Source organism: Hymenobacter rubripertinctus (genome assembly GCF_003583925.1).
In the GTDB taxonomy this organism is placed as follows: Bacteria; Bacteroidota; Bacteroidia; order Cytophagales; family Hymenobacteraceae; genus Hymenobacter; species Hymenobacter rubripertinctus.
On sequence record NZ_QYCN01000032.1, the window covers coordinates 1 to 44257 of the forward strand.

33 protein-coding genes and 1 pseudogene are annotated in these 44257 nt (G+C 61.0%); 18 read left to right on the top strand and 16 right to left on the bottom strand.

Going from position 1 to position 44257, the window contains the following annotated elements; genetic code table 11:
- Positions 1–440 precede the first annotated feature (440 nt).
- The 6 genes and pseudogenes from D0T11_RS17230 to D0T11_RS17255 all read left to right on the top strand — a co-directional run bounded on the left by D0T11_RS17230 (position 441) and on the right by D0T11_RS17255 (position 10431).
- On the top strand, positions 441–3599 hold the full coding sequence (locus D0T11_RS17230; protein ID WP_119657049.1) for a lantibiotic dehydratase: 3159 nt from the start codon (positions 441–443) through the stop codon (positions 3597–3599).
- Between the two features lie 84 nt (positions 3600–3683).
- Positions 3684–5936 carry a peptidase domain-containing ABC transporter gene (locus D0T11_RS17235; RefSeq protein WP_119657050.1) on the top strand — a complete coding sequence of 751 codons (2253 nt, stop codon included), beginning with the start codon at positions 3684–3686 and terminating at the stop codon, positions 5934–5936.
- Between the two features lie 41 nt (positions 5937–5977).
- The gene (locus D0T11_RS17240; RefSeq protein WP_119657051.1) at positions 5978–7285 is read left to right on the top strand and encodes an HlyD family secretion protein; all 1308 of its coding nucleotides are present in this window, start codon (positions 5978–5980) and stop codon (positions 7283–7285) included.
- A 179-nt stretch (positions 7286–7464) separates the two neighbouring features.
- Positions 7465–7665, top strand: a pseudogene (locus tag D0T11_RS17245) (hypothetical protein); the annotation flags it as partial.
- Positions 7662–8531 (top strand): IS3 family transposase, encoded by an 870-nt coding sequence (locus D0T11_RS17250; RefSeq protein ID WP_119657053.1) that lies wholly within the window; start codon positions 7662–7664, stop codon positions 8529–8531. The pseudogene D0T11_RS17245 and the gene D0T11_RS17250, both read left to right, overlap by 4 nt.
- A gap of 133 nt (positions 8532–8664) precedes the next feature.
- Positions 8665–10431: a S41 family peptidase gene (locus D0T11_RS17255; protein WP_119657054.1), complete on the top strand. Its 1767-nt coding sequence runs from the start codon at positions 8665–8667 to the stop codon at positions 10429–10431.
- A gap of 732 nt (positions 10432–11163) precedes the next feature.
- Here the strand turns inward: D0T11_RS17255 and D0T11_RS17260 are convergent.
- Complete coding sequence (locus D0T11_RS17260; protein ID WP_119657055.1) at positions 11164–13041, bottom strand: CHRD domain-containing protein; 1878 nt, start codon at positions 13039–13041, stop codon at positions 11164–11166.
- Positions 13042–13223: 182 nt separating this feature from the next.
- Between D0T11_RS17260 and D0T11_RS17265 the strand changes: the two genes are divergently transcribed.
- Positions 13224–13700 (top strand): nucleoside deaminase, encoded by a 477-nt coding sequence (locus D0T11_RS17265; protein ID WP_119657056.1) that lies wholly within the window; start codon positions 13224–13226, stop codon positions 13698–13700.
- Between the two features lie 94 nt (positions 13701–13794).
- Here D0T11_RS17265 and D0T11_RS17270 read toward each other — a convergent pair whose 3' ends face one another.
- Together D0T11_RS17270 and D0T11_RS17275 are read right to left on the bottom strand one after the other, a co-directional pair.
- Entirely contained in the window at positions 13795–14712 is a 918-nt protein-coding gene (locus D0T11_RS17270) for a carbon-nitrogen hydrolase family protein (RefSeq protein WP_119657057.1), read from the bottom strand.
- Positions 14713–14810: 98 nt separating this feature from the next.
- Positions 14811–15407 carry a peroxiredoxin-like family protein gene (locus D0T11_RS17275; protein ID WP_119657058.1) on the bottom strand — a complete coding sequence of 199 codons (597 nt, stop codon included), beginning with the start codon at positions 15405–15407 and terminating at the stop codon, positions 14811–14813.
- A 322-nt stretch (positions 15408–15729) separates the two neighbouring features.
- Here D0T11_RS17275 and D0T11_RS17280 point away from each other — a divergent pair, with 322 nt between their 5' ends.
- The gene (locus D0T11_RS17280) at positions 15730–16533 is read left to right on the top strand and encodes a DUF1223 domain-containing protein (RefSeq protein ID WP_182888469.1); all 804 of its coding nucleotides are present in this window, start codon (positions 15730–15732) and stop codon (positions 16531–16533) included.
- A gap of 500 nt (positions 16534–17033) precedes the next feature.
- Positions 17034–20291, top strand: coding sequence for an AsmA-like C-terminal region-containing protein (locus D0T11_RS17285; protein WP_119657060.1), 3258 nt, complete (start codon positions 17034–17036; stop codon positions 20289–20291).
- Positions 20292–20343: 52 nt separating this feature from the next.
- Here the strand turns inward: D0T11_RS17285 and dgt are convergent, their stop codons facing one another.
- The 5 genes from dgt to D0T11_RS17310 form a co-directional block, all read right to left on the bottom strand.
- Positions 20344–21768 (bottom strand): dGTP triphosphohydrolase, encoded by a 1425-nt coding sequence (dgt, locus tag D0T11_RS17290; RefSeq protein ID WP_119657061.1) that lies wholly within the window; start codon positions 21766–21768, stop codon positions 20344–20346.
- Positions 21769–21849: 81 nt separating this feature from the next.
- Complete coding sequence (locus tag D0T11_RS17295) at positions 21850–22551, bottom strand: DUF1361 domain-containing protein (protein ID WP_119657062.1); 702 nt, start codon at positions 22549–22551, stop codon at positions 21850–21852.
- A 108-nt stretch (positions 22552–22659) separates the two neighbouring features.
- On the bottom strand, positions 22660–24126 hold the full coding sequence (locus D0T11_RS17300; protein ID WP_119657063.1) for a TolC family protein: 1467 nt from the start codon (positions 24124–24126) through the stop codon (positions 22660–22662).
- Between the two features lie 162 nt (positions 24127–24288).
- Positions 24289–25674, bottom strand: coding sequence for an HlyD family secretion protein (locus tag D0T11_RS17305; RefSeq protein WP_119657064.1), 1386 nt, complete (start codon positions 25672–25674; stop codon positions 24289–24291).
- Between the two features lie 139 nt (positions 25675–25813).
- A complete protein-coding gene (locus D0T11_RS17310) occupies positions 25814–27526 on the bottom strand; it encodes a peptidase domain-containing ABC transporter (RefSeq protein ID WP_119657065.1) in 1713 nt (570 codons plus the stop codon).
- A 333-nt stretch (positions 27527–27859) separates the two neighbouring features.
- Here D0T11_RS17310 and D0T11_RS17315 point away from each other — a divergent pair, with 333 nt between their 5' ends.
- From D0T11_RS17315 to D0T11_RS17335, 5 genes are all read left to right on the top strand, one after another.
- Positions 27860–29722 carry an ABC transporter substrate-binding protein gene (locus D0T11_RS17315; RefSeq protein WP_182888470.1) on the top strand — a complete coding sequence of 621 codons (1863 nt, stop codon included), beginning with the start codon at positions 27860–27862 and terminating at the stop codon, positions 29720–29722.
- A gap of 134 nt (positions 29723–29856) precedes the next feature.
- Positions 29857–31182 carry a glutamate-1-semialdehyde 2,1-aminomutase gene (gene hemL, locus D0T11_RS17320; protein ID WP_119657067.1) on the top strand — a complete coding sequence of 442 codons (1326 nt, stop codon included), beginning with the start codon at positions 29857–29859 and terminating at the stop codon, positions 31180–31182.
- A gap of 127 nt (positions 31183–31309) precedes the next feature.
- On the top strand, positions 31310–32155 hold the full coding sequence (locus D0T11_RS17325) for a hypothetical protein (protein ID WP_147374705.1): 846 nt from the start codon (positions 31310–31312) through the stop codon (positions 32153–32155).
- A gap of 115 nt (positions 32156–32270) precedes the next feature.
- The gene (gene dcd / locus D0T11_RS17330; RefSeq protein ID WP_119657069.1) at positions 32271–32807 is read left to right on the top strand and encodes a dCTP deaminase; all 537 of its coding nucleotides are present in this window, start codon (positions 32271–32273) and stop codon (positions 32805–32807) included.
- A 133-nt stretch (positions 32808–32940) separates the two neighbouring features.
- On the top strand, positions 32941–33441 hold the full coding sequence (locus D0T11_RS17335; RefSeq protein WP_119657070.1) for a hypothetical protein: 501 nt from the start codon (positions 32941–32943) through the stop codon (positions 33439–33441).
- 116 nt (positions 33442–33557) lie between these two features.
- On the opposite strand, the gene gldC is transcribed toward D0T11_RS17335, so the two are convergent.
- The 7 genes from gldC to D0T11_RS17370 form a co-directional block, all read right to left on the bottom strand.
- Positions 33558–33896, bottom strand: a complete 339-nt coding sequence (gldC, locus tag D0T11_RS17340) for a gliding motility protein GldC (protein ID WP_119657071.1) — start codon at positions 33894–33896, stop codon at positions 33558–33560.
- Between the two features lie 162 nt (positions 33897–34058).
- Positions 34059–35183, bottom strand: coding sequence for a DNA polymerase III subunit beta (gene dnaN, locus D0T11_RS17345; protein WP_119657072.1), 1125 nt, complete (start codon positions 35181–35183; stop codon positions 34059–34061).
- 356 nt (positions 35184–35539) lie between these two features.
- Entirely contained in the window at positions 35540–35821 is a 282-nt protein-coding gene (locus tag D0T11_RS17350) for a hypothetical protein (RefSeq protein WP_119657073.1), read from the bottom strand.
- 41 nt (positions 35822–35862) lie between these two features.
- Positions 35863–37611 carry a gliding motility-associated ABC transporter substrate-binding protein GldG gene (gene gldG / locus D0T11_RS17355; RefSeq protein WP_245990988.1) on the bottom strand — a complete coding sequence of 583 codons (1749 nt, stop codon included), beginning with the start codon at positions 37609–37611 and terminating at the stop codon, positions 35863–35865.
- A gap of 117 nt (positions 37612–37728) precedes the next feature.
- Positions 37729–38454 carry a gliding motility-associated ABC transporter permease subunit GldF gene (gldF, locus tag D0T11_RS17360; protein WP_119657074.1) on the bottom strand — a complete coding sequence of 242 codons (726 nt, stop codon included), beginning with the start codon at positions 38452–38454 and terminating at the stop codon, positions 37729–37731.
- A gap of 74 nt (positions 38455–38528) precedes the next feature.
- Positions 38529–39449, bottom strand: a complete 921-nt coding sequence (gene gldA / locus D0T11_RS17365; RefSeq protein WP_119657075.1) for a gliding motility-associated ABC transporter ATP-binding subunit GldA — start codon at positions 39447–39449, stop codon at positions 38529–38531.
- Between the two features lie 137 nt (positions 39450–39586).
- The gene (locus D0T11_RS17370; RefSeq protein WP_119657076.1) at positions 39587–40282 is read right to left on the bottom strand and encodes an SDR family oxidoreductase; all 696 of its coding nucleotides are present in this window, start codon (positions 40280–40282) and stop codon (positions 39587–39589) included.
- A gap of 15 nt (positions 40283–40297) precedes the next feature.
- Between D0T11_RS17370 and D0T11_RS17375 the strand changes: the two genes are divergently transcribed.
- Together D0T11_RS17375 and D0T11_RS17380 are read left to right on the top strand one after the other, a co-directional pair.
- The gene (locus D0T11_RS17375) at positions 40298–41077 is read left to right on the top strand and encodes a GIN domain-containing protein (RefSeq protein WP_119657077.1); all 780 of its coding nucleotides are present in this window, start codon (positions 40298–40300) and stop codon (positions 41075–41077) included.
- Positions 41078–41093: 16 nt separating this feature from the next.
- The gene (locus D0T11_RS17380; RefSeq protein ID WP_147374706.1) at positions 41094–41525 is read left to right on the top strand and encodes a hypothetical protein; all 432 of its coding nucleotides are present in this window, start codon (positions 41094–41096) and stop codon (positions 41523–41525) included.
- 28 nt (positions 41526–41553) lie between these two features.
- Here the strand turns inward: D0T11_RS17380 and D0T11_RS17385 are convergent, their stop codons facing one another.
- A complete protein-coding gene (locus D0T11_RS17385; protein ID WP_119657079.1) occupies positions 41554–42264 on the bottom strand; it encodes an SDR family oxidoreductase in 711 nt (236 codons plus the stop codon).
- Positions 42265–42382: 118 nt separating this feature from the next.
- Here D0T11_RS17385 and D0T11_RS17390 point away from each other — a divergent pair, with 118 nt between their 5' ends.
- Positions 42383–43114, top strand: coding sequence for an MlaE family ABC transporter permease (locus D0T11_RS17390; RefSeq protein ID WP_119657080.1), 732 nt, complete (start codon positions 42383–42385; stop codon positions 43112–43114).
- 96 nt (positions 43115–43210) lie between these two features.
- Positions 43211–43996 (top strand): ABC transporter ATP-binding protein, encoded by a 786-nt coding sequence (locus tag D0T11_RS17395; RefSeq protein WP_119657081.1) that lies wholly within the window; start codon positions 43211–43213, stop codon positions 43994–43996.
- Positions 43997–44257 lie beyond the last annotated feature (261 nt).

Consider the following 44257-nt stretch of genomic DNA (forward strand, 5'->3'; position numbering starts at 1 on the left):
AAAGCCGCGCGTGTTCTTGGCCGTCACGCCGACGCAGCCGGCTTGACCAGGTAAAAGGGGGGACAATTCCGCCCACATCGAATCGGTTAATAATGTGCGGTCTGCATTCATGGAAAATACAACGCTCTTAATTGAGAACAGTTCCTAGTGTACTTCGTGACGAATCTAATTCGCCAAACCCCTCGGGGAACAGGTAAAACCGGAGTGGAGAAGCGAATTCCGAGTTGGTGTACAACCTGCGTTCGTTAGGCTCCCCTATCCTTTTGGGAGAGGGGGCCGGGGGGTAAGGCGCAACGTCAGAACGACTCTGTACACCAACTCAAATTTGCTCTAGAAGTCAGAAAACCGCCTTACCTTAGCCTATTCACCCAAGTCTGGGCAGACTCAGAAGTAGTCTCACCTCTTCCTTCCCATTTTGTCTGCCGCAAGAATATTGCTTCATGGATCAAGAATTAAGCTTTCCCCCTTTCCTGGTTCTTCGTACCCCTTCACTGCCGTTTGCTGCGGGTAATGCTCTCTCTACATCAGCCCTACGAATTGCGTACCAGAGTCCCTTATTGCAGGAAGCGCTATTTCTGGCATCTCCAGCCCTGTCTGAAATGGTAGCAACATGGCTTTTTGAGCCTAAATTGATGAGCATGAAAGGCCAGCAGAAGCTGGAGCTAACGCTCAGAAAATACTTGCTGCGCATGTCGTTTCGATGCACCCCCTTCGGTCTCTTTGCCGGTATTACCCAAGCTGATTGGGGCGAAATCACTCAGTTTCACCTGAATTCTATTAGTCAGGCCCAGCGACGGACCCGCCTGGACATGGACTACCTCTGCGCCTTGGCAACGAGTATCACTCAAGACCTCAACCTGCGGCAACAGATTCCGTTTTCCCCGAATAATACACTCTATACAGTTGGGGGGCGCTATCGTTATGTAGAATATAGCATCCATCAGAAGAGCCGCACGCATGGTTTAGTGAGCGTCGATAGATCTCCCCATTTAGAGCAACTCCTGGCTGATGCTTCTGCCACCGGTGGTGTGCTACCCACCACATTGGCTGCTGCTCTTGTCGACGATGAACTATGTTTGGAAGAAACAACAGCTTTTCTGGATGACCTGATTGATGCGCAAGTATTACTCAGTGGATTAGAGCCGTTGGTGACAGGCAATTTCATGCAACACTTAATCGACACCTTACAGCGAACCGAAAGCGGGCAACCCATTGCTCGGCACTTGGAAGACGTTTGCCGCCAGCTAACGCAGTTGGATACGGCGCCGGCAGGTGAAGCTACTTTCTTGTACGAGCAGGTGAGAGATTCGGTGCAGGCGCTCAACGTAAACTTCGAGCCCAACCAGCTTTTTCAGGTAGACCTGTATAAGACCAGCACGGTTGCCACTGTCAGCCGAGACCTTCAGGAAGAGATACGCAACGTGACGAAACTGTTACGAATCATTCAACCCACTCAAGAAAACATCAACGTCAAGCAATTCTGCACGGCCTTCCTAGCCCGCTATGAGCAGCGGGAGGTGCCGCTTTCCGAAGTTCTAGATGTGGAAATGGGCTTGGGTTATCCTTTTACTCCCGTGTACACAGGAGATTACACCCCGTTGTTGGAAGATTTGTATTTCGGCACCGCCAAAACGGAAGCCACTACTTTCTCCTGGTCTGCGTGGCACCAACTGGTTCTTGAAAAATACGCTACTACTTTGCAGCAAGGCCGCACAACTCTGGAAATTGTAGACGCGGATGTGCAGGGGCTCCAACAGGAAGATCATAATCCGTTGCCCAGTGCCATGTTTTTTAGCGGGGCTCTGCTCCAGTCTGACGGTCAAGCGGCGGATGAGGCCACGTTGGCATGTCGCTTTATAGGAGGACCGTCTTCGGCCAACTTGCTGGGGCGCTTTTGCCATCTCAGCTCCGATCTGCTAGCTGCCGTACGTACTGAACTGCAGGCGGAGGAGGCGGAATATCCCGAGGCAGTCTTTGCGGAAATAGTTCACATTAACCAAGCTCGCATCGGCAATGTCTCAACGCGCCCTGTACTTAGGCAGTATGAGATTCCAATTATGGCCCAGCCAGGAGTGGATGCTGAGCATACGTTGCCCCTGCAAGATCTGATGGTGGCAGTGCGCAGAGGGAAAATTGTACTACGTTCCAAAAAGCTGAACCGGCAGGTAATTCCGCGTCTGAGTTCGGCCCATAACTACTCCCATAATACCCTGCCCGCATACCGCTTTCTCTGCGACCTCCAGAGTCATGGTACCACGTCGTCGCTGGCCTGGAGTTGGGGAAGTCTACAGCACGCCGAGTTTCTACCCCGCGTAATCTACCGGCGTACAATTCTGGCCAGTGCCCAGTGGGTGCTAAAACAAGTGGAACTACAGCCAATCCGCGTTGCGCGGGGGGCCGCGCTTCAGGCAGCCATCAACACACTCCGGGCGGCACGGCGGCTGCCCCAACTGCTCGTATCGGGTAAAGGCGACAACAAGCTTCCTATTGACTTAGAAAACGAATACTCGATTGCGCTATTTCAATCTTTGCTTCCTAGCCAGGGAAATATGGTGGTGGAAGAATGTTTGTTTACTAGCCCCCATTTTACTGTAAGCGGGCCGGAAGGCAACTTCACCAATGAGATTCTGATTCCCCTACATTTCACCAAAAAGCCAGGCACAGCACGAGAAGTGCTTGCCCCAATGGTGCAGTCTGTGCCCACACGCCAGTTTTCAATTGGCTCAGAATGGCTGTACTTAAAGCTCTATTGCGGCATAAACACGGCCGACGAGATGCTCAGTGAAGTAATTTCACCCCTCACGGAGCGGCTCACGGCGGCGGATATCGTGGATCAATGGTTTTTTATTCGATACACTGATCCTCATCATCACCTGCGAGTGCGGTTCAAGGGCAAGGCAGCATTTTATGGCATAGTGATTCGGGAGCTCTCCCAACTGCTGGCACCTTACTTAGAAACTGGGCTGCTGAAAACTATCCAAACCGACACCTACACCCGCGAGTTAGAGCGCTATGGCAATGAGAATATTATGGACTCCGAGGCATTGTTTTACCACGACAGCCGAGCCATGGTCAATATACTGGCCTTACTCAGCACGGACGATGGCGACAGGGTCAGGTGGCTGCTGGCCCTCCGTAGTATCGACACGCTACTCGAAGATTTTGGGTACGACCTTAACCGTAAATACCAGCTGCTGAACCGGCTTCAGGCCAGCTTTAAGGCGGAGTTCAATAGTACGCATGCAGCTGCTAAAAAGCAGTATGGCACCAAATTTCGCCAAAATAGAGCCGCCGTCGAAAGCATCTTAAATACTCGCTTGGATGAGAGTAGTGAGCTGTACCCGGCTTTGCTAGTATTGGCAGAACGCAGCCGAGCCTGGCACCCGGTAGTAAAGCGTATACTAGCCAGGCAGCAGGCCGCCACCTTATCCGTGCCTCTGGACGACTTGTTGTGCAGCTATATCCACATGACGGTTAACCGGTTTTTTCGATCGAAGCAACGCATGTACGAAACGGTACTATACGATTTGCTCTTCCAAAACTATGCGTCCCAGAAAGCAAGGACAGATAAGAAGCCAGCCTCCCCATTAATACACTAAGCAGCACGACTAGCTAGCCTTGTTGCCCCTCCAGAATCAAACACTATCGTCGCCACGGTACCGTTCAGTGCCCTCAAAATCACTATGTCCTCCTTTCCTTTTTATAAGCAACACGATTCCAAGGATTGCGGACCCACGTGTCTGCGGATGGTAGCCAAATATTATGGCCGCTCCATTCGTCTGCAAACCCTGCGCGACCGCAGCCAACTGCACCGAGAAGGAGTATCGTTGCTAGGCATCAGTGAAGCGGCTGAATCGTTGGGCTTTCATACGTACGGGGCAAAGCTCGACTTTCAAACTCTACTGACTGAAGCTCCGTTGCCCTGCATTTTACATTGGGAACAGAACCATTTTGTAGTCCTTTATAAGATAATTGCGAAAGAGTCGCTGATTAGCCGCGCAGCACGGTGGATGGGCAAAGCCTCTACGCGTAAGGAATACGTGATATACATCGCCGATCCGGCCCGCGGCTTGCTTACCTACCAACTATGGGAATTTATGGCTGCCTGGACCGGAATTCAGTCTGGTACGCAGCTCGAAGGTATCGCATTGCTACTAGAGCCCGAAAACGCCTTTTTCGAGGCAGACGAGGCCCAGGCCTCCAGTGCCATTGGATTTCGGCAGTTGTATGGGTATTTGCTCTCTCATAAGTACAAGCGCCTGCTGTGGCAGATAGTACTGGGATTGCTAATGAGCAGTTTTTTGCAGCTGATTTTGCCCTTTCTGACCCAGGCTGTAGTTGACATTGGGATCAATACCAACAATTTAAACTTCGTTTATCTGATTCTAGGTGCCCAACTCGCTGTCTTTGCTGGCCGTACGTCGGTAGACTTTATTCGTAGCTGGATTATTCTGCACATTAGCACGCGGGTGAATCTGTCGATTCTCTCCGATTTCCTGACCAAGCTCATGAAGCTGCCTCTGGCCTTCTTCGATACGAAGATGATGGGCGACCTGATGCAGCGGCTTTCGGATCAGAAGCGCATAGAAGACTTTCTGACTGGGAAGTCCCTATCCACGGTTTTTTCCCTGTTCAACCTCCTTATCTTCGGCGTTGTACTAGCCCTTTACAATATCCAGGTATTTCTTATTTTCTTGCTTGGCAGCGCCTTGTACGCAGGCTGGGTATTGATATTTTTGAGCCGGCGCAAATCCTTGGACATCAAGCGCTTTCACGCGTCATCCCGCAACCAAAGCACGTTGGTGCAGCTGTTGCAGGGTATGCAGGAAATCAAGCTTTCCAATTCCGAAATGCAGAACCGCTGGGACTGGGAAAGAATCCAAGCAAGACTGTTTAAATTAAATATCAAAGGTTTGGCCCTCAGCCAGTACCAGCAGACAGGTGCTATTTTCATCAACGAAGGCAAAAACATCTTCATTACTTTCTTCGCGGCTAAATCGGTGATAGATGGACACCTCACGTTGGGGGGTATGCTGGCCATCCAATATATTATTGGCCAACTGAACAGTCCCGTCGAGCAACTTATCAGCTTTATGCAGGCTACTCAGGACGCGAAGCTTAGCATGGAGCGCTTAAATGAGATTCATACGCTCGATAACGAGGAAACTATCAGTCAGCAGTTTACCCAATTGCCGGCCGACAAAGGCCTGGCGCTCACAGATGTCTCGTTCCGCTACCCTGGCAGCATCGAACCGGTACTCAGTAGCGTTAGTCTGGTTATTCCCTCGGGGCAGACCCTAGCTATTGTGGGCGCTAGTGGTAGCGGCAAGACTACCCTTCTCAAGTTACTGCTCAAATTCTATGAGCCACTGGCCGGCGACATCCGCGTTGGCAGTATCGGGTTACAGAATATCAGCCACAGAAATTGGCGGGGCGATTGTGGCGTCGTCATGCAGGATGGCTATATTTTCTCCAATACCATTGCCTACAATATTGCCGTGGGGGAAGAAAACCCAGATAAGGAGCGTATCCTATACGCGGCTACAGTAGCGAACATTCAGTCTTATGTTGATGCCCAAGCCCTAGGTTATAATACCTTGATTGGAATGGAAGGTAATGGCATGAGCCAAGGCCAGCGGCAACGAATTTTGATTGCGCGGGCTGTATACAAAAACCCCCACTTTATCTTTCTGGATGAGGCGACCAACTCCTTGGATGCCAACAACGAGAGTGTTATTATGCGTAATTTGGAACAGTTTTTTCAGGGCCGAACGGTAGTCGTTGTTGCACACCGGCTCAGCACTGTTCGCAACGCACATAAAATTATTGTGATGGACGGTGGCCAGATCGTAGAAGAAGGCACGCACGAGGAGTTGGTCGCGCTTCGCAATTACTATTACACCCTAATTAAGAATCAGTTGGAGCTCGGTCAGTAACCGCTGTGCATTCTTTTTCACTACATACATTGCCTCTTCTTATGCCAGGTACGCGCTACTCAACACCTGAGTATGATGAGGAGAATCATCACAGTGATGAGGTATATGATATTATCAGCAGTGTTCCATCGTGGCTAGTGCAATGGGGTACTACGCTACTAGTACTGATTTTGCTCGGAGCGGTAATACTCAGCTGGTACATTCAGTATCCGGATACAATCACTGTACCGCTACAACTCACGGCGCGTAATGCTCCTAAACCAGTCAACTCCAAGATTACAGGTAAGCTTGTTCAGTTGATGGTCAGGGAAGCTGATTCGGTCCGGATAGGGCAAGCGTTGGCTTACCTGGAAAGTACAGCCAACCACGAGCAAGTTCTGGCCTTTGCTCACTATCTGGATCTGCTGTACACACAAGTGAACAGAAGCCAGTTGAGCGAAGAAACCAAAGACAGGAGTGAAACATTTACACAGCTGGGGGAGCTACAACCTGATTTCCAAGCTTTCAAACAAAGCCTTACGCAGTATTTGGATTATCAACAGAACGGTTACTACACTGCCAAGCGTGCGATGCTCCAGGCTGACTTGGTCAATCTAGTCAAGATAGCCGACAACTTACAGGAGCAACGAGATTTGGTAGCTCAAGACTTGGCTATTTCCGTTCGTGATTTTAAAGCGCAGCAGGATTTAGCCAACCAAAAAGTAATATCAGCAGCAGACTTTCGGCGGGAGGAAAGCCGACTCTTAAGCAAAGAGATGTTACTGAAACAAACAGAATCCATCATCTTCCAGAACTTCACGAGCCAAGCAGCGAAAAGAAAAGAGTTTCTCGAACTTGATAAGTTAACCAACGAGCAGCGCGGCATTATGGTCCAAGCGGTTAATACATTGCGTAGTAGCGTAGATGCCTGGAAAGCGCGCTATATCTTGGCTGCTCCCCTGGATGGGCAGGTATACTTTTCGACCCTGGTGGAGAACAATCAGACACTAACGGCAAATCAGGAAGTATTTTATATATCGCCTTCTTCAAGTGCTTACTTTGCCGAAGCCCTAATTCCGCAACAAAACTTAGGCAAGGTCCTAGTAGGACAAAAGGTGATTATCAAATTCGCAGGATATCCTTATCAGGAATATGGCACTGTGGCCGGAACGTTAACTTTTGTATCCAGAATTCCGAACCGACGCAACACGTTTCTGGCTAAAGTGAGTTTTCCCCATGGCTTACGCACTGCGTACGGAACCGATATCACTTATCGCCAGGGGATGATGGCAACCGGAGAAATTATCACTAGGGATAGCCGATTGCTAGAAAAGCTCTTTTATAATCTCCGCCAAGCAATTGACCGCTAGTCTGCAGGGGCGAGAGGCACGATACTGAGGAGGTCTAGCTAAAACGGACAGTGAGAAGTCCTACCTTCCCCTGCCCATGACCGAGAAACTGAATCTTAGTGGCTTGCCTGCCACGCGCAAGAAATATACGCCCGCTTTCAAAGCCGAGTGCGTGCGCCAGGTAGCGGGCCGGAGCCCGACAGACGGACGTGGCCCGCGCCCAAGGCATTTCGCCGGCCTTGCTCGGCCGCTGGCAGCACGAGGCCCTAAAAGCCGCCGTGCCCAGCAGCGCCGAGCGCGACGAAATTAAGCAGCTACGCGCCGAACTGCGGCGCGTGGAAATGGAGCGCGATATGTTAAAAAAAGTCGTGACCATCTTTGCGCAACCGCCTCCGTCATGAACCGCTACCAGTTCATTCAGGCTTGCACCGAGCCCTGGCCCGTGCAGTTGCTCTGCCGCTTGTTGACCGTCAGTACAGCCGGTTATTATCAGTGGCGGCAGCGCCCGGCCCAACCGGCTGCGACCTGGCAGCCAGCAGCGCAGGCGGCGTTTACGCACCATACGCGCCGCTACGGCACGCGGCGGTTGCGGGCCGAATTACGCGCCGAAGGCCACGCCGTGGGTCGCTACGCGCTCCGCTCCTGGCTGCGCCGAAACGGGCTACGGGCGCTGAGCACGCGTCCTCAGCGTCCCCGCACGACGGTGGCCGACCCGGCCGCCGTGGTGGCTGAAAACCGGCTGCTCGGTCAACCCGGCCCCAGTGCCCCCGACCAAGTGTGGGTCGGCGACATCACCTATTTACCCCTGCTGGGCGGGCGCTGGTGCTATCTGGCCACGTGGCGCGATACCTGTTCGCGCCGGGTCGTGGGCTGGAACCTGGCGGCCCAGATGCCGACTGAGCTCGTCCTGCATGCGCTGGAACAGGCCCTGACGCTGCGCCAGCCCGCGCCGGGCCTGATTATCCACGCCGACTGCGGCAGCCAGTACTCCAGCGCCGCTTGCCGGGCCCGCATCGAACAGGCCGGTGCGGTGGTCAGCTTTAGCCGACCGGGTGATCCGTACGATAACGCCCAGGCGGAAGCCGGCTGGAGTACGCTCAAAACCGAACGGCTGCCCCACGGAACCGTCTTTGCTAGTCTTGAAGAGGCCTGCCTGGAGGTCGCCTATTACCTCGACACCTACTTCAATTTGGAGCGCCGCCACTCCGCCCTCGGCTACCGCTCGCCCCAGCAATTTGAACGCGACTTGAATCTCAACCTATCTTAGCGCACTGTCCGTTTTTACTGGACCGCCCCAGATTGAACCCCAATACACCACAAGTACATAGCTAGTGCATTTGCACTACTTCTTCCGAATCACAGCTGTTTAGTATTTTGTCAATCATTTTAAACTCGCTTCCATGAAATCCCGCGCCTATATTGGTACTGTATTCCTAATTACTGCGCTTACCAGCCCGTCACGCGCGCAGTCCCCTTCGATCAAGCCATCCGTAGCTACCACCCAGAATACGGCTTTGCGTTGGAACTCGGGCGTTATTTTGCCCCCCATCTCTGCCAAGCAAATAGATCATCTTGCGGTACTGGGCAAAGTCTGGGGCTTTGTCAAATATTATCACCCCGCTGTGGGGGCGGGCAAATACGATCTGGACACGGAGCTGTTTCGCCTGTTGCCCCAGGTTGCGGCGGCTACGTCAGTAGCCGAGCGGAGCCAGTTGCTCAGTACTTGGCTATTGGGGTTAGGTGATGTTCCTGCCTGTGCCAAGTGCGCCGAGCTGCCTAACCTGCCCGTGAAACAGCAAGTTGATCTGTCTTGGATTACTCATCTTCAACAGCTCAGTCCAGAGCTCAGTCCAGAGCTCAGCAAGCAACTCATTCAACTACGCGACAACCGTCATCAAGGCCCCGGCTACTATGTAACCGCTGGCTCGGCTGGCAATGCTGTGTTTACCCACGAGCAAGCCTACGCGACCCCAACGACTCCTGATGTAGGCTTACGCCTACTAGCTTTGTTCCGCTATTGGAATATGGTTCAGTATTTCTACCCGGATCGACACCTGATTGGCGAAGACTGGAACGAAATATTACCGGCCTTTATCCCGCGTTTCGTGGCCGCGAATACGGGCGAAGCCTACCGCCTAGCCATCTTGGAACTAACGGCCCGTATTCACGACACGCACGCTACTTTATCAGATAAAACAGCGGGCCTCACCCACCTTTGGGGTGACTATCTCACTCCGGGCTTAGTCAGCTTCATTAGTGGCAAACCCGTTTATGCTAAGGCTACTATTACTACCTTGGCCGCCCAGTGTCCCTTGCAAAAAGGCGACATAATTACGAGGGTAGACGGTGTACCCGTTGCGGACCTCATCAAACGGCAACGTCCTTTGATTTCGGCATCAAACGAAGCAGCGCTACTAGCTGCTATAGGTCAGAACCTTCTGCGGGGCAATACGCCAGTGGGGAAGATAGAAGTGCTACGAGCCGGTAGGCCGCAGCGGCTTTTGGTGCCCCGTTACCAACAAGCAGATTTAAGCAAAGCGCCCCTTGATCCGGCCTTGACACCAAAGGACAGCAGTTATCAAGTTTTGTCTAATAATATTGGCTACGTGCACCTAGGTAAGCTCACAGCTAAGCAGGTGCCGGTGGCCATGCAGGCATTGAAAGACACCCAGGGGATAATTTTGGACCTGCGCACTTATCCCGATTTCGCAGTTTTTCGGCTCTTGCCTACCCATTTTGTAACGCAGCCTACAGCCTTTGCCAAATTCACCATGCCGGATCTAACATATCCAGGGCGGATGATTGAAACTAAGCCACTGGAAATCAGTCCCACTATTATGCCTTACATGGGCAAAGTCGTGGTGATGGTAAATGAAGTCACGTTGAGCCTGGCAGAGTATATGGCGATGGCCTTGCAGGCCAACCCCCGAGCCACCATTATGGGTTCCACTACGGCTGGCGCAGATGGTAATGTAACCAAAATTACGCTTCCAGGTGACTTAATTACCCGTTTCTCAGGCTTAAGTGTCCTATACCCCGATGGCCGGGAAACCCAGCGGGTAGGTATTGTTCCGCAAGTAAATGTCCAGCCTACAGTTGAAGGTGTTCGTGCCAAACATGATGAGGTGCTGGAAAGAGCTATTCAAACAATAAATGCTGCAAAGTAGTGAAGTAGCAAAACTTGAGGGTGCTGCGGATATTCACGATTAAAACTGTGCACAAAGGCCAAGTCTCTACATTTTTTTTACCGGAGTAGCCGGCTTAGCTGGCCGGCCCGAGCGCTGGCCTTCAGCTAAGCCGGCTACTCCCAGTTCTTGCTAAAGGCGCAGCCAGATGCCAGCCGTATTACAGCCCAAGGCAAACAAAGTGGCCAGTTCGTCGGGCAACGTTTTGCAGTGGTGTCCCAGCACGGCTTGCGCCCGCCGCCGCATCCGTTAGGTGTGGCCCGTTGGCAACAGCGGCCTCCAGAGTCGTAGTTTCAGTGTTATTAAGCGGCAGCGGGGCAAGCATCGTCAACAACAGTAGTCCCTCCACAGCACACGCTTACTTTCGAATGAGGGTTTAAAAGTAGTTGTGAGAGTCAAAAGCCGCATTCATAGGCAGTAAGAGGGCATAAAAAAAGGCGAACCAACGGTCCGCCCCTTTTCCACAACCAAAACACCTAAAAAACTATTCTTTCAAATTTCCACTGACAATTATCAGGCCAAAAGCTCGAATCATTACCGTCAACGTAGTCTGATTGAACAACTTCAAGTGTCTACACGAACAAGAGGCGGAACAGTCTTTAAAAGGTTGCAAACGGCCGGAAAATTATTTCCAGCGCCGCTGATTTGGCTTGATTACCAACATTTTACCCAACAAAAAAAGCAGAATCATCCGGGGCAGCCAGGGCCGGGCGCTTACTGTTTGGTGATACGGCTCACTACCCGGCTCCCCCCAACATCCAGCGTCAGCACGTACATGCCGCTGGCTCCGGAAATCCGGAGCTCGGTGGTGTTGGCTCCGGGCCGTACGGCCAGGGAACGGGTCAGGATGGTGCGCCCCAGCAGGTCGGTTACGCGGATGGTTCCCGAACCGCTTGCCCGGGCCTGAAAACGCACCTGCACTTCATTCTGGAACGGGTTGGGAGCAGCTACGAACGTTTCGGCGGCCACTACTGCCGGCTGCGTAGCCAGCACCAGGTTCACTTTACGGAAGTCGCGCGTTACCTGCCCCCGGATTTCGCCGCCGGGTTTGGCAACGGTATGCAGGTTTACGTACAGGCTGTCGCGGCGGAATTGCAGGGCGCGGCGAGACGTGAAGGGGCGGGCGTCGTTGGGGCTCGCGTTGGTGGCGTTCCAGTAGGCATCGAGGGCGTTGGGGGGCGTGGCCGCGTTGAAGAACGGCATCAGATCGAACACCACCGGGCCACTCTCGGTGCTGAGGCCGGTATGCAGGTGGCCGCCCGTAGCCGCACCGCTCAGGTCGCCCCAGGAAGCCGCCACGTGCACGTTCGACTGGTCGCGGTCCATGGACACGAAGCCGGCCCCGTAGCCGGCCGTAGCCACCGGAGTGGGCCGCTCCTGGGCTCCCGACATGCCAAACGTGTAGCCTTCGCGGGCCAGCCGGTACACCTGCCCCCGGATTTCGCCGGCCGGGTTGGCAGTGGTGGTGAGCACCATATTCACAGTTCCCGTCAGGAAGAGGTTGACGAGCGCAATGCCGGGGCTAACAATTCTGAAACCGAATTCGCTGGGTGCCCCCACCAGATTCAGGGAGCCAATACGCAGGGTAGGCCCGTTGGCCTGGCCGGCGTTGGCCGCGTACAGGTCCAGGGTTAGGGGGGCGCTGCTCAGGCCGGTATGGGCCACGCTAACGAGCAGGGTATCGAGGGTGGTGTTGAGTTGAAAAAACGCCACGGCCTTGGCGGCAGAAGCCGTAGCAGGCACCATCTGCGCCCCGTCCAGGCGGGCATCATGGTTCAGAAACCGGGCTTCCCGCACCAGCTGGCTCCGGATTTCACCGCCGGTATTGGCGGCCGTGTGCACGTTGATGTAAATCTGGCCGATGGCCAGAGCAGCCAGGAACTCAGCCGTAGGCGTAATCTCCCCCTCAATCACGTTGCCGCTCAGGTAGGGCTTCAAATCGACGATGACGGCCCCCGAGGTGCCGGCGGCACCTTTGTGGAAGTGCGTGTTTACTACCGGCCCACTCAGGCCCGACAAAATGACCCGGAACCTAAGTTTATCCTGTTGCTGGGACAGGCTGAACGTGCCGTAACCGCTGGCGTTGGTAACGACCGGCGGCACTTCCTGGCTGCCGAGCAGTTCGGCCGTGTACTCCTCATCTTTTTCCAGCCTGATCTGGCCCCGGATTTCGCCGCCCGGATTGGCATCCGTGTGGATATTGATGTAGTAACCGCCCCGCAGGTACCGGTCGAGTTTGGCGCGGTCAAGGTCGGTGCCCGTCAGAAACCCCTGGATGCGGTTGCCCTGCACGAAAGGGAGCAGATTGGTGACGATGGCACCGGCCACGCCCTCGAAACCGCTGTGCACGTGCGCCCCCTTTACCGGGCCGCTCAGCCCGGCAAAAGCGCCGCTGATGAAGAGCGTATCCTTGCCGGGGTTGAGCGTGAAACTGACCACGCCCCGGGCGGATGTCGTTACGGCCGGCACTTCCTGGGCACCGCTCAGCTGGGCACCTAGCAGCAGGTGCGCCCGCAGATGATCGGCCTGGACCGGTCCGATGCCGAGCAGCAGGCTCAGCAGAACAAAACAGGAGGTAAAAATTGTACGCATGGGAAAAGGATGAGGAAGGTGGAGATAACTGCATGCACATCCGTGCTGGCTGAATAACAGCGCTTTAGTTGATTTCCCTTTTCAAGCACGTAATTTTGCACGTTCACCGCGTATTTTTGCGGTTTGCCGGCTCATCAGCCTCCCCCAGTTTCGGGCCTGGCCCAGTTACTTTTACCAACCCCATGGAAGCTCCCAACCCCGATTTCATGCGCGAAGCCATTCGCCTGTCCATTGAGAAAATGCAGGCCGGCCACGGCGGCCCGTTCGGGGCCGTGGTGGTGAAGGAGGGCCAGATTATCGCCCGTGGCTTCAACCAGGTTACCAGCACCAACGACCCCACCTGCCACGCCGAGGTGGATGCCATCCGCAAGGCCTGCGCCGCGCTGGGCACGTTTCAGCTCGCCGATTGCGACCTGTACACCAGCTGTGAGCCCTGCCCCATGTGCCTGGGAGCCATTTACTGGGCCCGCCCCCGGCGCGTGTTCTACGGCAACACCAAGCAGGACGCCGCCGCCATCGGCTTCGACGATCAGTTCATCTACGAAGAGCTGGAAAAGCCCCTCGACCAACGCCAGCTGCCCATGCGGGAGCTGCTGCGCGAAGAAGCCCTGGCCGGCTTCCAAGCCTGGCAAGCCAAGGAAAGCCGGCTGGATTACTAGCCCAAACCAGCCCTAGTGAACAGGCGCGGCCGGKTTTAGTTATACTGAAACCGGCCGCGCCTGTTCACTACTCGTTGCAATGAGGTTTCGCCGACTACGTTTCGCGGCTGCCGAACACGTCGGGGCGGGCGTAATGGCCGGCCACGTCCAGGGTCAGGCGCTCGGCCAGCAGGTCGCCCAGGTCGATTTCAGCGGTCAGGATGACCTCCTCATCATACACCGGCCCGGCCAGCACCGTGCCATCGGGGCCGATGATGACGCTGCCCCCGCGCAGCACGAACGCCTCCGGGTTCTGGGCCAGCCCGGGAATCGGTTCCAGCTCCGGCGGCAGCTCGGCGGCGCGCATAATGGCCCCGCAGGCAACCACAAAACAGCGCCCCTCGAAAGCGTAGTGGCGGCTGGCCACCAGATTCATTTCCTTGAGCTGGGGCCACACGGCCACGTGAATATCCTCGCCCGACTCGTGCAGGCGCTGCCGGGCGGGCGGCATCCAGTGTTCCCAGCAAATGAGCCCGCCAATGCGGCCGGCGGCCGTGTCGTGGGCCTCCAGACCCTGGCCGTTGCCCTGGCCCCAGATGAGGCGCTCGGTGTAGGTGGGCAGGAGCTTGCGGCGCTGCTGCACCAGCTGGCCATCGGCCCCGAACAACAGCAGCGTGTTGTAGAGCGTGCCGCGACCGGGGCCGGCCAGCACCCGCTCGTTTACGCACATGCTCAGCACCACGCCATGCGCCCGGGCGGCGGCCCCCAGCGCGGCCGTTTCGGGGCCGGGCACTACCACGCTGTTCTCCACCAGCCGCCGGTATACCTGCTTCACGGCCGGCGAATCCCAGAGGTTTACGTCGCGGCAGCAGTCGAGCCAGGCGGGGTAGCCGGGCAGCCAGGTTTCGGGAAACACGACCAGCCGGGCACCTTTGGCGGCCGCCTCGGCAATCAGTCTTTCGGCTTTGGCCAGGGAAGCGGCCAGATTAAGATACACGGGGGCCGCCTGCACGGCCGCGACAATCAGGCGCATTGGAAGGAGGAAAACGGGGTGGCTGGAACCGGCCGACGCCCCGGGCAGCGCCCGGGTGACCCGGGGCAGTAGCTGGCGGGCGGGCCGTACAAACGGGCCTACAGGGCCTGCGCCACCTGCTTCACCGACACGCGCTGGCGGTAATCGGGGTTGAAGTAGACGAATTTGATTTTGCCGTTCCGGCCGATGACGTAGGTGGCCGGTACGGGCAGCACGTCCTGGCTGGCGCCGTTGGCCGCCCGCAAGTCCAGCCCGAATCCCTGGTACTTCCGGGCCGTGGCGGCGTCCACGCTGAAGGCCGTGCGGTAGGCCTTCATGATGGCAAAATCCTGGTCGTGGAGGATGGGGAACGTGGCGCTGGTCTTGTCCACGGTTTTGCCGATGTTGTCCTGGGTTTCCGGCGACACCACCACTACCTGGGCACCTTTGGCCGTGAGCATCTGGAGCGAATCCTGGAGCTGGCTGAGTTGCTTGTTGCAGTAGGGGCACCACTGGCCGCGGTAGAAGTACAGCACTACGGGGCCTTTCCTGAGTAGCTTGCTCAGCTCCACGGATTGACCGTTGGCGTCTTTCGCCGCAAAGGCCGGGGCACTTTCGCCTACTTTCAGGGGACTGGCGCTGAGTGGGGCCGTTTGCGCCGAAACGGCCAGCGGGGCCAGCAGCAGCCCGCAGGCAGCCCGAAGAACAGAATACATAGAGGAGGGCGGTTTCACAAAAAAAGAGAGGCGTAAAAACGGCGGCCCACCGGGCGCCGAAGAGCCCCGGCAGGCAGGCGGAAAGGTAGGCCGAATTTTCTCCTGCCGGGTCTGTTATCCGCCAACCCGTTGTTTTCTGCCACCACCAGCGGGCGAACAACGCGACCGCCCCGGCCAGTGGCGGCGCGCACTAATCGGCGGTGGCCGTGGTTACATGGCGCGCCCTGGCCTGGTTTCCGGCAGTACAGTGAGCGCGGCGGTGGCCGGCTTTTTCGCGCCCCGCTGCCCACAGCACGGCCGGCTCACTTTTTCCTTATCTGCCATGCACCGTATTCTTCTGGCCCTGCTGCCGTTTCTGACCGCCGCTTCCGCAGCAGTGCCCCGCCCCGGTTCCGGCCCGCTACCCGGAACCGGGGGCGCTCCGACTGCCCCCGTAGCGGTGGTGGTGGAGCTGTTCACTTCCGAAGGGTGCTCCAGCTGCCCCGCCGCCGACGCGGCTCTGCGCGAGCTGGAAATGGCCCAGTCGGTGAGTGGCGTGGAGGTAATTGCCCTGGGCCAGCACGTGGACTACTGGAACCGGCTGGGCTGGAAGGACCCGTTCTCGTCGCCGGCCTTCACCCAGCGCCAGCGCACTTACGCCGAGGGCTTCGGCACCGGCTCCTACACGCCCCAGGCCGTGGTGAACGGCCGGTACGAGCTGGTAGGCAGCCGGCGGCAGGCGCTGGCCGAAACCATTGCAAAAGCCGCCAAAGCCCCCCGCGCCACCGTCCGCCTGACCCGCACCGCCGCCGGGGAGCTGGCCGTGCACATCACCGATTTGCCGGCCGGCACTGCCCCCACTGAAGTGGCGCTGGCCCTCACCGAAACCGGCCTGTCCTCCCAGGTTGGGCGGGGCGAAAACGCGGGGCGGTTGCTGCGCCACGCCGCCGTGGTGCGGGAGCTCCGGACGCTGGGCTCCGTGGCCCCGGATGGCACGTTCAGCGCCACGGTGCCGCTGCCGCTGGCCCCGGGCTGGAAAACCCCCAACCTGCGGGCCGTGGTGCTGGTGCAGGAGAAGGCCTCGCGCCACATCGTGGGCGTAGCCGCGCTGCCCTTGAGCCCCCCGGGCGGGGCAGGGCGCAACTAGCAAGTGGTTCAACTATAGGCTTTCCGCAACTGGCGCGCTTCAGCTCCGGCGGGGCATTACACCGGTAGCAACGCCCTGTTGCTGCCGGCCACAAGCCCCGGCGGGGCTTTGCGGTTCTCTGTTCTTCTCCCGACAGGCCGCCCTGCCGGGACTGCAACCCGCCGGGCGCGGAAGGCCTAGAACAGGAGCTGGTCATTCCGGTAGCCGCTACGCCCAACGGGGCGCACTGGTTAGGCTGAACGTGTCTCCTTACTTGGTTGAGGGGAGAATAAGGAGACAGCTATGTTGTCTCCTTATTCTCCCTCCAACCAAGTAAGGAGACACAAGTAGCAACGGCACCAGCTTGCCCTGGCGCGCGTTTAGCACGGCATAGCGCGGGGCAGGCTACACCGGTGCGAAATGGCAGATAGAGACAATACTTTGGGGACTGGTAGTGTCGGGGAGGAATTTTACGTACAGTTTTGCGTAATCTGCCTTCCTTCCCCGCTCCCACTGGCCCTATGAAACGTTCCACCATCCTTCGGATCCTGGCTGGCTGCTTGCTGGGACTGTTGCTGATGGCAGGGGGCGCACTCTGGCTGCTGGGCTCCGACTGGGGCCGCCAGCAGCTGGAGCGCCTGATCCGGGAGCGGATGGCCCGGCGCTCCGATCTGGTGCTGGGTCCGTTGCGGATCGACTTCTCGCTCTGGCACGACTTTCCCCACCTCACGGCCTCAGTTCACCACGTGCTGCTGACCGACACGGCCTACGGGCGCACCGTGCAGGTGCTGCGCGTGGGCCGCGCCGATCTGCGCCTAGAGCTGCGGCCCCTGCTGCGGGGCCAGTTCCGGGTGAAACACCTCACGTTGCAGGACGCCGAGTTCCGCCAGCTGACCGACTCGCTGGGCCACGACTGGGGCCTGCGGGGCCGGGGGCCGCGCCGGGACCATCCGCCCGGCCCGCCCGATTTCGACCTCGACTCGCTGCTGATCCGCAACCTGCGCGTTTCGGAGCGCAACGAGCTGCACAACAGCGGCTTCGCCGCCCAGGTAGATCAGGGCCGGCTGGTGGTGCGCGTGCGTGGCGGACAGGCCCGGGTACGGGGCCGGCTGCGGGGGCAATTGGAGTACCTGCGCACCAGCCGGGGCAACCTGTTCGAGCAGGAGCCAACCGAGGCGCAGGTGCGCTACCGCTACAATTTCCGGGAGCGGCAGGGCACGTTTCTGCGTACCAGCGCCACGCTCAACGGCGACACCGTGCGCATCAGCGGAACGCATCGGGGGGCCAGGCCGGGCGAACCGCGGGGCACCCACCTCAACCTCGCCTTTTGGGGCAACCAGCCGCTGCTGAAAGTGTTGCGGGTGGCCCTGCCGCCCAGTCTGCAACGCTTCATCCGGGGTGCCCGCAGCCCCAGTCACGCCCACATTCACTACACTATCCGGGGGCGGAGCGGCCCCACCACCCGCCCGCGCACGGTGTTGCGCTTCGCCCTGCGCAACGCCCAGGTGCGCTGGGCCGACTCGCTGCGGCGCATCCGGCGCTGGGATGCCCGCGGCGTGTACGACAACGGCCCGGCCCACGATCTGCGCTCTACGGTGCTGTCTTTTGAGCGGTGCCGCCTGTACTCCAGCGCCGGCCAGCTCGATGCCCGCCTGACGGTGCGCGACTTCACCCGGCCCCACCTGCGGGGCCACATCCGGGGGCGCACCGAGCTGCAAACCGTGGCCTCGGTGGTGGTGCCCGACCTGTGGCGGGCCCGGGCCGGACAGGTGGCCCTCGACCTGCGCTTCAACGGAGCCCTGCCCGATATTCCGGACCGGGCTACCCGCCTGGCTCAGCGCCCCGACACGCTGCTGCCGCCCATTGCGGCCCGGGGCACCGTACGCCTGGAGCACGCCTCCTTCGACATACCGAGCCGGCGGGCCCGGATGCTGGATCTGAACGTACGCGTGCGCCTGCTCGACAGCGTGTGGCGACTGGAAAACCTGGCGGGGCAGCTCAACGGTATGCGGGTGCGCGCCAACGCCACCACCACCAACCTGCTGGCCTACGTGAGCGGCCAGCACCCCACTACTACCATCGCGGGCACCTTTGCCGTGGATGAGCTTCAGCTGCCCGAGCTGCGCCGCCTGCTGGCCGCCCCCAGCCGCCCGGCCCGGCCCCGGATGCGCAAACGCCCCCCGCGCGATGCCGACCCGCTCCAGATAGCCGATATGATGAACCTGCTGCCGCCGGGCCTGCACCTGGATATTGATTTGGAATGTGGCCGGCTGGTGGTAGCCGCCGACACACTGCGGGCCTTAGCGGCCACCGTCCGCCACGATGGCCGCCACGTGCAGCTGCGCAACCTGCGCGCCCAGGTGTGGGGCGGGCAACTGCGCGGGCTGGCGGGCTGGACCACCGATACGCGCGACCCACAGCCGGTGCTGCTGGAGCTGGTCGCCCACTTTCCCACCCTGCGCTACCGCCAGCTGCTGGAACGCGTGACCCGGCCACCCCGCCGCGCCACGGGCAAAAAAGCCGCCGACCCTACCCTGCGCGAACTTCTGCTGTCCGCCAACGGCCGGGTGACGGCCACCATCGACCAGTTTGTGCTGCCCGGCACCAACCGCCTGACCGACGTGGAGCTGTACATTGATAAGAACGGCTCCCATTTCGACATTCCGGCCCTCACCTTCCGCACCGGCCCCGATGGCACCGGCCGCATCAGCGCCAGCGCCACCATGAGCGGCATTCACCTGACCCGCGCCCAGGCCACGGTGGCGCTGCGCTACGGCACGCTGGACGTTCAGAAGCTGCTGCAACTGCTGGCCGCCCTCAACACCGCTCCCGAAACCGCTTCCGAGGTGGGAGGGGGAGCAGTTTCGGGAGCGGGCCGTTCCCGGCCGGGGGGGCGGCCGGCCGGCCCCTCCCCTTTCCTGGATGGCACCGTGACGGGCCAGGTGCACGTGGTGGCGGCCCAGATGCGCTACGGCGTACTACGGGGCCAGGATTTTGAGCTCCGCAGTACCCTGGAAGCCGGCCAGGCCCGCGTGCAGGCGTGCTCCCTGCAAGCCTTTGGGGGGCAGTTGCGGCTGAGCGGGGTGCTGCGGACGGATTCGGGTGCCCACCACCACCCGCTGCGTGCCCAGCTCCAACTGCGCGACGTGCAGCTGCCCCAGCTTTTCGCGCTGGCTGCCCCGCTGGGTCTCGATGCCCTCGGACCCGACAACGTGCGGGGCCGCATGAATGCCGAGGCCGACGTGCAGACTGACCTCGACCATACCTTTCTGCCCCGTCTGAACCGCACGCGGGCCTTCGTGCGCACGGATTTGCAGGACCTGGAGCTGCTCAACGTAGAAGCCCTCATGCAGGCCCTGCGCCTGCTCAGCCCCCGCCGCACCAGCCACCTCTACTTCGAGCCGGTGCAGTCGCGCTTTTTGCTGGAGCACGGCCGCCTGCTGATTCCGGGCCTCAACCTGAGCAGCAACCTCACCGATATGCAGGTGACGGGCGAGTACGATTTCAACGGCCAGGCCAACCTGTACGTGGGCCTGAGCCCGCTCCAGACCCTGTTCGGCAACAACCGCAAGCGCATTGAGCGCATCCGCAACGGCGAGGCCACCGAGCGCCGCAGCCGGGGCCTGATTTACCTGCACCTGCGCCGCCAGCCAGGCAACCGACGCTACCAGGTTCGCCTGTTTCAGAAGCAGGAGCAGCGCCAGCACCAAGCCGAGCTGCTGGAACAGTACCACCGCCTGCTCCGCCAGCAGCCCCCCGATACGGTATCGTGGCAGTGAGGCCCTCCGCCTGGCCGCGCGCAAGAAAGGTTTGTGCTGCTCGTTGCCCGCCCTAGAAGCCCTTGGGCAGGTCGATGCCGCGGATGGTGCGGAAGAGGCTGAGCGCAGCCTGGTCGGTGAGGCCGCCGATGTAGTCGGTGAGCAGGATAATCTGCTCGTAGGCCGAAGCCTGGGCCTGGGGGCCAGTGGCCCGGAACTGCCCGGGCAGCAACTGGAGCAGCTTGCGGGAGCGGGGGCCGGCCTGGGGGTCGAAGGTGGCGTGCAGAAACGCGTCGAGCAGGCCGGCCAGCACCTCGAAGCCGGCGGCTTCAATTTCGAGTACCGGCCGGCTTTGGTAGAGGTGCTCCACGGTAAGGCGGTCCACCTCCCGCAACTGCTCCCGGCAGCTGAGTTGCTGCACCAGGGGCTGATCGAAGTGGCCGCGCAGCAAAGCCGGGGCCTGATCGGCGAAGCAGCGGGCGGTTTGCTGCACGAGGCGGTTGATGAGGCGCGCCCGCAGGTAGCCCAGCTCCTCGCGCCAGTCGCGCCACTCCACCGAGCCGCGGCGGCCGGGTGCGTCGCCGAGCATGTCGCGCAGCAGGGCCAGGCCCGGCTGGCACGGAATCAGGCCCAGGCGCAGGCCGTCCTCAAAATCGATGATGCGGTAGCAGATATCGTCGGCCGCTTCCACCAGAAAGGCCAGCGGGTGGCGGTGGTAGAAACCAGCGGCCTCGGCGGACCCGGCGGGCTTGGGCAGCAGGCCCAGCTCCCGGGCCACGTCCTGGAACCGGGCGGCCTCGGTCTGGAAATAGCCGTGCTTTTTCTCGCTGGTGCCCGCAGTCAGGTTGGTTTCGGCCACCACCGAGGGGCGCGGGTACTTGCTGAACGCGCCCAGGGTGGCATAGGTCAGGCCCAGGCCGGCCGAGCCGCTGCTGTGGGCCGCGTAGGTGTGGGTGAGCACCCGGAAGCCGGCCGCGTTGCCCTCAAACTGCTGTAAATCGGCCCGCTGGGCGGCGTTGAGCATGCGCACGAAGGGCTCGGCGGCGGGCGAGCGGAAGTAGGCCGAAAGGGCATCCTCGCCGGAGTGGCCGAAGGGCGGGTTGCCGATGTCGTGGGCCAGGCAGGCGGCGGCCACGATGTCGCCGAAATCGGCGTCGAGGTGGGGCAGCTCGGCGGCCAGGCCCTGCGTTTCTTCCAGCAGCAGCCGGCCCCCGAGGCGTCCCAGGGAGCGGCCCACGCAGGCCGTTTCGAGCGAGTGGGTCAGGCGGGTGTGCACGAAATCGGTTTCGGGCAGGGGCATCACCTGGGTTTTGCGCTGCAACCGCCGAAACGCTGAGCTGAACACCACCCGGTCGTAGTCGGCCACGAAGGCCCCGCGCACGGGCGGCGCATCGGTCACCACGTGCAGCTGGGGCTGCTCGGGGTAGCGGCGGCGGCTGAGCAGTTGCGCCCAGCGCATGGCGGGGGCATTTTCGTCGGGGGGCGTGAGGTGGAGCATTTTTTGGCTGTTAGCTTTTAACTGATAGCTATCCGCCGCAAGCTACGCGCCTACGTCCAAACGACAGCCACAGGCTGTCAGCTAATGGCTATCAGCCAAATTCTCCTCCCCCATGCGGCCTAGCAGGCGCACGGTGGCGTAGCCCAGCAGCAGAAACACGCCGTAGAGCAGCGTGACGCCCCAGGTGCCGGAATGGGCCGTGGGGTGCAGCAGGCGGCTTACAATGTCGTAAAACAGGGCAATCGGATTGGTCAGGATGTCCCAGCTGTTGAAGCGCAGGTAGCGGCCCAGGTAGATGCCGAAGCTACTCAGCAGCAGGGCCAGCGCCGCAAACGCCCAGCCGGCCCACCAGCCCAGGCGGCGCGTCACGAGCTGCTGCATGTCGGTGAGGGAGGCGTAGGCCAGCATCAGCCCGTTCCAGGCGCAGCTCAGCAGCAGGGCCAGATCGAACCAGTAGGGTACGCCGGCGCGGGGCTCGAGGTGAAACAGGTCGGTGAGGATGTAGGGCGCGTTGGGAAAGAACAGCAGCCAGGCGGCCCCTACCGGCAGCAGCACCCGCGCCTTCAGCCGCCCGGCGCTCAGGCCCAGCATGGTGCTCAGGCCAAACGGAATCAGGGCCAGCAACAGGTTCCAGAGCAGGAACACGAAGGTGAGTTTGTGGGTCAGGAATACCCGGAAGGTAACCAGCAGCACGCTCAGGGCCAGCGAAGCGCCCAGCACCAGCAACAGGTTCAGGCGCTGCCGCAGCTGCGGCTGGGATAACGTAGCAACGGACATGGACATAGGCCCAAGTACGGGATTTTTGCGCGCTCCTATAGTTGGGCAGCATCAGCCCGTAGCTCTCCTCCTTTCCAGGGAGGGGAGCTACGGGCTGATGCTGCCAGCGGCGGGCTACTCCTCCTCCACTACCCCACCGGCGGCCCAGCGCAGCGTAGCCTGGGTCTGGGCGTACTTGGCTTGCAGGGCGGCCAGTTTCTGGCGGGCATCCAGCAGCTTGTCTTCGCGGGAGTTAATGAGGAAGACCGAGCTTTCGCCGTTTTCGAAGCGCGTTTGTTCACCGTCGCGCAGGCGCAGGGCGTTTTGCACCACCTGCTGCTGCAAGGCCAGCTGCTCGCGCAGGGCTTGCCAGTTGTTGGCCACGGTGAGCACGCCGGTTTCAATTTCGCGGGTGTCCTGCTGCAATTCCAGCTGGGTGTCCTGCTGCTTGAGGCGGTTGAGCTGGAGCTTGGACCGCTCCTGGCGCAGCAGCAGCGGGTAAGCGAAGCTCACGCCCAGCTTGTAGTTGTTTTCCAGGTAGGCCCCGCTCAGGCTGGCCGGTTTTTCGGGGTTGAAGGGCTGGCCCGCCTGGAGCAGGTTGTAGTCGAGGGTGAGCTTGGGCAGCAGCTTGTTGCGCAGCAGGCGGTTTTCTACCGTCAGCTGGCTGAGCTTGGCCCGGCTCTTTTGCAGCTCCGGATGAATCTGCTGGGCCAGCGCGGCCAGGGCGGCCACCGAGTCGGGGGGCAGGGCGCGCCAGGCGGCGGGGCCGGGCAGCGCCTGGGGGCGGACGGTGGCGGGCAGGTTCAGGGGTTGCTGCTGCTCGTTCCAGAGGTAGTTGCTGAGCACCAGCGTGGCGTTGCCAAACTCCACCCGGGCCTGGCTGAGCTCGGCCTGCCGCTTTTGCAGCTCGCCCAACGCCTCCACCGAATCGATGGCGGCCAGGTCGCCAAAAATCACGCGCTGGCGCACGGCCCGGAAGCGCACGTCGCCCAGCACCACGTTCTGGCGGCGCAGCGCCAGCTGGCGGTAGCTCAGGCCCCAGTCCCAGTAGTCTTTGGCGGCTTGCAGCAAGAGTTTGTTGAGGGCCCCGCGCCGCTCGGCCTCGGCCAGCCCTTGCAGGGCTTGGGCCTGGCGCACGGCGGCCCGGCGCTCGTCCATGAGCAGGCCCTGGGCCAGCGGCACCGACAAGCCGATATAGCTCAGGCCGGCCGGGGCCGTAAAGTTTTCGGGATTCACGTAGGTGCCCGTGCCCCGCTCGTAGCCGGCCTTGATATCGGCCCCAAACCAGAGCGGCACCCGCAGCTGGGTATCCCAATCGTGGAAATACTCTTTTCCCTTGAAGGTTTTGCCGTAGTATTTGCTGGTGGCATTCGGGTCGAACAGGCCCCGGGCGTAGCGCACCTCCTGCAAGGCCCGCGCGGGTAGCAGCCCCGCCTGCCGGGCCACCGGATGGCGCAGGGCCACGTAGGTGAGCATGTCCGTGAGCGTGAACACCCGGCCCGAATCGGCGGCCGGCACCGGGGCAGCCAGCGGCGTTTGGGCACGGGCAGCGGGGGCGCTCAGGCAGGTCAGTAAGAGAAAAAGAAGGATTCGAAGCAGCATGAGGGGAAGGTGTTCGGCAGTAGTATCGGCGGGCAGGCAACTGTGGCCCGGACTTCAGTCCGTACCGAGGGCGGGCGTGAGGCGGGTGACTCAGCGCACGAATCAGGCTTTAATCACCGGGCTGCGGACTGAAGTCCGGGCCACAGCTACCCAACCGTATTCTTAGTAAGCCTCGTCGGCCGATTCATACGCCTTCTTACCGGCCTTGCCGCCTTTGCCTTTGGCAACCGGCGCACCTACGAAGTTGGGCGGAAAACCATTGAGCTGGCGCCAGAGCTCGTACCAGATGGGCACATTATCGAGCAAGGCCCACCCGTACACGCCCGAGCCCACGCGCAGCAGGGAAGGCCAGGGTTCCAGCTCGGGGTCGGGCGTGACGAGGATGCGGTACTGGCCCTGGGAGTCGATGTTGTCGATGACGGCCACCCGGCCGCCGAAGGTGCCGAAGCTGGTGCCGGGCCAGCCGGTGAACACCAGCGCCGGCCAGCCATCGAATTGCAGGCGCACCTTGCGGCCCACCCGCAGCAGCGGAATATCCATGGGCTGCACGTAGAGCTCGGCCGCCAGCTCGGGCGAAATGGGCATCACCGTCACCACGTCTTCGCCTTCCTTCACGATTTCGCCCAGCCCTTCCTTAAGCGCGCGCACCACGTACCCATCCTGGGGAGCCCGAATGTGGTAGTAGCCGGCCCGGATGCTGAGGTTGGCCAGCTCGTTGCGCAGCTTGGCAATCTGGCCCTCCGAATCGAACTGGTAGGCCACGGCCGAACGGCGGTCCGACTCCGACTTGGCCAGCTTGTCCTGGTATTCGGCCTGCAAGGAGCTCAGCTCCAGCCCGGCATTGGTCAGCTCCTGGCGGGAGGCTCCGAGCTTGTTTTCCACGCCCTGGCGCTTGGCGGTGCTTTCCTGGAACTTCAGGCGGCGCTGCTCCAGCTCGGTCAGGCTCTTGAGCCCCTGCTTGTAGAGCTCTTCCTGGCGCTCCAGCTGGCGGGTGGCAATGGCCATATCGTTTTCGGCCGCCCGCAGGTCGGCCTCGTCGGAGTTTACCTTCAGCCGGGTCTGGCTCACCTTATTGCGGGCTTTGTTTAAGCTCACGCTCAGGCCACTGCGCAGGGCCGCTTGCTGGTCGCCGAGGGCCACGGTTTTGCCTTTGTTCTGTTCCAGAGACGCTATTTTGGCCGCCAGCTGCTCGCGGGTACGCTCCAGCAGCTGGGGGTCGAAGTATTTTTCCTTGACTTCGGTGATGGTGAGCAGTGTATCGCCCTGGCCCACGCGCTGGCCTTCGCGCACGTGCCAGCGGGCAATGCGCCCCCCAATGGTGCTGGGCACGGTCTGGGGCCGGTCCTGGGGCCGCAGCGTGGTCAGCTGACCGCTGGAGCGGATGTTCTGGGTCCAGGGCAGGAAGCCGGCCAGCACCACGACCAGGCCCAGCGCCCCCAGCCAGCGGGCCAGCGTCCGGCCGGCCTGGGGCGTCTGCACCCGCCCGAACGAGCGGAACGGGGCCGTTTGGGGGTTGGTTTCTTCCAGAGGATGTTCGGCGAAAGGCATCTGCTTGCGGTGTTTGACGGTGGGTTGAAGGAGCGGAACGGCGCGAATTGGCGGGCGAGTGCGAAGAACGGCGGCGGGCTGAGCGCAGCGGAGCACCACCCCGTTCGTCGCACGCATTTTTCACCAGCCATTCCCTTGCTCACAGTAGTTTCGATACCGTTTCGTAGTCGCCGTCGGCTATCAGACGGCCTTCGCGCAGCAGGGCCAGGCGGGAACAGCGTTGCAGCACCGTGGGCTCGTGGCTGGCCAGCAGCACGGTCCAGGGCTGGTCGGGGGCCAGCAGGCGGGTCAGAATCCGCTGGCGCTCCGCGCGCTCCACGTTCAGCAGCGGGTTGTCGAGCAGCAGCAGGCGGGGGCGGCTGACGAGGGCGCGGGCCAGCAGCAGCTTCTGGCGGGCACTGTCGGAGAGGGGCGTGCCCACGCCCACGGGCGTGTTCAGGCCCTGGGGGCGGGCGTACAGCTCGTCGCGCAGGCCCACCAGCTCCAGGGCCCAGGCCACGTCGTCGGCACTGATGCCGGGCTGGTCGAGGGTCAGGTTTTGAAGCAGGGTGCCATCAAACAGGCTCTGGTGGGAGATGTTGTCGGCCACGTGGCGGCTCAGGGTGGTGGGGGCCAGGTCGCGCAGGGGCAGCCGGTCGTAGGCCAGCACGCCGGTATAGTCTTCGAGCAACCCGGCCAGCACGCTCAGCAGGGTGCTTTTGCCCGAGCCGTCGGGGCCGGCCAGTCCCAGGTGCTCCCCCGGGTTCAGCGTCAGCGACACGTCCTGGAAGGTGGCTTTAACGTTGCCCGGAAACTGGTAGCGCAGCTCGTGCAGCTCCACCCGCAAACCGGTGCGGGTGGTGGCCAGCGGCAGCTCCTGGATTCCCGCATGGCCCTGTAAGACCGGCAAATCGAGCACGTGGCCGATTTTGTCGAGGGAAGTAAGCGCGTCGTACACTACATCCAGCTTGAGCAGCACCTTTTCCACGGCCGAGATGGTGAGGATAATCACGATTTCGGCGGCCACGAACTGACCAATATTGATTTGCTTGGTGATGAGTAGCCAGCACCCGATGCCGAGCAGCGCGGCCGTAATCAGGGTTTTGAACGCCACGAAGCCCCAGAACTGGGTCAGCAGCACCTTGAAATGACTTTGGCGGGCCGTGAGGTAGCCGCCCACCAGGTCGTCGGTGCGGCTGAGCACCAGCTTCTGGCGCGGCGCGTGGCGGAAGGTGTACACCGTGCGGGCCACGTCTTCGAGCCAGGCCACCACCCGGTACTTGTACTTCGACTCGGCCAAACTCGTTTCCAGGCCGTGGCGGCCGGTGAAACGGATGAGCAAGGCCAACAGCCCCACCAGCAGCAACCCGAAAGCAATAAAGATGGGGTGGTAAAAGGAGAGCAGAATCAGTCCGAACAGGATTTGCAGGGCCGCCGCCGAGAACTCAATCAGCAGCGTGGACAGGCCCTTTTGCAGCGTGGGCGTATCGAGCAGGCGGTTCATGAGCTCGGGCAGGTACTGGCCGTCGAGGGCTTCGGTGCGCACCCGGGGCAGGCGCACGGCGAAATCGAAGCTCACCCGCGCGAACAGCCGCTGCTGAATGAATTCGACCAGATAGAGCTGCATCACCTGCAAGGCCCCCACCGCAAACGTGCCGAACACGATAAAGCCGATGAGCACCACCAGCGACGTGCTGACGCTGCCACTGCTCACGAACCCGATAACCGACTGCACGCCCAGCGGCAGCGTCAGACTGATGAGGCCCGTGAGGGTGGCGTAGATGTAGAGGTAGGTGATGTCGCGCCGCTCGGAGGCCAGCAGGTGCCAGAGGCGCTGGCCAGGGGTGAGCGAAGCCGGATCGGAAGAGGCCATAAGCGGAAAAAATCCAGGAAAAATCGGGGGAGCAGTGGGGGGCGGTTCCGGCCGTTGCAGGTGGCCGGAACCGTACGGAAGCCCCACGAACAGGTGCTACAAAGGTACTACGACCAGGCAGAGCCGATCTTAAGACCAGATTAAATGGAGCTTAATTTAGCGTTAAAACGCGCTTAATTCTTCATTAAAAGCTTCCCGGCCCTGGTAAGCACTGCGGCTATGGGCGTTGGGGCGGGCGCGGCTTCCCGGCCGCCGCTCCGTACCTTTGCCGGGCGGGTCGCGCTGGTTGCGACTCCGCGGTTCCTGCCGCCTTTTTCCCTGGCTCCTCGCTCTATGAGGTTATCTGCTCTTCTGCCTACTGCTTTGTTTTGCGCGGGCGTGGCCTTCGCTCCGCCCCTGCGGGCCCAGCAAAAGCCGGCCGCCCAACCCGCCGGCCCCGCCCTACGCCAACCGCCGGCCAAGCCCCCCGCTGCGGCCGCTACGTCGGCGGCCAAGCCCGGAGTCCGGCCGGCCCCGGCCAAACCGGTAGCCCAACCGGCCGGCCCGCCCCTGCCCGCCGGCCTGGGCTCGCCCGACCAGGAGCTGCGCTACAAAAACGGGAAGATTCTGGTGGAGCAGGGCCGCTTCGAGCTGGCCATGCAGGAGCTGGAGCCCCTCACCAACCCGGCCGGCAAATTCGAGCGCGCCCCCGAAGCGGCGTATCTGTACGCGGTGGCGGCCAGCCGGGCCAAAAAGTGGGCGGAAGCCGAGCAGATGCTTAACCTGCTGCGCAACCGCTACGCCAGCTGGAGTGGCCTGCCCGAAGCCCTGTTTTTGCAGGGCCAGATTTCGTTTGAGCAAAACGACTTCGAGAATGCCCTGCGCGTGCTGGGCCAATTGCCGGCCGCCACCCTGGCCCCCGAGCGGGCCAACATGGAAGCGGCCTACTTGCCCCGAGTCAGGGAGAAGGCCAGCTTCCAGAGCCTGCTGCAAAACAACCCCCAGGATGCCGCCCTGGCCCGCGCCTACGCCGACAAGCTGGTGAACGGGGGCTGGTACACGCCCGCCGACCAGGCCCAGCTCGACCAGCTCATCAGCCGGTTTCAGCTCCCGCGCGCCGCCTACACGCCCCGGCCCAATGCCGTGAAAAAGAGCAGCTACAACATCGGGGTGCTGCTGCCCTTCGAGTTCAACGACCCCAGCTGGGAAAAGCGCCGCAAAAACCAGTTCGTGACCGACCTGTACGCCGGCCTGCGCCTGGCCCAGGATTCGTTGCAGCGCGAGGGCCGGCCGGTTCAGCTTTTCGCCTACGACACCGGGGCCGACACGCTCCAGCTCAAGCAGCTGCTGGCGTTGCCCGAGCTGGCCGGCCTGGACCTTATCATCGGGCCGGTGTACAAATCGGGCTCCAAGCTGCTGGCCCGCTACGCCCAGCAAAAGCAGATTGCCGTGGTCAACCCCCTCTCCCAGGACGGCAGCCTGGTGCTCGACAACGCCTGGCACTACCTGTTTGAGCCCAGCACCGCCACCCAGGCCCGGCAGGCGGCGCAGTTTGCCTACACCCGCCTGGGCGGCCCCCGCACGGCCCTGGTGCTCTACGAAGACACCAAGGACGAGGAAGCCTTCGGCCTGGCCTACAAACAGGCCTACGAGGCCCTGGGCGGCAAAGTGCTCCAGCTGCGGCGCATCAACTCCGACGACGACGCGTCGCTGGCCGCCGGTTTCGCGGGTGTTGATCTGAAAACCATCGGCCAGCTCGTCGTTGCCTCCGACAACCCCAAGGCCGGCGTTTACACCCTCTCGGCCCTGCGCGTGCAGAGTGCCAGGCCGCCCCTGCTGACCTACGCCTCCTGGCTCGATAACAACCGTCTCGCCCTCGACCAGCTCGACTCCCGCGACGTGTACTTTGTCCACCCCAAGTACCTGGACCGCAACAGCGCGGGCGTACGGCGGGTGCGGCAGCTGTATACGCAGCAGCAGAACCTGCCGCCCTCCGTGTTTGCCTTCACCGGCTTCGAGCTGCTCTACTACTTCGGCAGCCAGCTCCACCAGTCCGGGCCGGCCTTCCAGCAGCCGCTGGCGGGCAGCGGGCCGGTTTCCGGGGCCGTATTCCAGGGCATCGGCTACCCCGAAGGTGCCCACGACAACCAGTACGTGCCCATCACCAAGCTCGAACGCCTGGAGGTGGAAGTGCTGAACCCAGTGGGCTTCCGGTAGGTTGTACGTACTGTTCTTCCGACGAAGCAGGAATCTGGGTGAAGTCATTGAACGGCGTCGTTCAGGGCAATTACCCCAGATTCTTCCTCCGTCGCAATAACGAAAACACTGTTTTTCATTCCAATCCAGTATCCATGTCCGCTCCCGCTCAATCTGCTCCCACGCTCAACCTTGCTACTTCCGATACCTTATTTACCCGCGCCCAGCGCCACATTCCGGGCGGCGTGAACTCGCCGGTGCGGGCCTTCCGGGCCGTGGGCGGCCACCCGGTGTTCATGCAGTCGGCTAAAGGGGCCTGGCTCACCGACGTAGACGGCAACCAGTACCTGGATTTTATCAACTCCTGGGGGCCGATGATTCTGGGCCACGCCCCCGCCATTGTAGTAGAAGCCGTGCGTGCCGCCGCCGAGCACTCGCTTTCGTTCGGGGCGCCCACCCGCCGCGAGGTCGAAATGGCCGAGCTTATCAAGCAGATGGTGCCCAGCATCGAGAAAGTGCGGCTGGTGAACTCGGGCACCGAGGCCACCATGTCGGCCATCCGGGTGGCACGGGGCTACACGGGGCGCGACAAAATCATCAAGTTCGAAGGCTGCTACCACGGCCACGGCGACTCCTTCCTGATTGCCGCCGGCTCGGGCGCCCTCACGCTGGGCGCCCCCGATTCGCCCGGCGTCACCCAGGGCGTAGCCCTGGATACGCTCACGGCTCCCTACAACGACCTGGCCGCCACCGAGCGGTTGATTCTGGCCAACGAAGGCCAAGTCGCGGCCCTCATTCTGGAGCCGGTGGTGGGCAACATGGGCCTGGTGGCCCCGGCCGCTGGTTACCTTCAGGGCCTGCGCGATTTATGCACCCAGCACGGCATCGTGCTTATTTTTGATGAGGTGATGACCGGCTTTCGCCTCGCCCGGGGCGGTGCCCAGGAGCTGTTCGGCGTGGTGCCCGACATGACGACGCTGGGCAAAATTATCGGGGGCGGCATGCCCGTGGGAGCCTACGGTGGCCGCCAGGATATTATGGACCAGGTGGCCCCGGCCGGCAAGGTGTACCAGGCGGGCACGCTCTCGGGCAACCCCATTGCCACCGCCGCCGGCATTGCCCAGCTCACCTACCTGCACGAGCACCCCGAACTCTACGACGAGCTGGACCGCATCACGGCCCGCCTCGCCGACGGCACCCGCCAGATTTGCGCCGACCTGGGCCTGAACTACACCGTCAACCGCGTGGGCTCTATGTTCAGCGTCTTTTTCACCAATCAGCCCGTAACCAACCTCGACGAGGCCAAAACGTCGGACACCGAGGCGTTCGGCCGCTACTTCCGGGCCATGCTCCACCGGGGCATCTACCTGGCTCCGGCTCTTTACGAAGCCCTGTTCGTGAGCACGGCCATCACCGACGACCTCGTGGACCACTACCTCACGGCCTGCCGCGAGTCGATGAAGGAAGCCCACGGGCTGTAGCGTTTTGTTTTTCGTTGTTCGGTCTTCGTTTTTTGGAGGCGGTGATTTCCTGCTGCCGAAAAACGAAGACCAAACAACGAAAAACGAGCTAAAATCAGCGACCTTTGCGGTAACCTATCGAGTTCTCATGCCCCGATTCCGCCCGCTACTGCCGCTTTTTCTGTTGCTGTGGCTCGCTCTGCCTGCCCTGTTGCCGGCCCAGCCGGCCGGCCCCACTGCCGCTAACAAGCGCCTGTTCGAGCGGACCGTGGACGAGCTGAACTACCGGACCATGGAAACGGTCTACGATAAGTCGTTCACCCGGGCCAAATTCCCGGCCAGCCTGCGCACGGCAAAAGCCCGGCGCGAATTCGACAACTTCTTCGGCCGCGACGACCTCAAGAAGCTGTTCCGCAACTACAACGGCGTTTCCGAGCGCTTCAAAGGCCAGTTTGGCAAGGGCCGCACGGATCTGATGGAGTTTGAAAAGCAGCTCAATAGCCTGCTGGTCGACCGCAACTTCGAGTTCTTCATCCGGGTGCTGCCCCGCGAGGAGCGGGTTTCGCTGGTGCGCAACCTCCAGCGCATCATCAAGCAGGGCGCGGCCCAGTTCAACGCCTCCCAGGACCCCACCCCGGAGGAAGTGGCCGCCGATGGGGCCACCGTACCGCCCGCCGACGGGGCCGCCCCCGCCGCCCTCGACGCCCCCGCCAGCGTAGCCGAAGACCCCCAGCCCCAGCCCGAAGCCGCCCTGGCCGCGCCCTACGCCGGGCCGCGCCCCCTCGACGTAGCCCCCCGCCACGACTGGATGGATTACCTCTCCCTGATGCTCGCCAGCGGCTCCTTCCTGCTGCTGCTCTACCTGGTTGCCAGCGTGCTGCCCACGTTGCGCAGCCGCCTCGATGCGGCCCTGCCCGAGGAGCCGCAGCCCCAGGCCTCCCGCCGGCGCTCCAGCGCCCTACCCGAAGACCGCTACGAGGAGGAGGACAACTAATTGAAAATTAAAAGTGAAGAATTAAAAATTGCTCGTTCCTGTACCTTTTCAGGCAGACTTGAGCTCTTTTTTCAATTCATTTTCAATTGTTAACTCTTACTTTTTAATTGAAAAAATGATTCTTTCCGACCAGCAGATTCTCGCCGAAATTGAGCGGGGCACCATCGTCATTGAGCCCTATGAGCGGAACTGTCTCGGCACCAATTCCTACGACGTACACCTGGGCCGCTACCTGGCTACCTACCGCGACGCCGTGCTCGATGCCCGCAAGCACAACCAGATCGACGGCTTCGAAATCCCGGCCGAGGGCTTCGTGCTGCAACCCGGCACGCTGTACCTGGGCGTGACGGAGGAGTACACCGAAACCCACGCGCACGTACCTTTTCTGGAGGGCAAGAGCAGCGTCGGCCGCCTCGGCATCGACATCCACGCCACCGCCGGTAAGGGCGACATCGGCTTCTGCAACACCTGGACACTGGAAATCAGCGTGTCGATGCCCGTGCGCATTTACCACGGCATGCCGGTGGGCCAGCTCATCTATTTCACGGTTGAAGGGGAGGTGGAGAACCTCTACAACCGGAAGCCCGGAGCCAAATACAACGAGCGCACCATGAAGCCGGTGGAGTCGATGATGTGGAAGAACGCGTTTTAAGCGCGCGGAGCAACACAGCGGGAAGTAAACTCGCTGGCACAATTTTTCGTTAGCAGAGAGCAAGCGCCGGGTTTTACGCCCTCAGCCAGACCCGGTGCGCCCGAACCCGATCCGTTCACGCTATTCTTCTCCCATGAAAAAGATACTTGCCCTTGCCTCCGCTCTGTTCCTGACTTCCGTTAGCCTGTACGCCCAACAGCGGGCACCCCTGGTTACCAAGCAGGATAAAACCCAGTCTTCGCCCCGCCTAAACCCGGTGCAGCAGCACGCCCGGGAGCTCTCGTACCAGATGACCCGTGACCTGCACCTGAACGGCTACCAGAAAACGCGCTTGCAGGCCATCAACAACGATAAGCAGACCCGGATAGTTGCTATTTTGCAGCAGAACGCCGGCAACGACAAGCTCATCAAGGACCAGTGCGATGCCGTGTGCAAGGAGCGTGACCAGGAGCTGCAAGCCGTGCTCAGCACCGACCAGTACAGCAGCTACTACGGTTCGCGGCGTGAGTACAACGATTTCAGCATGAGCTACAAAGCCCAGGCCACCAACGATGCCTTCGTGAAGTCGGTGAAAGATCCGGCGCCGGTCAGCAGCAAAGGAGCCACCATCGGACCGGCCCGCACCGCGAAGTAGCCCCCGCAGTCCGCCTCAGCATTTAACTGTAACAGAAAGCCCCGTCAGCAATACGCTGACGGGGCTTTCTGTTCGACAGCAGTTCTGTAGCAACAGAACTGTGGTGAAACAACCGGTTACTTCTGGTTGCGCTGCTCTTCCTCGATGTGGTCCATGAGCTGGCGGCACAACTCGCGCATTTTGGTGGCCATAAACGAGTCGTTGGTGGCCGTAAGCACGCTTTCGGCCATGGCCCCGATGGTGTCGACGTAGAAATGCTTCATCTCATCGACGGGCATATCCTTGGTCCAGAGGTCGATTTTCATCGTGCCCGCCTCATCACGGTCCCAGAGGGAAATGTTGATGGCTTTGGCAAAATGGATATCGGGTCCCGCATCGGTAGCCGACCAGCTGATGGCTTCGGGTACTTTCTGGTCGTCGAGGGCAATACTGAAGCGGATTTCGGATTTCTTCATCACAGATGGTGCAGATGGGGCAGATAACGCAGATGCGGACGATTTCTTACGCCTCTACGCCTCGCTCATCCTTATAATTCAGGAGTGTTGGTTCAGTTTTTAAAGCACTGGCACAGGAGTCGTCCGCATCTGCGTTACCTGCGCCATTTGCGCCATCTGTGATCAGACGTAGTTGTTGAGCATCACGGGCATCACCAGCATCAGGATGCTCTCGTGGTCGTCGGGGGTGGTGGGCATGAGCAGGCCGGCGCGGTTGGGCGTGCTCAGCTCCAGCGTGATTTCCTCGGAGTCGATGTTGCTCAGCATCTCTTGCAGGAACTTGGCGTTGAAGCCGATTTCCATGTCCTCGCCGTCGTACTGGCAGGCCAGCTTCTCGTTGGCTTCGTTGCTGAAATCGAGGTCTTCGGCCGAAACCGTGAGCTCGGAGCCCGCGAGGCGCAGGCGCACTTGGTGGGTGGTTTTGTTCGAGTAAATGCTGATGCGCTTGACCGAATTGAGCAGCTCCTGGCGGCTGATAATAAGCTTATTAGGGTTGCTGACCGGAATCACGTTCTCGTAATCGGGGTAGCGCTCATCAATCAGGCGGCATACGAGGCGCATCTGGTTGAAGCTGAAGTAGGCGTTGGAGGCGTTGAACTCCATGCGTACCGGCGTGGCCTCGGAGGGCAGCGCGCCCTTGAGCAGGTTGAAGGCCTTGCGGGGGATGATGATGTTGCTGGTCTGGCCCGCGCCCACGTCGGAGCGGCGGTAGCGCAGCAGGCGGTGGCCGTCGGTGGCCACGAAGGTTACTTGGTTGTCGGCCAGCTGCACCAGAATGCCAGTCATGGCCGGGCGCAGCTCATCGGTGCTGACGGCGAAGATAGTCTTGTTGATGGCCCGGCTCAGCGACGACGACGGCATTTCGACCGGAGCCGTGCCTTTTACCACCGGCACGCGGGGGAAATCGGTGGCATTCTCGCCGGCCAGCTTGTAGCGGCCGTTGGAGCTGGCAATTTCGATGGTGTAGGTTTCCTCGTCCAGGGTGAAGGTCACGGGCTGGTCGGGCAGGTTCTTGAGCGTATCGAGCAGGATGCGGGCGGGGGCGGCAATGCGGCCGCTTTCGCGGGCTTCCACGGGCAGCTCCGTCATCATGCTCGTCTCCAGGTCGGAAGCCGTAATCGTCAGCTTGCCATCCTCAATTTCAAAGAGAAAGTTCTCCAGAATGGGCACCACGGGGTTGTTCGTAACCACGCCGTTAATGCTCTGGAGCTGCTTGAGCAGGGCGGAAGACGAGACGATGAACTTCATATCAGGCAGTTGAGTTGGAGGCGTTTTGGGTAGCAGGCAAAGATAGGCAACATGGCCGGGGTTTTCTAATGGCAGGCGATGGTGGTGGCGGACAGTTTGGCGGCTTGAAATTATTCAGACGGCCACGCAACAATTCACGTCTCGGCTACCGCAAAGGGCACGGCTCACCGATCTGTACGCAGCGCAGTCTGAGGTTCCAACTATCCAGCACCGCCGCAGTCCGTTCGCTGAGCGGTTGCCGGGGCACCCGCTTCGCCGGATATAGCGCAGTGGTTAGGTAGGATATTTTTCTACGCCAAAAAAATAACCTACCCTTTTGGTAGGGTATTCTTCCCCTTTTGAAGAATACCCTACCACTACCACAGCAGCTGAAAGGCCGCCCTCACGAGCAGGAGCAACAACGCTCCTCCCAGCACCAGCAGCAACCCCACTCCCACCCCTTCCAGCACGGCCCGCATGGCCGCCGCACCGGCCGTGGCGTAGCGGTTGCCGTAGCGCTCCGCCAGTTGCGTGCGCACCCGCTGCGGCCGCCAGTAGCACAGGTAGAGAAACACGAAGCCGATACTGGCTTTTATTCCGCGCCACAAGGAGCCTAACAGGCCTTCGAAAAGGGCTTCAGCAATGAATTCGCCGAGCATATTTCTGTCTCAATACTCACTACCAACTACTTAATACTTCCCTAGAACCGCGCGTACCGGCGCTTGCGCCACCAGGCGCGCACCAGCCCGAACAGGCCCAGCAACACCAGCGGCGCCCCCAGGTTCAGGAGTTGCCAGCGGCGGCGCTCGGCTAATACGCGCAGCTTATCGAGGGGGCGCAGCGTGATTTGCTTGCCGCGTACGGTAATCAGGCCCGACTGGTCGAGCATGTAATCGACGGCGTTGAGGACCAGCTCGCGGTTGGCGAATTCGGTGGGCGCGAGGCGGTCGAAGCCCAGGCGCAGGGGGCGGCCGGTTTTGGGGTCGATGTCGTTGCGCACGAAGTCGCCGTCGGAGATGACGAGCACTTTGGCGGGGCGGGCCTGGGGGCTGGTTTCGGGCTGGAAGCTGGTGGTGCCGGGTTCGGCGCGGTTGGCAAACAGGGACCGGAACTGGCCTTCGAGCAGGTAGCCCACGGGCTTGAACCGGGTGTTGTAGAGCTTGGGGTCGGGCGGCAGACGGGCGTCGTTGAGGTTGACGGGCACGGGCGAGGGCAGCACCCGGGTGTAGCGCGAGGTGAACAGCAGGGGCGTTTTGCGGATGCCCGTGGCCTTCACCGTATCCATGCTGCTCACGAATTTGGTGTACACCGCGTCGAGGTTGCGGGTGATGGGGTGGGGGCTGAACTTGTTGATGAGCGGGTAGAACTGCCAGGGCATGGGCTCCACTTTGGGCTTGTCGCCGCTCACGCCCGTCACGAGCGGAATGGCGCCCGAGTTGAGGTCGAGCAGCAGGTCGGGGTTGATGCGCAGGCCGTATTTGAACAGCAGGTCGTCGAGGCCCAGGCTCTGGGGAAACGCGAGCATGCCGCCCCGGCTGGCGCTATCGAGGTTCACGCGCATGGCGTCCACGAAAAACAGCGCATTGCCGCCCCGCGTGATGAACTGATCGAGTTTGAACTTCTCGACTTCGGAGTACTCCCGGGCCGGCTTGGCCACGATAACGGCGCTGAGCGTGGCCAGCGCCTCGGGCTTCGACTGGCTCAGGTTCACCCGGAACACGTCGTAGTCCTGGCTCAGGGAACCAATCAGGTCGCCGGCTTCAAGGTTGCTCAGCTCGCCGTGGCCCTCGACTACGCCAATGCGGCGGCGCTGGCCGGGGCTGAGCTTGCGGATGGCGCTGGCCAGCTCATATTCCAGGCCCTCAATGCTCTGGTTGAGGCGCACATCGGCGGGTGCGGCCTGGTTGCCGCGCAGTAGCAGCACTTTCTCCTCCTTGCCCCCGGCCGCTACCACGGCCCAGGGAAAGATGATTTTCTCGGTGCGTTGGCCGTTGTCGTTGGCCCCCAGGTTGGTGGGGTTGAGGCCCTTTTTGAACAGGGCCTGGTAGGCTTCGTTGCGGGCCTGCTCGGTACCGGCCGCCGAAGGGTCGATGAACACGAAGTGCAGGTTAGCGCCGCCATACACGCGCATCTCGTTCAGGGTTTCGCGCACAGCCTGTTGCAGGCGGCGGAAAGCCGGCGGAAACTCGCCGTCGAGGTACACCGTGACGGTGACGGGCTGGGGCAGGTTTTCGAGCAGCTCCCTGGTGGCCCCCGACATGGTGTAGCGCTTTTCCTCCGTGAGGTCAAGCCGAAAAAAGTACAGGCTACCCAGAAAATTAAGCAGCAGCAGCGCCCCGAGCAGCAGCCCGAAACGCGTGAGGTCGCGCTTTTTTTGAGCTATCGGCTTTTCTTGAGCTGTTAGCTGAGAGCTGTTCGCTGTTCGCTCTTGTTCTGGTTCCGTACCCACGAATGCACCTTAAAAAGTCGTTCCAAATCACTTTCAGCGGCTGGTCGAATTCACTCATTCTATCAGCACGAAAAGCTAACAGCCATCAGCTAACAGCTAACAGCTCAATCCAAAAATCTACCAGTTGCGGCTTTGCAGCACCAGCCGGGTGGCCAGCAGCGCGCCGGCAATCAGGCTGCCGAAGTAGAGCAGGTCGCGGGAGTCGATGAGGCCCTTGCTCAGGTCGCGGTAGTGGGCCGCGATGCCGAGCTGGCCGATGTAGTAAGCCGGGGCTCCGTCGAAGACCGAGGCCAGCGAGTCGAAGCCGGTATACACCAGAAAGCAGCCCACCACGGCAGCCAGGAAGGCCACAATCTGGTCGCGGGTGAGGGCCGAGGCCAGCACGCCGATAGCCGCAAACACGGCCGCCAGCAGCATCAGGCCCAGGTAGGAGCCCACCGTGGCGGCCGAATCGATGTTGCCGACGGGGTTGCCCAGCTGGTAGACCGAGTAGTAGTAAAGCAGCGTGGGCACCAGCGCCAGCAGGGCCAGCAGCAGGCAGGCCAGGTACTTGCCCCCGATAATCTGCGCGTCGGTGAGCGGGCGGGTAAGCAGCAGCTCCATCGTGCCGGCCTTTTTCTCCTCGGCAAACGTGCGCATAGTCAGGGCCGGAATCAGGAACAGAAACACCCAGGGCGCGGTACTGAACAGGGTCTGCAAATCGGCAAACCCGTAATCGAGCACCGCGCTATCCGGGAACACCCACACGAACAGCCCGGTAGCCACCAGAAACACGCCCAGCACCACGTAGGCCACGGGCGAGTTCAGAAAGCTGTTGAATTCTTTGCGAAGGATGGCAAGCATTTGGGCAGTGAGTGAAGGAATGACTCGGTGAAGGAGTGAGCTGGAGTGGCTGGAGTGGCGAAGAAGAATGCCCTTCACTCCTTCCCGCCTTCCGTCAACTGCTGAAACACCTGTTCTAAACTCTGTTCTTCCTGCCGCAGGCCCAGCAAAACCCAGCCCTGGGCGGCGGCGAGGCGGGAAATAGCCCCGCGCTGGTCGGAGCCGGCGCGGGCGCGGATACGGTAGGTGGTACCGGTTTCCAGTTCGACGGCCTGCACGCCGGGCAGGGCCAGCAGCGGCGTCACGTCGATGGACTGCTCGAACTCGGCACGGATGATGGTTTCGCCGGCCGCGCGCGCCCCCAGCTCCGACACGGGCGAATCGGCCACGAGGCGGCCCCGGTTGATGATGACGGCCCGGCTGCACAGGGCTTCCACTTCGGGCAGAATGTGGGTGCTGAAGATGACGGTTTTGTCCTGGCCCAGCTCGCGGATCAATTGGCGGATTTCGCCAATCTGGTTGGGGTCGAGTCCGGTGGTGGGCTCGTCGAGGATGAGCACGCCGGGGTCGTGGATGAGGGCCTGAGCCAGGCCCACGCGCTGGCGGTAGCCCTTGCTGAGGGCGCCGATCTGCTTGTTCTGCTCCCGGCCCAGCCCCACGCGCTCGACCAGCTGGCGCACCCGCTGGCGCAGACTACTGCCGCCCAGCCCGTGCACCGAGCCAATGAATTCGAGGTACTCGTGCACGTACATGTCCAGGTAGAGCGGGTTGTGCTCGGGCAGGTAACCCACCCGGCGGCGCACTTCCAGCGGGGCCGTCCGCACATCGTAGCCTTGCACCACAATGGTGCCGGCCGAGGGCGGCAGATAGCCCAGCGCCATTTTCATGGTCGTGGACTTACCCGCCCCGTTCGGCCCCAGAAAGCCCAGGATTTCGCCCTTGCCCACCGAGAAGCTGATGTCGTCCACGGCGGCCTGGGCGCCGAAGGTTTTCGTGAGGTGCTGAACTTCTACCATATTATTCAGTTGCCAGTGTCCAGTTGCCGCCCAGTTGTCATCCTGAGCGGAGCGAAGGACCTTATCACTTACGTGCTATCTGTTCACTCGTGATAAGGTCCTTCGCTCCGCTCAGGATGACAACTGGGTTAGCGTGCCTACTTCTTCGGCTGAAGCGGGCGCATTTCAATATCCACCAAATGGAAGTTGAACGGTGTTTCCAGCGCGTACACCATTGTATCGGCAATGTCCTGGGGCTGCATCATGCCTTCGTTGGCTTCCACGCCGGGAATGTCGTCGAAGAAGTTGGTTTGGGTGGAGCCGGGGTAGATGCAGGTTACCTTGATGCCGTCCCGGCGCACTTCCTTGAACAACGACTGCGAGAAGCCGCGCACCGCGAACTTGGAGGCACAGTAACCGGCCATCTTCTCGATGCCGGTGGTGCCGGCAATGGAGCTGATGTTGAAGATGTGGCCCAGCTGCTGCTTTTTCATGGCGGGCAGCACGGCCTGGGTGCAGTAGAAGGTGCCGTGCACATTGGTATCGAACATCAGCCGCCAGTCGTCGGACGAAAACCCATCGACTTCGCCCGAAATGCCCAAACCAGCATTGTTCACCAGCACGTGCACTTCTTTGCCGGCCTGCTTCACGGTGGCGGCAAAGGCTTTCTGCACCGATTTCTCGTCGCGCACGTCGCACTCAATGAAGTGGAAGCGCGGGTGCTGAAACTCGGCGGGCGCGGTGCGGCCCCAGCCGGCTACTGTCATGCCTTTGGCCAGCAGAGCCTCCACGGTGGCCAGCCCAATGCCTTTGCTGACGCCTGTGATAATGGCTACCTTGCCGCTCAGATCCATAGTTAGCGAAGTAAAATGCGTGAAGTTCGTTTGAAGGTGCAAGGTAACGTGCTGGGGCGGGTTTTGCGCACGGCCGCCATCCTGGCCCTGGCCGGCGGACTGAGTGCCTGCGACAAAGGCAACGAGGCCGGCTGCTTCACCAGCACCGGCAACATCGTCACCGAGCGCCGGGTCCTCGCCCCCTTCCATGTACTCACCACCTACGACAACATTGCCGTTGTGCTGGTGCAGGATACGGCCACCTACGCCGAAGTGCGGGCCGGCAAAAACCTCCAGGACGATATCCGCCTCGAAGTGAGCGGCTCCGAGCTGGTGGTGCGCAACACCAGCCGCTGCAACTGGGTCCGCCGCTACGATACGCCCCGGGAGGTGACGCTGCACCTGCCCCACCTGACCGATATCTACCTGCGCGGCCAGGCCGATATCCGCACCCAGGGCGCGTTCCGGCAGGACACCATCTTCCCCCACCTGGTGGGAGCCGGCGACTTTCACCTCAACCTGCTCAGCCGCTACGTGGGCCTGAGCCAGTATGAGCTCGGCGACATCTACCTGAGCGGGGCTACGGACGAGCTGCACCACATTCTGGGCGGCAGCGGCAGCCTCTACGCCCAGGGTTTCCCGCTCCGCAACGCCTACCTGCAAACCAACTTCGACAGCAACGGGAACATGCACCTGCGCCCCGGCCGCCTGCTGGCGGGTACCCACGCCGGCACCGGCACTATCTTCTACTCCGCCCCAACCTCGCTCCAGCAGCTGCTCAAGGTCACGGGCAAGGGCAAGCTACAGGCCGAATAGCCGCCGCCGCTACGCTGTGTTTACTGCTTACACCTCCGGCCAGCTCCTGCTTACCGCCACCGCATATGGTCTGCTGTTGTGGGTTGTCTGGAACGGTAGGTTGCGCCGAAGCTGTCTTATTGCTCCGGTTGGCGGAGCCGTTATCGGGGTGCTGCTGGGGCTGCTGTTCCGGCTTCAGCACTGGGCCGGCGCTTCGGCCCTGCTACTGGGCGGGGGCGGGACTTTGGTTGTCCTCTACGGCTGGTGGTTCGCCCGCAAAGTCACCAAGTCCCGCCTCGATGTCCTCAAACTCAGCTACGCTCTCAGTCTGGGCCTGTGGAGCCTGGCGTTAGGCCTGGGCTGGCGGCCCTTGCTGCCCTGGCTCAGCGGCTTAATGATGCTGGGTTTCTGGGCCGTCCTGCTCAACTTCGTGTACGTCACGTACGGGCGCCGGGGCGCCCGCAGGTAGCCCGCCGCCGCGTATGGCCCGACTGGCCTTACAAATCTCCCAGCTGGGGCCGGATCAGCAGCTCTTCCACCACGGCCTGGGAGGAGAGGTTGAAGACCCCAAAGATGGCGTCGGCCACGTCCTCGGCCTTGATGAAGCGCTCGGGCGGCAGATCCACTCCCTCCCAGCTGGCCGTGAGCGTAGGCCCCGGCAGCACGGCCGTTACCCGGAGGCCGGCTTCTTTGAGCTCCTCGCGCAGATTTTTGCTGAAGCCCAGCAGCGCGTGCTTGGCAATGCCGTAGGAGCCCCCGTTGGGGTAAGCGGTGGTACTGGCCGTGGAGCAGATGTTGAAAATGTGCCCCTCCCCCTGCGCCAGCAGCCCCGGCAGCAGGGCCAGCGTCACATCGTAGGCGCTGAGCAGGTTCACGGCCAGCATCTGCCGAAGCTGGGAACCGTCCTGGGGCTCATCCTGCAAGCGGCCAGGAATAAAGGCCCCCGTGTTGTTGATGAGCACCGCCACCGGCCCTAGCGCACGCACGAAATCGGTGAAGCGCCGGGTTTCGGCCTGGTCACTCAGATCGGCGGCGTGGGTGTGCAGCACGGCCCCGGGCACCAGCTCGGCGGCGGCGGCGCGCAGGGCTTCCAGGTCCTCGGCGGAGCGGGCACAGGTGGCTACCGGGTAGCCGGCCCGCAGGAAACGAAACACCAGCGCCCGGCCGATTCCTTTGGTTCCGCCGCTGATAACGATATTTTTTTGCATTCCTTTGATTCCTGAATCAGTTCTTACGTAGGTAAACCGGGCGTATTTCGGGGCGGGCCTGCCGCTCGTCCGTTCGCGCCTGCAAGTTTCCGCTTTTCCTTTTTGTTTTCCCGCATTTATGGTCAAATCATTTGGTCAGTTTCTACTCTTTATTCAGAGTATGCTCACCCGGAAAGAGCGGTTCGCCGTTCTCTGGAAGCGAACCATTGATGAATGCGTCACCATCGGCGTAAACTCCATCTTCATTGTGGCCATCGTGTCGGCCTTTATTGGGGCCGTAACCTGCGTGCAGATTGCTTATAACCTCACCAATCCGCTTATTCCCAAGAGCACCATTGGTTACATGGTGCGCGAAATGACGATTCTGGAGCTCGCGCCCACCATCACCAGCATCGTGCTGGCAGGCAAGGTGGGCAGCAGCATCGCGGGCGGTCTGGGCACTATGCGCATCACGGAGCAGGTTTCGGCCCTGGAAGTGATGGGCATCAACTCGGCCTCTTACCTGGTGTTGCCGCGCATTACGGCGTCCATCCTCATGTTTCCGCTGCTCGTGATACTGGCCATGTCCCTGTCTATCATCGGCGGCTATCTGGCAGGTTCGCTCACCGGAGCAGTATCAGCCCAGGAATACATCGAAGGAATCCGAACCGATTTCATTCCGTACAACATCGTTTTTGCGCTGATTAAGTCGGTGGTTTTTGCCTTCCTGGTATCCGCTATTTCGTCGTTCAAAGGCTATTTCACCGAGGGTGGGGCCCTGGAAGTAGGCAATGCCAGCACCACGGCCGTCAACAACTCCATCATCGCCATTCTGATTGCCGACTTCGCGCTGGCAGCCATTCTCTTGTAAACAGGTAGCTGCTCGCTTCCGGCTGCCGGCGGTTCGTTTCTCCCCGCAAGGTTTAATAGGCGGCAGCCAAAGCCGAACAGCCATCACCTCAATTCCATGATTGAAGTTCATAACGTCCAGAAGAGTTTTGATGGCAACCCCGTGCTTAAGGGCATTACCTGCACCTTCGAGACGGGCAAGTGCAACCTGCTGCTGGGCGGTTCGGGTACCGGCAAATCGGTGCTGCTCCAGTGCATTGTGGGCCTGATGCAGCCAGATTTAGGCAGCATTACGTTCGATGGCACGGTGTACACGAACAACAAAGTCCAGATCCGGCAGGAAATCCGCCGCAAAATCGGGATGCTGTTCCAGGGCTCGGCCCTGTTCGACTCGATGACGGTAGCCAAAAACGTGGAGTTTCCGCTCCAGATGCTGACGCCCGAAATGACCCGCGAAGAGCGCCGCGACCGGGTGGAGTTCTGTCTCAAGCGCGTGGGCCTCGAAAACGCTGGTGAGAAGATGCCTTCCGAAATATCGGGCGGCATGAAAAAGCGCGTGGGCATCGCCCGCGCCATTGCCGCCAATTGCACCTACCTGTTCTGCGATGAACCCAACTCCGGCCTCGACCCGCTCACGAGCATCAAAATCGATGAGCTAATCCAGGAAATCACCTACGAATACAACATCACCACCGTCATCATCACCCACGACATGAACTCGGTGGTGGAAATCGGCGACCACATCATCTTCCTCTATAAGGGCCTCAAGCTCTGGGATGGCACCAAGGACGAAATCCTCAACGCTGAAGTGCCCGAGCTCAAGGAGTTCATCTTCAGTAGCAGCCTGGTGCGCGCCGCCAAACGCATCGACGACGAATCCCACAGCGGCCTGGTCGGTGGGTGAATGAGTGAATGAGTGAATGAGTGAAACTACGCGGCCCGCTTCTTCATTAACTTCCATCTGAGAATAAATGCAAAAGCCCCTGACGGAAAATCGTCAGGGGCTTTTGCGTGGGTTTACTCTACCCTACTATTTTAGTGGGTTGTCCACGAGCAAGATAGCGACTAAATACATCCAGTAGGTTCAGAATTTTGCGTGCCAGCGGCTGGTCAGGGGCCGTATGTGGCCGGGTGAGTTGGCGCAACAGATTCAGGCCGTGCCGAC

What these genes read in the sequence shown, in the direction of transcription:
- D0T11_RS17260 (WP_119657055.1), bottom strand. Translation starts at nt 13,041, where the DNA reads ATGCGTACAATTTTTACCTCCTGTTTTGTTCTGCTGAGCCTGCTGCTC.
- D0T11_RS17335 (WP_119657070.1), top strand. Translation starts at nt 32,941, where the DNA reads ATGAAAAAGATACTTGCCCTTGCCTCCGCTCTGTTCCTGACTTCCGTT.
- D0T11_RS17390 (WP_119657080.1), top strand. Translation starts at nt 42,383, where the DNA reads ATGGTCAAATCATTTGGTCAGTTTCTACTCTTTATTCAGAGTATGCTC.
- D0T11_RS17285 (WP_119657060.1), top strand. Translation starts at nt 17,034, where the DNA reads ATGAAACGTTCCACCATCCTTCGGATCCTGGCTGGCTGCTTGCTGGGA.
- dcd (WP_119657069.1), top strand. Translation starts at nt 32,271, where the DNA reads ATGATTCTTTCCGACCAGCAGATTCTCGCCGAAATTGAGCGGGGCACC.
- hemL (WP_119657067.1), top strand. Translation starts at nt 29,857, where the DNA reads ATGTCCGCTCCCGCTCAATCTGCTCCCACGCTCAACCTTGCTACTTCC.
- D0T11_RS17315 (WP_182888470.1), top strand. Translation starts at nt 27,860, where the DNA reads ATGAGGTTATCTGCTCTTCTGCCTACTGCTTTGTTTTGCGCGGGCGTG.
- D0T11_RS17395 (WP_119657081.1), top strand. Translation starts at nt 43,211, where the DNA reads ATGATTGAAGTTCATAACGTCCAGAAGAGTTTTGATGGCAACCCCGTG.
- D0T11_RS17305 (WP_119657064.1), bottom strand. Translation starts at nt 25,674, where the DNA reads ATGCCTTTCGCCGAACATCCTCTGGAAGAAACCAACCCCCAAACGGCC.
- D0T11_RS17300 (WP_119657063.1), bottom strand. Translation starts at nt 24,126, where the DNA reads ATGCTGCTTCGAATCCTTCTTTTTCTCTTACTGACCTGCCTGAGCGCC.
- D0T11_RS17385 (WP_119657079.1), bottom strand. Translation starts at nt 42,264, where the DNA reads ATGCAAAAAAATATCGTTATCAGCGGCGGAACCAAAGGAATCGGCCGG.
- D0T11_RS17295 (WP_119657062.1), bottom strand. Translation starts at nt 22,551, where the DNA reads ATGTCCATGTCCGTTGCTACGTTATCCCAGCCGCAGCTGCGGCAGCGC.
- D0T11_RS17275 (WP_119657058.1), bottom strand. Translation starts at nt 15,407, where the DNA reads ATGTATTCTGTTCTTCGGGCTGCCTGCGGGCTGCTGCTGGCCCCGCTG.
- dnaN (WP_119657072.1), bottom strand. Translation starts at nt 35,183, where the DNA reads ATGAAGTTCATCGTCTCGTCTTCCGCCCTGCTCAAGCAGCTCCAGAGC.
- D0T11_RS17310 (WP_119657065.1), bottom strand. Translation starts at nt 27,526, where the DNA reads ATGGCCTCTTCCGATCCGGCTTCGCTCACCCCTGGCCAGCGCCTCTGG.
- D0T11_RS17370 (WP_119657076.1), bottom strand. Translation starts at nt 40,282, where the DNA reads ATGGATCTGAGCGGCAAGGTAGCCATTATCACAGGCGTCAGCAAAGGC.
- D0T11_RS17280 (WP_182888469.1), top strand. Translation starts at nt 15,730, where the DNA reads ATGCACCGTATTCTTCTGGCCCTGCTGCCGTTTCTGACCGCCGCTTCC.
- D0T11_RS17230 (WP_119657049.1), top strand. Translation starts at nt 441, where the DNA reads ATGGATCAAGAATTAAGCTTTCCCCCTTTCCTGGTTCTTCGTACCCCT.
- D0T11_RS17350 (WP_119657073.1), bottom strand. Translation starts at nt 35,821, where the DNA reads ATGCTCGGCGAATTCATTGCTGAAGCCCTTTTCGAAGGCCTGTTAGGC.
- dgt (WP_119657061.1), bottom strand. Translation starts at nt 21,768, where the DNA reads ATGCTCCACCTCACGCCCCCCGACGAAAATGCCCCCGCCATGCGCTGG.
- gldC (WP_119657071.1), bottom strand. Translation starts at nt 33,896, where the DNA reads ATGAAGAAATCCGAAATCCGCTTCAGTATTGCCCTCGACGACCAGAAA.
- D0T11_RS17265 (WP_119657056.1), top strand. Translation starts at nt 13,224, where the DNA reads ATGGAAGCTCCCAACCCCGATTTCATGCGCGAAGCCATTCGCCTGTCC.
- D0T11_RS17250 (WP_119657053.1), top strand. Translation starts at nt 7,662, where the DNA reads ATGAACCGCTACCAGTTCATTCAGGCTTGCACCGAGCCCTGGCCCGTG.
- gldF (WP_119657074.1), bottom strand. Translation starts at nt 38,454, where the DNA reads ATGCTTGCCATCCTTCGCAAAGAATTCAACAGCTTTCTGAACTCGCCC.
- D0T11_RS17270 (WP_119657057.1), bottom strand. Translation starts at nt 14,712, where the DNA reads ATGCGCCTGATTGTCGCGGCCGTGCAGGCGGCCCCCGTGTATCTTAAT.
- D0T11_RS17325 (WP_147374705.1), top strand. Translation starts at nt 31,310, where the DNA reads ATGCCCCGATTCCGCCCGCTACTGCCGCTTTTTCTGTTGCTGTGGCTC.
- gldA (WP_119657075.1), bottom strand. Translation starts at nt 39,449, where the DNA reads ATGGTAGAAGTTCAGCACCTCACGAAAACCTTCGGCGCCCAGGCCGCC.
- D0T11_RS17255 (WP_119657054.1), top strand. Translation starts at nt 8,665, where the DNA reads ATGAAATCCCGCGCCTATATTGGTACTGTATTCCTAATTACTGCGCTT.
- D0T11_RS17235 (WP_119657050.1), top strand. Translation starts at nt 3,684, where the DNA reads ATGTCCTCCTTTCCTTTTTATAAGCAACACGATTCCAAGGATTGCGGA.
- D0T11_RS17375 (WP_119657077.1), top strand. Translation starts at nt 40,298, where the DNA reads ATGCGTGAAGTTCGTTTGAAGGTGCAAGGTAACGTGCTGGGGCGGGTT.
- D0T11_RS17240 (WP_119657051.1), top strand. Translation starts at nt 5,978, where the DNA reads ATGCCAGGTACGCGCTACTCAACACCTGAGTATGATGAGGAGAATCAT.